Origin of the sequence: Nocardia sp. NPDC060249, from assembly GCF_042728755.1 — a bacterium.
Classification (GTDB): Bacteria; Actinomycetota; Actinomycetes; order Mycobacteriales; family Mycobacteriaceae; genus Nocardia.
Window position 1 is genome coordinate 1 of the sequence record NZ_JBHXAQ010000010.1, and the last position, 56,728, is coordinate 56,728.

The following is a 56,728-nucleotide window of genomic DNA, read 5'->3' on the forward strand; positions in this document are numbered from 1 at the left end:
GCCCGGTCCCATTCCGAACCCGGAAGCTAAGGCCACCTGCGCCGATGGTACTGCACTCGACAGGGTGTGGGAGAGTAGGACACTGCCGGAACATCATTGCGAAAGGCCCTCCAACTTCGGTTGGAGGGCCTTTTTGCGTTCCCAGGACACCTCTGTGTCCGATTCCCATGTGGGCCAGGTCACCCTGGAGTATGTTGTCGAGAACAACATTCGCTCCAGCTCGACCGCCCACAGGCGGTGGTTCCACGAAAGGCCCACGCTCATGCGTCAGGGGATCTTCGGCATCGCGGCCGTCTCGATCGCACTTCTCACCACTACGCTCACCGCCTGCGGTGACGACACCTCCACCTCCTCGGGAGGCGGTGCCGAGATCGGCGTGATCCTGCCCGACAGCAAGACCTCGGCGAGGTGGGAGACAGCGGATCGCAAGTACCTTCAGCAGGCGTTCGACGCCGCGGGGATCAAGGCCGACATCCAGAATGCCCAGGGCGACAAGAACGCCTTCCAGACCATCGCCGATCAGATGATCACCAACGGCGCCTCGGTGCTGATGATCACCAACCTGGACAGCGGCACCGGTAAGGCGGTCATCCAGAAGGCCAAGGCCCAGGGTGTGACCGTGATCGACTACGACCGGCTGACCCTCGGCGGCGGCGCGCCGTACTACGTGTCGTTCGACAACGTGAAGGTCGGACAGCTCATGGGCGACGGCCTGGCGAAGTGCCTGGCCGACAAGCAGGCCGCGAAGCCGGTCGTCGCCTACCTCAACGGCGGTCCGACGGACAACAACGCCGCCCTGTTCAAGAGCGGGTACGACGGCGCGCTGAAGCCGAAGTTCGACGCGGGCGAGTATGTGAAGGGTCCGGATCAGGCCGTCCCGGAATGGGACAACACCAAGGCGGGCACCATCTTCGAGCAGATGCTCACCGGCACGCCGAACCTCGCCGGCACCGTCGCGGCCAACGACGGGCTGGCCAACGCGGCCATCGCGGTACTGAAGAAGCAGAAGCTGAACGGGCAGATCCCGGTGACCGGGCAGGACGCCACGGTCCAGGGTCTGCAGAACGTCCTGGCCGGTGATCAGTGCATGACCGTGTACAAGGCGATCAAGCTCGAGGCCGCCGCCGGCGCGAAGCTGGCGATCGCCCTGGCCAAGGGTGAGAATGGCGAGGCGCCGAGCAGCGTCGACGATCCCGAGGCGAAGTCGAAGGTGCCCGCCGTACTGCTCGAGCCGAAGGCGATCTTCAAGAACAACGTGAACGACGTCGTCGCGGACGGGTTCGTCGACAAAGCCGAGCTGTGCGCCGGTGAGTTCACCAAGCTCTGCGCGGACAACGGCGTCCGCTGATGACCGACACCCCGCTCATCGAATTGCGCGGATTAGCGAAGAGTTTCGGCCCGGTCCATGTTCTGCACGATATCGACTTCGCCGCCTACCGCGGTGAGGTGACAGCCCTGGTCGGCGATAACGGCGCGGGCAAGTCGACCCTGGTCAAATGCATCGGCGGCACCCATGCCATCGACGCGGGCGAGGTGCTGTTCGACGGTGAGCCGGTGCAGATCGGCAATCCGAGGGATGCGGCCGAACTGGGGATCGAGATCGTCTACCAGGACCTCGCGCTCTGCGACAACCTCGACATCGTGCAAAACATGTTCCTCGGCCGGGAGAAGAAGCACGGCATCGTGCTCGACGAATACGGCATGGAGGAGCTCGCGGGCGCGACCCTGGCCGGGCTGTCGGTGCGCACGGTGAAGTCCGTGCGTCAGAAGGTGGCGAGCCTGTCCGGTGGACAACGCCAGACCGTGGCCATCGCCAAGGCCGTGCTGTGGAACAGCAAGGTGGTGATTCTGGACGAGCCGACCGCGGCGCTCGGTGTCGCCCAGACTCAGCAGGTCCTCGAACTGGTGCGCCGCCTGGCCGACAAAGGTCTTGCGGTGGTGCTGATCTCGCACAACATGAACGACGTCTTCGCGGTGTCGGATCGCATCGCGGCGCTGTATCTGGGCCGGATGGCCGCACAGGTACGGACCGCCGATATGACGCATTCGCAGGTCGTCGAACTGATCACCGCCGGTCGCAGTGGAAGTCTCGGAATCGGAGTGCAGGCATGAGCGTGGTCGTGACGGACAAGGCCGCCGAGCCTGTCGCACCGGTGACCGAGCTGGTCACCGGCTATGTCGCGCGGATTCGGAGCGGCAACATGGGTGCGCTGCCCTCGGTCATCGCGCTGGTCGTGCTGTCGGTCGTCTTCTGGATCGCGCGGCCGGTGTTCATGACCCAGGGCAATATCGCGAACCTGCTCACCCAGGGCGCCGCCATCGCGGTGATCGCCATGGGCTTGATCTTCGTGCTGCTGCTCGGGGAGATCGATCTGTCGGCCGGCTTCACCAGTGGGGTGTGTGCCGCGGTGCTGGCGGTCCTGCTCACCGACCAGGGCTGGCCCTGGTACGCGGCGGTGCTCGTCTCGTTGCTCACCGGTGTGGTGATCGGGCTGACCATCGGTGCGATCGTGGTGAAGATCGGGGTGCCGTCGTTCGTGGTGACGCTGGCCGCGTTCCTGGCGCTGCAGGGCGTGGCACTGAAGATCATGGACAACGGCCGCAATATCTCCATCCACGACGAGACGATCCTGGCGATCGCCAACAAGAATGTGCCGCCGCTACTCGGCTGGGTCATGTACCTGGCCCTGGTGGGCGGGTTCTCGTTCGTGCAGTACCGGAAGTTGCGGGCGCGCACCAGACTCGGGCTGACCGGCGAGACGGCACCGGTGGTCGCGTTGCGGATCGTCGCGGTGGCGCTCGTCGCGGGGACAGCGGTGCTGGTGCTCAACGACGAGCGCAGTCGCAATCCCGAGGTCAACTCGCTGCAGGGCATGCCGATCGTGGTGCCCATCATCATCGCGCTGTTGCTGCTGTGGACATTCGTGCTCAATCGCACCTCGTTCGGCAGGCATGTCTACGCGGTCGGCGGCAGCGTGGAAGCGGCTCGCCGCGCGGGCATTCCGGTCGACCGGATCAAGATCAGCGCCTTCGTGCTGTGCTCGGCGATGGCCGCCGTCGGCGGATTGATCGCGGCCTCGCGGGCCAATTCGGTCGATCCGAACACCGGTGGTTCCGATGTCCTGCTCACCGCGGTCGGGGCGGCGGTGATCGGTGGGACCAGCCTGTTCGGTGGGCGTGGCCGGATGCTCGATGCGGTACTCGGTGCCGCGGTGGTCGCGGTGATCAACAACGGGATGGGCCTGATGGGCTACAGCGCGGGCACGAAATTCGTTGTGACAGGATTTGTCCTGCTGCTCGCGGCGGGGGTGGACGCGCTGTCGCGCAAGCGTTCGCTGCCAGGAAGTTGACCATCGACCGGGAAGGCTGGGCCGGATGAGGGCTGCACCCGCCCCGGACGAGATCCGAACACGCAATCTCGCCGTGCTGCTGCGCCACGTCCACCTGAGTGGTCCAGTCTCGCGGGCGGAGCTGGCCGAGCGAATGGGCCTGAACCGCAGCACAATTCTGGCGCTGACCACCGATCTGGCCGCCGCCGGGCTGGTGAGCGAGGAGCTGCCCCGCCAGACCGGCAAGGCCGGACGGCCGTCGCTGGTGGTGCGGCCGGAATCGGAGCGGGTATTCGTGCTCGCGTTGGACGTCGGGGCGGACCGGCTCGCGGTGGCGCGGGTCGGTCTGGGCGGTGTGATTCTCGACCGGCGTGAAACACCACGTGACAGTACGGCCTTCGATCCCGACGAGGTGATCGAATCCCTGGCGGTGCTGGCGGAGACGATGATCGGCACGGCAGGACGCGACAGTGTCTGCGTGGGTGTCGGTCTCGCGTTCTGTGGGATGGTTCGGCAGGGCGACGGCGTGGTGCGGTACGGGCCGAACATCGGCTGGGTGGACGTGCCGGTGGGCGCGAAACTGTCCGAGCGGCTCGGTGTGGAGGTCGTGGTCGGCAACAACGCCAATCTGGGTGCGCTCGCCGAGCGCGAGCGTGGCGTCGGTGCGGGGGTGCCGGATCTGATCTATCTGCACGGTGAGGTCGGCATCGGCGGTGGCGTCATCATGGGCGGTGAGCTGCTCGCGGGTGAGGGCGGCTACGGCGGCGAGGTCGGGCACATGATCGTCAACCCCGGCGGGCGGACGTGCCGGTGTGGTTCACGGGGCTGCCTGGAGGCCGAGGCGGGGGAGCTGGCGCTGATCGCGCTGGCGGGGCGTGCCGACCTCACCGGTCGGGCAGCGGTCGAGGCGATCGTCGACGCGGCGGCTCGTGGTGACGCGGTCGCCCGCGACGCGTTGCACCAGGTCGGCGACTGGCTCGGCTACGGGGTGGCCAATCTCGTCAACATCTTCAACCCGACGATGGTCGTGTTCGGTGGTGTTCTGCGGGAGATCTACCTCGCCTCGGCCGCGCAGGTCCGCAGCCGGTTGGCGGTGAACGGACTACTCGCAGTCCGCGAAGGCGTTCGCCTGCGGACCTCCGCGCTGGCCGACGACGCTCCGCTGGTCGGGGCCGCGGAACTGGCGTTCGCCGACGTGCTGACCGATCCACTGCAGACACTGGCACGCAGCTCCGGCAGGTGATCGATCGGCGCCGGTCTCGCGACTATCGTGAAGGAATGGCGACCACAAGGATCGGCACGCAGATCAACGCGCCGCGCTCGACCGTCTACCGCCTGATGTTGGATGCCGACGCGGTCGCGGCCTGGATGCCCCCGCCCGGGATCACGGCCGAAGTGCACCGGTTCGAGCCGAAAGAGGGCGGATCGTTCTCGATCACCCTCACCTATGACGTGCCGACGGCCGAGGGTGAGACGCGGCCGCCGCACCGCGACGCCTGTTTCGGGACGTTCCGTACGCTGGTGCCGGATGAGCAGATCATCGAGGTGCTGGAATTCGTCACCGAGATCCCGGATATGACCGGTGCCCAAACAGTGACGTTCACCCTGACCGACGCCGACGGCGGCACCCACCTCGATACCTTGCACGAGGGGGTTCCGCCGGGGCTGAGCGCCGCCGACAACGAGAGAACCTGGCACCAGTCGCTGTCGAAACTGACGGCGCTGGCCGAGCGGGAATCGCGCGACTGACCATCGTCCGGCGAATCCGGACCTCAGCGCACCGCGTCGTCGGCGCGCGGCGTGATCGCCGAGGTGGGGACGAGGTTCCACGTCTCGAGCTGCTTGCGGATCTGCTCCGCGGCATCGATGTTGAGCGGACCGCTCGTCCACAGCGCGTACGGCAGGTTGAAGAACCGGCTGTCGCGAACCGCGCGCAGACCGTTGATACCGGGCTTGGCGCGCAGCAGGTCGACCTTCTGGGCGTAGCTCTGACCGGGGTAGTCGACGAACATGATCGCGTCCGGGTCGGCGGCCGCGAGCCGTTCCCAGGAGACCTTGGTCCAGGTGTCGTCGACATCGTCGAGGATATTGCGCGCTCCCGCCGCTTCGAGGATCGCTTGGGGCGCACCGTATTTCCCGCTGGAGTAGATGGTGTCGGTGCCGCTGTCGAACAGGAACACGGTCGGGGTGCGCGCCGGTTTCGGTGCGGCCGTCAGGGCGGCGAGCCTGCGGTCGAGATCGGTGACGACCTCGACCGCGCGCTCGGGGTGGCCGGTGATCGTGCCGAGGTCGGTGAGGTCGGTGCGCAACGCGGTCCACGGTTCCACGGTGCCGCGGGCGGCCGCGCCGTCGATTCGGCGACAGCTCTCGGTGAGGACGTAGGCGGCGACGCCGTCTTTGCGCAGTGAGGCGGGGGTGAGGTTGCTCGCCTCGTCGTAGCCGTAGCTCCAGCCGGCGACCATGACGTCCGGCCGCTGGGCGAGGACCGTCTCACGCGAAGGGTACTCGGGCGCAACAGAGTTCAAGCCGTTGACGATGTCGGCACCGTAGTGCGCACGCAGTGTGCCTGCGTCGCGCTGAATGCTGGAGACCGCGACGACCTGGTCCTGCGCGCCGAGGGCGAGCACCATCGAGATGAGATTTCCGTCGTTGACGAACATCCGCTGCGCGGGGGCGGGGAACGGGGTTTCCTTGCCGCAGTTGAGGATCGGGATCGTCGTCGCGGATCCCGTGGTTGTTCCGGAGCAGGCCGTCAGGACGGCGGCAAGGGCAGTGGTGGCCAGGATCCGGCCGTGGTTCTTCATCGTCGCGCCTCTCGCGGGGTGATCAACAGGTGGTCTTCGCCGGTCGCCGGGTGCTGGACGCGTGTCGCGTCCACACCGAATACCTCGGCCACGACATCGGGGGTCAGCGCCCGCGCCGGTGGCGCCGGTGGTCGGGTGGAACCGTTGTGCAGCACGATGATCCGATCGCAGTAGCGGTCGGCCAGGGACAGATCGTGCAGGGCGGCTACGACGGTCCGGTTCAGGCTTCGGATGAGGGCGAGCAATTCCAGCTGGTGGGTGACGTCGAGATGGTTTGTCGGCTCGTCGAGCAGTAGCACCGGGGTGTCCTGGAGCAACGCCCGGGCGAGCAGCACCCGCTGCCGTTCGCCGCCCGACAGGTGCTGTACCTGCCGGCCCGCGAAACCGGGCAGATCCACCGACGCCAAAGCCTGTGCCACCCGCTGCTGTTCGCGCGGGGCACCCAGGCCCCACGGTGGCAGATACGGCGTCAACCCGAGGGCGACCACTTCGCCCACCAGCATGTCGGCGGGCGGGTTCTCGTCCTGCGCCACCAAGGCCACCGTCGCCGCCCGCTGTCGCGGCCGAAGAGCGTGCAGCTGCTGACCGTCCACGAGCACGCGGCCATGGCTCGGCCGGGCTACCCCGGCCAAGACCCGAAGCAATGTCGACTTGCCGCTGCCGTTGGGACCCACGACACCGATGGTTTCCCCCGGCTCGATCGAGAAGTCCGTTCCGGCGACGATGGTGCGTCGACCGATGGCGCAGCTCAGCGTGTCCGCCCGGAGTGCGCCCTCGGTGGTCCGGGCGCGCGATCCGGGATCCGGTTCGACGGCGCGCAGCCTCATGGCGTGCCGAACTGGTAGCGCCGCCTGCCCATCAGCAGCAGGAAGGTGGGTGCGCCGATGAGACCGGTGAGCACGCCGACCGGGATTTCGGTGGGACGCACCAGGATCCGGGTTGCCGCGTCGGCCACCACCAGGAACAGGGCACCGCCGAGTGCGCAGGTGGGAAGCAGATGGCGATGGCGGGGGCCGACGATCATCCGGGCGGCGTGCGGAACGACCAGGCCGACGAAGCCGATGCCGCCCGACACCGCGACCAGGACGCCGACGAGCACCGCGAGCAGCACGAACAGACCGATGCGCAGCTGTCGCACCGGGACGCCGACCGACGACGCGGTTTCCGCGCCGAGGGTGAGCGCGTCCAGCCATCCGGCGATCGCCAGGAGGATCGCGCCGCAGACCGCCACCACCGTCAAGGGCAGGGCGATGGTCGTCCAATCGGCACCGGCGAGACTGCCGAGCAGCCAGAACAGCACCGACTCCGCCGCCGCCGGATCCGTGCTGCGAAAGACGAGGAAACTGCTGAACCCGGCGAACGCCGACCCGAGCACGGTGCCGGTGAGCACCAGCCGCAGCGGCGTGAGACCGCCCTGGGCGAACGCGATCAGGAACACCAGGGCCGCGGCGCCGAGCGCGCCGAGCAGCGCACCGCCCGACAGCGCCCAGATCCCCGCACCGGCGAACAACCCGGAGGTGATGACCGCGGCCGCGCCGACACCCGCGCCGGAGGAGACACCGAGCAGGAAAGGATCTGCCAGCGGATTGCGCACCAGCGTCTGCATCGCGGCCCCGGCCAGCGCCAACCCCGCGCCGACCACCGCTGCCAGCAGGGTGCGCGGCACCCGGAGCTGCCAGACGATGGTGTCGATGCCGAGGTCGGTGGGTGTCACGCCGGTGAGTCGCGCGGTGAGGGTGTCGAGCACCGCGGACACGGGCACGATCTCGGCGCCGAATCCGGTGGCACCGATCATGGCGACCAGCAGCAACACCGCGAGCAGGGGTAGCGCCAGCGAGATCCGAGCACGGATCATCGCGAATTCTCCACAGGCAAGCGCGGCCCTTTCAGCGGGTGTCCCGGCGAGGGAGGTCTGACTTTCGCCGCGAGGCGATCACAGTGGCGCGACCGTTCCGGAGTTGCACCGGATTCCCGCACCCGCCGAGGTTGGCACCCGAATTTTACCGCGGCACGCAGTGCCGATGCGGAGCCGGGCCCTTCAAATCATGGAAACGCTAATAGTGTTCGGGGACGATCGCGGTTGCTTGAATTCGTCTATGTACCGACCGAACACCTTTCGACCCGGCCTGCGTGGCCGCGCCACCGCCGCACTCCTCGCGATGGCAACCGTTGCGACGCTCGGCCTGACCGGCTGCGCGCAAGGCAACGACACACCGGTCGGCACCCCCGACGCGCCACTGCCCACCGAGGTTCCACCGGGCACCACGCTCGTCGTCGCCGATCAGTCGGAACGCCTGCAATCGGCGCTGCGGCTGTCCGGTGAGCTGGACAAGCTGCCGTTCAAGATCGAGTTCGCCAACTTCGTCGGCGGCCCGGCCATCCTCGAGGCGTTCCGAGCGGGCGCGGCCGACGTCGGTCAGGTCGGCGATGTGCCGCCGATCCACGCGCTGGCCGCGGGCCAGGACGTGCCGATCATCGGTTCCTACCAGACCAACCCCCAGGCCCTGAAACTCGCTGTGGCGCCGGGCCGTTCGATCAGCAAGCTCACCGACCTGAAGGGCAAGAAGATCGCCTACGCCGAGGGCACCGCCCAGCAGGCAGCGGTGCTGAAGGCGCTCACCAAGGCGGGTCTGAAGCCCACCGATGTGGAGCTGGTCCGGCTGCAGCTGGCCGAGTTCCCTGACGCGGTCCGCACCGCGCAGGTCGACGTCGCGCCGCTGATCGAACCCAACGTGACCCGGTTCCTCCGCACCGAGGGCGCCTCGCTGATCCCGGACTCGGAGACCACGGGCATCTACAGCGGCCTCGCCTACCTGTACGCGCGCCGGGCGGTGGTCCAGGATCCGGCGAAGGCCGCCGCCACCCGTGCTCTGGTCGGCGCGTTCGTGCGCGCCTGGCAGTGGACCAACACCCATCGCGAGGAATGGGCCACCCGCTACTACGTCGGAAGCCAGAAGGTCAGCGCCCACGACGCCAAGCGGATCGTCGAATCGCTGGGCACCTACACCTTCCCGCACCTGGACCAGCAGCTGATCGCCCGGCAGCAGACCACCATCGACGCGATCGACGCCGTGGGCGAGCTGCCCAAGAAGATCAAGGCCGTCGACGGTTTCGACCTGCGCTTCGACGCCGCGGTCACCGAGGCGGTCACCGCCAGCGGAGCCGCGTACGCACCGGCGGTGAGCTGATGGCCACCATCGATGCCGGGGCGCTGCGCAAACTCAGGACCAGCACCGCCCCGGTCGAGGCACTCGCCCCGCGCGGGCGAGGCCGGCGCAGACTGGGACCCGGCAAGCCGATCCCGTTCGGCTTCGCCCTCGGTCCGGTTCTGCTCATCGGTACCTGGGTCATCGGCTCCGCGATCGGGGCCATCGACCCGGAGACCCTGCCCGCGCCGTGGACCGTCGCGCAGACCGCGGGCGAGCTGATCGCCGACGGCCGGTTGCAGTCCAACCTGCTGACCTCGTTGCAGCGGGCCGTGATCGGCCTGGTCCTCGGTGTGGCGATCGGCGTGGTGCTCGCGCTGGTCGCGGGGCTGAGCCGGATCGGTGAAGCCGTAGTCGACGGTCCGGTGCAGATCAAGCGGGCGATCCCGACGCTGGCACTGATCCCGCTGTTCATCGTGTGGTTCGGGATCGGCGAGCAGATGAAGCTGATCGTGATCACCACCAGCGTGCTCATTCCGATCTACATCAACACCCACGCCTACCTGCGCAGCGTCGACGCGCGCTATGTGGAACTCGCCGAGACGGTCGGGCTGTCGCGGTGGGGTTTCCTGCGGCGGATCGCGCTGCCGGGTTCGCTGCCCGGCTTCTTCCTCGGGTTGCGGCTGGCGGTGACCATTTCCTGGCTCGCGCTGGTTGTGGTCGAACAGGTCAACGCGACCAGCGGCATCGGCTATCTGATGACGCAGGCGCGCACCTACGGGCAGATCGATGTGATCGTCGTCGGCCTGGTGATATACGGACTGCTCGGACTGTTCGGCGACCTCGCCGTGCGGGCAACGGAACGAAGGGTGCTGGCATGGCGACAGACACTGGGCGACTGAGCTCCGACGAGCGGGTCGTCGTCCGCACCCGCGCCCTGACGCGCGGCTTCGGCGAGCGAATCGTGTTGGACGGCATCGACATCGAGATCCGGCGCGGTGAGTTCGTCGCGCTGCTCGGGCGCAGCGGTTCCGGTAAGAGCACGCTGCTGCGGGCACTGGCCGAACTCGATTCCGAAGTGCCCGGATCCGGTGACCTGACGGTGCCGACGCAGCGCGCGGTGGTGTTCCAGGACTCGCGGCTGCTGCCGTGGACGCGGGTACTCGACAATGTGGTGCTCGGGCTGACCGGGCGCGACGCGCAGCAACGCGGGCGGTCCGCACTGGCCGAAGTCGGGCTGGCCGGACGGGAGAAGGCCTGGCCGCGTGAGCTTTCCGGGGGCGAACAGCAGCGGGTGGCCTTGGCCAGGTCGCTGGTGCGTGAGCCGGAATTGCTCCTGGCCGACGAACCGTTCGGCGCGCTCGACGCGCTGACCCGGATTCGGATGCACGCCCTGTTGCAGGCGCTGTGCGAGCGGCATCGGCCCGCCGTGCTGCTGGTGACCCACGATGTGGACGAGGCCGTGCTGCTCGCCGATCGGGTGCTGGTCCTCGACGAGGGCCGGATCACGATCGACCAACGCATCGAGACCCCGCGCCCGCGCAGGCACGCGCACCCGGAGTTCGTCCGGCTGCGCGAGGTACTGCTGACCGGGCTCGGCGTCGACACAACAGAGTCAGAGAAAGTGAAACAGGCCTCATGAGTGCACCGCGTCAACTGAGTCTGAACGCGTTCATCTACCCGTCCGGGCACCATGAGGCCGCCTGGCGGCATCCCGACAGCAGGCCCGACCGCATCTACGACGTCTCCTACTATCAGGAGATCGGGCGCACCGCGGAGGCGGCGAAGCTCGACGCGGTGTTCTTCGCCGACGGTCCCGCCCTGCGCACCGATGTTCGTCACAATGCGGCGCCCGGCCTGGAGCCGATCACGCTGCTCACCGCGATCGCCGCGGCGACGACACATCTGGGCCTGATCGCGACCGCGTCCACCACCTACTACGAGCCCTACAACCTGGCGCGGCTGTTCTCCTCGCTCGACCACATCTCCGGTGGACGCGCGGGCTGGAACATCGTCACCACCGGAACCGACCTGGCCGCGGCCAACTTCGGGCTCGAACGCCACCCGGATCACGCCGAACGCTATGCCCGCGCACGGGAATTCGTCGACGCGGTGGTCGGGCTGTGGGACAGCTGGGAGGACGACGCGATCGTGCTCGACCGCGCCGCCGGTGTGTACGCCGATCCGGACAAGATCCATCCGATCGACTTCGTCGGCGAGCACCTCAGTGTGCGTGGCCCTTTCAACGCCGCGCGGACACCGCAGGGACGCCCGGTCCTGGTGCAGGCGGGCGCCTCGAACGAGGGGCGCGCCTTCGCCGGCAAGTACGCGGAGGCGATCTTCACCGCGCATCAACGGCTTTCGGACGCGCAGTCCTTCTACGCCGACATCAAGTCCAAGGCCACCGAGTTCGGCCGCACCGCCGACGAGGTGAAGATCCTGCCGGGTATCAGCCCGTTCATCGCCGACACCGAGGCCGCCGCGCTGCGTTTGGAACGCGAGTTCAACGAGCTGACGGTGCCCGAATACGGGATCAAACAGCTGGAATCGATCACCGGCACGTCGCTGCGTGGTCTCGCGCTCGACGAACCGGTGCCCGCGCAAGTGTTCGCGGGGGCGGGCGATGTCACCGACAACGCGCGCAGCAGATTGCAGGTGGTGGCGGGGATCGTCGAGCGGGAACGGCCGACGCTGCGTGGGCTGCTGCACCGGCTGGCCGGTGCGCGCGGACACCGGGTGTTCGCGGGAACTCCCGAGCAAGTGGCCGACACCATCGAGGAGTGGTTCACCCAGGGCGCGGCGGACGGCTTCAACGTGATGCCGCCGTACTACCCGGGTGGGCTCGAGGTATTCGCCGAAACGGTGGTGCCGATCCTGCAGGAGCGCGGACTGTTCCGCACCGAATACACCGGGACCACATTGCGCGACCACTTCGGGCTCGCGCGCCCGGAAAGCAAGTTCGCCCGCAGTGCCGCACTAGCCGGATGACGGTGGGCTGTAGTAGCCGGCCCGGCACCCGCCGGTCGGTGATGGCGCCGTGACCCAGCTGCGATCCATGGCGCTGGCGGTCTTCGTTCCGTCCGCCATCTACGGAATCGGTTCGGGCGCAGCGGCTCCCATGCTGCCGCTGCGCGCACTCGAACTCGGCGCGTCGGTCGGCACCGCGGGCGTGGTCGTCGCCATGATGGGCTTCGGGCTCATTCTCGGCGATCTGCCCGCGGGCTGGCTGGTGGCCCGCACCGGGGAGCGCAAGGCCATCGCGCTCGGCTCGTTCACCTGCGCGCTCGGCTTGCTCGTGGCCATCCTCGCGCCGAATATCGCCGTGTTCGCGGTCGGGCTGCTGATCAACGGCGCCTCGGGAGCGGTGTGGGGGCTGGCCAGACAGACCTACATCGTGGCCGTGGTGCCGAGCGCCGATCGGGGACGGGCCTTTTCGGCGCTGGCCGGGTGGATGCGGTTCGGGTTCTTCGCCGGGCCCTTCCTCGGGGCGGGTGCGGTGCACTGGCTCGGTCCGATCGGTGGGCTGTGGATCCAGCTCGTCGCCATGCTGGTGGCGGGTGCGCTGGTGTTCGCCATGCCGGAGACCGATGGTTCGCCGACGGTGGTCAGCGACAACACGATTCGCGCGGTGGTGGTCGAGCATCGCAAGCTGCTCAGCACGCTCGGACTCGGCGCTCTGCTCATGGGTGCGGCACGGGCCGCACGACAATCGCTGCTGCCGTTGTGGGCGGTGCACATCGGCGCCGACGCGGCGACCACCAGCATCGTGTTCGGTATCGCGGGCGCGGTGGATGTGCTGATGTCGTATCCGGCCGGAATCTGGCTGGATCGCTACGGTCGCAAGGCGATCGGCGTTCCCGCGATGATCGCCTTCGCGGCGGGGTATGCCGCGTTGCCGTTCGCGGGGTCGGTGGTCGGGCTGACCGCTGTCGCCGTGCTGCTCGGCTTCGCCAACGGGTTGAGCAACGGCGTGATCATGACCGTCGGCGCCGATGTCGCGCCGGCGGGTCAGCGCGCGGAGTTCCTCGGCGCCTGGCGGCTCACCCACGACATCGGGATGTTCGCGGGCCCGATCGCGGTCGGCGCGATCAGCGCGGTGACAGTGCTCGGCGCGGCGGCGGGAGCGCTCGCGGTGGCGGGGCTCGGTGGAGCGGCCGCGATGTATCGCTGGTTCCCCGGACGTCCGGTTGGCGCGATGACGGCGCCGCCACCGCAGGCCGCGAGTCCGAAGGAAACCCGGGAGCCGGTGGAGAGCAATTGACCGTGCCGCCGGGGTAGCCTGCGGCGCTCGGCCGGACTAAGGCCAGGCGGGGTCGCGTCCGGTGAGGCCGAGGATACGGTCGAGGAGCGGGGCGGAAGCCGCGACGGGGACCTCGGGGCCGTAGATCCCCATCTCACGGCCCTGGTCGGCGGTGGCGGCGGTGTCGCTGTAGGTATCGCGCAGCAGGTCGTCGTCCCAGTGTGGCGTGTTGCCGACCGCGCGGGCGAGGTCCCAGCCGTGGACGATCAGTTCGGCGACCACCATCCCGCCGACCAGCGGTGCGGGAAGTTCCATCGGTCCACCCATGTAGGTGACGCCCTGCCACGCGGCGGGGTCGCGCCACGCGGTGGCGAGTTCGTCGAGGTGCGAGTCGAGGGCCGCGGCCCAGTCGTCGGTGAGATCGACAGCGGATTCGGCGGGCGCCACCGCTTCCTTGCGGGCGGCGCCGACCAGCGACGGTCCCCAGAACAGCAGGTGAGCGATCAGGGCCCGGACGTCGAACTCGGCACAGGGTGTCGGGTCGGCGAGCCGGCTCGGCTCCACGGTGCGGATGATCTTCGACATTGTCGTCGCGGCGCGCGCGACACGTTCGTTTTCGGACATGTACCGAGGTAACCACCGCGACGAGGGCGCTGTCTTGAACAAACGCGACATAGACTCGCCGGGTGGAACGCGACCCCCGCGAACTGGGCGGCGCCTGGCAGCTGTCGCAGCGCCATACGTTCATCGCACCGTCCGACGACCTGGCGCGATACGTCGAGCGGTACTGGGCCGTCACCTGGGATTACGAGCGGCCGTATCGGCAGTTGGTCGCGCCGCTGCCGAATGTGCACCTGACGTTTCGCGACGGTCGCGCCGAACTGCACGGCCCCTCGTCCTCACATGTCCACCGCGAGCTCACCGGTGCGGGTTCGGTGTTCGGCGTGGCCTTCCGGCCCGGCATGTTCGGTCCTTTCCTGGACGGTCCGGTAGCGAACCTGCGCGATCGAGTGATCGACGCCGCACCGGTTTTCGGCCCGCGGTTGCCCGATCCGGTGGATGTCGTGTCGGTCGAACGGTATCTGCGCGCGCACCTGCCCGTCGCCGATCCGGCCGCGGAGAACGCAGCGCGGATGGTGGCGATGATCGCCGGTGACGCGGGCATCACCACGGTCGACACGCTCGCGCGGCGCTGCGGGACGACCGTGCGCCGGGTGCAGCGGTTGTTCGCCGAGTATGTCGGCATCGGACCGAAGTGGGTGATCCGCCGCTACCGTTTGCAGGAGGTCACCGTGCGGCTCGCCGACGGCGTCGAGACCGACTGGGCCGCACTCGCGGCAGATCTCGGCTACGCCGACCAACCGCACCTCAGCCGCGATTTCCGCGCGATCTTCGGCGAACCACCGACGCACTACGCGCAACGGTACGAGTCGTGCGAGAAGTGACGACCCCGACCGGCAGGGCAGGCGGCGGCGGTACCCGAGCCGGCTGCTGCGCGGCGGTGCGCGCGACGGCGGCGGCAAGCGCTCGGATTCGACTGTCCCTACAGTGGAAATATGTCGTCATTCGATCGGCATCCGTCCACCGTCGCGGACTTCGACGATGCGCGTCGGCGGGAACGGTTGCGGGAAACCCGGCTCGGACACACGTGGGGCAGTTGGCGCCGGACCAGACTGGTGCTGCTGCGAATACTCGGGGTCCTGCTGGTCGCGATGATCGTGTTCGGGCAGTACTGGGTCCACGATGTGGTTCCCGAACGCGAGCGGCTGGCACAGACCGCACCGGAGTTGCTGCCCGCGAATCTGCCCGCCGATGCCCGGGATTGGGATACCGCCGTCGTCGATCTGGTCGGGCTCGGGGGAGTCAACGCGACGCCGACCGCCAAGGCCCTGCCCGCGCTCAGCCGCCTCGGGGTGGTGTGGGCGGTGCGCTACGACAACGCGGGTATCGACACCAAGGTCATCGCCGACATGATCGTGCGCGCCGCACGCTACGGCAATGTGCGCAATATCGTGCTGGTCGGTCACAGCATGGGCGGGATCATCGCGCTGGAGGTGGCGCGGCACATCCACCTGGGCAGCGATCGGCGATTGGTGGCCGTTCTGCTCGACTGCACGCCGATGAATCTGGACGCGGTCCGCCCGGAGAGTCGCAGTCGCGGTGCCGATCTCGTGCGATGGCTGGGCTGGTTACCCGGTGCCAGGGAGAGCAGGATCCTGCGGTTCGTGGTCGAGATGTCGGCTCGGCGTGAACGTTTCGCGCAGCGCGACGGGCTGTCGTTCGATATCGACTGGCGCGCGATGCGCGAGGCGTCCGCGCAGGTGTTGCGCGACAAGATCTTCTCCCGCGACGCCGCGGGCAACGGGTTGATCGAGGCGCAGTTCCTGGCGATCGTCGCGGGCGGCGGCACCGCGGATCTGCGGGCGCTCGGCAAGCCGCATCCGGACAAGCGCAACCCGGCGATCGTGTTCATCCGGCCACGCGACGGGGCCCGCGACGGCGTGGTGGACGTGGAGTATTCGCACAAGGTGCTGATCGAACAGTCCGGCGGCGTCGACGGCACCCTGCTGGTGGTGCGGCCGACCCAGATCGAGCACGCGAATCCGATTCAGCGACCCGCCGAGTACAACGCGGTCATCGAAGCGCAGGTCCTGCCGTTCGTGCGGCGCTATCAGGAAGCCAATCGCAACGACCCGCCCTGATCAGCGCACCCGGGTCCCGAGGATGGTGCGCACGCCGGCGATGAACAGCTGCAAGCCGAAGTCGAAGCGAGCGGTGGGGTCAGGGGTGTCGAGCAACGGTGTGTTGTCCTCGGGCAGCGCGCCGATGGAGTCCATCTGCATGCGCGACTGTTCGTCGACGGTCTGGCCGAGCACGTAGTAGAGCAGGGTGTAGGCCGTGAGATCGGCTTCCTCCCTGGTCATCCCGGCACGGATCACGATGCCCGCCAGGCGTTCACGCGCCTTGCTGGTGGTCAGCCGCGAAGCGTAGGTGGCCGAGACCAGTTCGGCGCCGTCGCGATAGGCGAGCAGGCAGTCGCGCAGTCGATGCGCCAGCTCGGTGAGCTGGGCGGGCCATTCGGTGGCTGCGATCGGCTCGTCCATCGGGGCGAGAATCCGGTCGGCCACCGCGCCGAGCAGGGTCTGCTTGTCCTTGACATGCCAGTACAACGCCCCCGGCTGCACCTGCAGCGAGCCCGCGAGGCGGCGCATCGTCAGATCGGCGAGCCCGTACTGATCGAGAATCGCGACGGCGGCATCGACCACATCCGTCTTCCGCAATTGCACGCGCGTCCTTTCGACAATTTTGCGACCCGAGTGTCGTGGTTCACTCGTAGCCGCTACCCTATCCTGAACACCGTTCAAGTTGCACGGCCACGCCGGGGGAGCACACCCACGGCACGTGCGCACACCCCGTCGAAGGGACATCACGTCGTGACGCAGGCACCCGTCCAGACCGATATTCTGGCCATCGCCCGTGAGCAGGTGCTCGAGCGCGGCGAGGGCCTCACCGAGCAGCAGGCCGTCGAGGTGCTGCGCCTGGGTGACGAACACCTGGAAGCGCTGCTCGAGCTCGCCCACGACGTGCGGATGAAGTGGTGTGGCCCCGAGGTGGAGGTCGAGGGCATCATCAGCCTCAAGACCGGCGGTTGCCCCGAGGACTGCCACTTCTGCTCGCAGTCGGGCCTGTTCCAGTCGCCGGTGCGCGCGGCCTGGCTCGACATTCCCAGCCTGGTCGAGGCTGCCAAGCAGACCGCCAAGACCGGCGCCACCGAGTTCTGCATCGTCGCCGCGGTACGCGGTCCCGACGAGCGCTTGATGGCGCAGGTCGCCGCCGGTGTGGAGGCCATCCGCAACGAGGTCGACATCCAGGTCGCGTGCTCGCTGGGCATGCTCAACCAGGAGCAGGTCGACCAGCTCGCCGCGATGGGTGTGCACCGCTACAACCACAACCTCGAGACCGCCAAGTCGCACTTCCCCAAGGTGGTCACCACCCACTCCTACGAGGAGCGTTTCGAAACCCTGCGGATGGTGCGCGAGGCCGGCATGGAGGTGTGCTGCGGCGGCATCCTCGGCATGGGCGAGACCATCGAGCAGCGCGCCGAGTTCGCCGCGCAGCTGGCGTCGCTGAACCCCGACGAGGTCCCGTTGAACTTCCTCAACCCGCGACCCGGCACCCCGTTCGGTGACCTGGAGGTGCTGCCCGCCGCCGACGCGCTGCGCGCGATCGCCACCTTCCGGCTCGCGATGCCGCGCACCATCTTGCGTTTCGCCGGTGGTCGCGAGATCACCCTCGGCGACCTGGGCGCCAAGCAGGGCATGCTCGGTGGGATCAACGCCGTGATCGTCGGCAACTACCTCACCACCCTGGGCCGTCCCGCCGAGTCCGACCTCGATCTGCTCGGTGAGCTGAGCATGCCGATCAAGGCGCTCAACGAAACCCTGTAAAACGCTGTGTACGATCGAGTATCGACCCAGGTCGGCAGGGATGACGCGACCGCCGAGTCACACGTCACGGAGGCGGTAATCGCATTGGACGAGCGCTACAACCCGTTCACCGGCAAGCGGATCGTGCCCGGGATCGACGACGTCACGCCCGCGTCGGCCACGCTCGGCCTCGAACCACCGCGATTCTGCGAGCAGTGTGGACGCCGGATGATCGTGCAGATCAGCCCCGACGGCTGGTGGGCCAAGTGCTCACGCCACGGCGTCATCGAATCGGCACAGTTGGAACGCCGGTAGTGCTCGGCCGCGGGGAGCGCCCCGAGGTGCTGCGGCGCGAGGTCATCGGCGTTGGCCTCGTCATGGCCGCGGTGCTGGTGGCGAGTGCGGCGGCCGGGGTGGTGTGGGGTCTGCTCGCCCCGACCGAGCGGTTGCGGGTGACCCAGCCGGGGCGCGCCGCGGTGCTCACCGGCGAGAGCCTGCACCTGTTCGACGCGGTCGGGATGTTCCTGTGCTTCGGCGCGGTGGTCGCGGTGCTGAGTGCGGTCGGGGCGTGGCGGGTGCGGACCACGCGCGGGCCCGCGCTCGTACTCGGCATGCTGCTCGCCTCGGGGCTGGGCGCTGTGCTGATGATGTGGATCGGGGAATGGGTTGCGGGCCTGCGTCATCCGCGACCCGACGATCCGGCGATCGGCCAGATCGTCGCGCTGCCGGCGGAGGTCGGGACCGATCTCGCGCTGCTGATCCAGCCGTTCCTCGCCGCCCTGGTGTTGTTGTTCCTCGCCGCGTTGCACCCGGCCGTGGATCTGGATTCCGGCGCGGCCGGGCTGCTCGGCGACCTGCGTCCGGCCGATGCCGGCGACGAGTCCGACGACTACCGCCTGCCCTACGGTGCCGAACAGTATCGGCCGAGCGGCGATTTCGATCCGAGTTCGCAACCACGCGGCTGAGCGGCCCTCGCGCGATACCATTTTCGCATAACAGCAGGTAGATACCGGCTGTCGTGTGAGAGGAACGGTCGTGGGATTCATCGGTGGTGGTCCGGTCGTCGAGGAACTGGACGCGAAATTCTGGCGGCTCACCGAACCGCTCACCTACCAGGGCGCGGTCGAAACCTTCACGGTGCCAGCCGGATTCCGCACCGACTTCGCCTCGGTGCCGCGCGCGCTGGTGTGGTTGATCCCGCGCTACGGTGCCTACACCAGAGCCGCGATCCTGCACGACTATCTGTGCCGCACAGACGAAGTCGGTCCCGCCGACGCCGACGGGATATTCCGGCGCAGCCTGCACGAGGCCGGGGTCTCGGTACCGCGGCGCTGGATGATGTGGACGGCGGTGCGCCTGGGCAGCCGGCTCCGTGGGGCGCGTTCGGTCGATGTGCTCGGGTGGTTGCTGATCGCGGTGCCCTCGCTGCTCTTTCTCGCGGTCCCGGTCCTGGTGGTGACCGCGGCGCTGCTGGTGTTCTGGGTGGTCGAGCTGGGCTTCTGGGCGCTGGGGCGGATCACCCGACGCACCGTGGCGCCGCCGCCGACACCGCAGATGAAGACCGCCTGATCGCGGATCTCACCCGGAACGGGGGAGGTGGCGGCGTCTTCGCGTGGCTATCGTTCGGCGCATGTCCGAGCCGAGCACCGACACCGCGCCCCCGGCCCCGCCCGTCGAATGGTCGATTCCGCGCGGTCTGATCGTGCTGCTCTCGCTCGGCGCGGGAGTGGTCACCATCGGCGGTCTGAAGGCCTTCTCCGGCATCGTCGGACCGGTTTTCCTCGCCCTCATGCTGACCATCGCGGTGCAACCGATTCAGAGCTGGGCGCGTCGCAAGGGCTGGCCCGCTTGGCTCGGCATGGCCGCGGCACTGGTGGCGGTGATCGCCATTCTGTTCGGCATCGGTGGGGCACTGGCACTGTCGGCGGTGCAGCTGGCCTCGCTGCTGCCCGAATATGCCGACAAGCTCAACGAATTGCTCGACCACGGGCGCAACTGGCTGTCGGATCTCGGGGTGAGCTCCGATCAGATCCACAAGGCGCTCAGCGGCATCGACCTGGGTAAGGCCGCGAGTGTCATCGAGGAACTGGTCGGCGGTGTGCTCGGAGTCTTCTCGAATCTGTTCTTCGTGGTGGCCTTGCTGCTGTTCATGGCCGTCGACGGGATGACGATGGACCGCAGGCTGTCGATCGTGGCTCGCGAACGGCCCGCGATCGCGCAGGCGCTGGGCAATTTCGTCACCGGGACACGCAAGTACCTCATCGTGTCCACGGTGTTCGGCGCCATCGTGGCCGTGATCGATGGTGGGGCACTGTGGTTGATGGGGGTGCCGCTGCCGATCCTGTGGGCGCTGCTGTCGTTCATCACCAACTACATCCCGAACGTCGGGTTCGTCATCGGCGTCATCCCGCCCGCACTGCTGGCCCTGCTCGACAGCGGACCGGTGCTGATGATCTGGGTGATCGTGGTCTATTCGGTGATCAATTTCGTGATCCAGTCGATCATTCAGCCGAAGTTCGTCGGTGACGCCGTGGGTCTCGGGGTCACCATCACGTTCCTGTCGCTGGTGTTCTGGGCGTGGGTGATCGGTGCGCTCGGTGCGCTGCTGGCGATTCCGCTGACGCTGCTGGTGAAGGCGCTGCTGTTCGACATCGATCCGACAACGCGTTGGGCGGATGTGTTGATCGGTGCGCCGATCGACCCAAAACCCACGCCGCAGAAGAAATCGGGCAAACCGGCCGAGCCCGAGACGGCAGTCGACAAGCAATAGCGAGCGCGGCGGATCGGCGTACCGAAAACCAGTGGAATGTGGCCGGACGCGCTCCCTATCCTGGCGGCATCGTATTTCGGGGAGGACCGTGACCATGAAGACCGCAGCCGGGCAAGCCACTGAGCCGCCCGCCGAGCGACCGGATCTGGTCGCCTGGCGCCGCCGCCACGCCCTGCGCAGCTCGTCCGCCGCCACCGCGGTGCCCAGCGGGCGCACCTACCGGCGCTCGCCGAAGCATCGCGATCGCCGCCACGATTCCTGACGCCGCCGGGACTATTCCGGTGCTGTCCGGGTCAGCACCACCAGCGGAAGCGGCTTGTCGACCTTGGCCTGATACTCGGCCAGCAAGGAGTTCTCCGCCAGCGCCCATGCCGCGAACTCGTCGTAGCGCTCGCCGGTGAGCACGTCGGCTGTCGCCGCGAACTTCTCGCCACCCAGTTCGATCGTGACCCGTGGGTCGGCCTTGGCGTTGTGATACCAGGCCGGGTACCGGTCCTCGATGAACGAGCTCACATACATCAGATCGCCGCGATAGAGCGCGCCGAGCGGAACCACATGCGGCTTACCGCTTTTGGCGCCCGTCGTCGTCAGCAACAGCAGGGTGGCGCCCGCGTAGTCGCCGCCGACCCGACCCTGGTTCTCGCGGAACTCCGTGATGACCCCGTCGTTCCAGCCCGCCATCTCCTCCTCGGAGAACTCCTTGTTCCAAGGAGCATCCGGGTCGTCGTAGGAGGTGGTCTGCTTCGCGTCCGTCGCGTCGTTGTCCATGCTCGCAGTGTGGCACCGGCCACCGACAACTTTCGGCTCTCGACCGACTGCCACGGCTAGCACGTATTTCGGTCAGGTCGGAGGCCGGAGGGCGGCGAACTCGTCGGTGACCCGCAGGCCGGAGTCGGTGAAGCGGTAGAGCGCCGCGGGACGGCCGCCTGCCCGGCCGGACGGGGCGGTGTCGCCGGTGGGAGTGATCACCTTGCGGCGGGTGAGGACTCGCTGGAGGTTGGTGGTGTCCACGTCGTAGCCCAGTGCGGCGCAATAGATTTCGCGCAGGGTCGACATGGTGAAGGTGCCGGGGGCCAGGGCGTAGGCGATGTTGGTGTAGGAGAGTTTGGCGGCCAGGCGGGTGCGGGCGTGGTCGACGACGGTGCGGTGGTCGAAGGACATGTCGGGCAGATTCGAGACCGGGTGCCAGGTGGTGTCGGACGGGAGTTCGGGTTCGGTGGTGAGGGGGACCAGGCCGAGGTAGGCCGAGGCGATGCGGCGCGGGGCGGGGACGCGGTCGGGGTGGCTGAACACCGATACCTGCTCGAGGTGGTGCAGATCGCGCACGTCGACCTTCTCGGCGAGCTGGCGCCGGGCGGAGGTGTCGAGGTCTTCGTCGTCGCGCAGGCGGCCGCCCGGTAGCGACCACGTGCCCTTCTGTGGATCGAGCGCGCGTTCCCACAGCAGAACCGCCAACTCCGGGTGCTTGGCGCCTCTACCTGCGGAAATGCTCGAGGGGAAGCGGCGAACCTGGAACACCGCGGTGAGCGATTCGTGGATGGTGTTACTATGGGGCACGTTTTCGATTGTAAGTCGAAAACCTGGTTTGGTGCGAATCGCGGCGATGGAGCCGCTCGCACGATGAAGGGAGCCACCATGGCGACGACGACTGCACAGCGGACGCTGATGGATTCGGTCTTCGACGGACCCACCGGCTACGCGGGTGTCGAGGCGACGCCGGAATGGGCGCAGGAGGTGCGCCGCCTGGCGCGCGAACGCAATGCGACCATCCTCGCGCACAACTACCAGCTGCCCGAGATCCAGGACGTGGCCGACCACGTCGGCGACTCGCTGGCCCTGTCGCGCATCGCGGCCGAGGCCGAAGAGGGCACCATCGTGTTCTGCGGCGTGCACTTCATGGCGGAGACGGCCAAGATCCTCAGCCCGGCCAAGACTGTGCTCATCCCGGACCAGCGCGCGGGCTGCTCGCTGGCCGACTCGATCTCCGCCGACGAACTGCGCGCCTGGAAGGCCGAGCACCCCGGCGCGATGGTGGTGTCGTATGTGAACACCACCGCCGAGGTGAAGGCACTCACCGACATCTGCTGCACCTCCTCCAACGCCGTCGACGTGGTCGACTCGATCGACCCCGACCGCGAAGTGCTGTTCCTGCCGGACCAGTTCCTCGGCGCGCACGTCAAGCGCGAGACCGGGCGCGAGAACATGCACATCTGGGCGGGCGAGTGCCACGTGCACGCCGGCATCAACGGTGACGAGCTCACCGAGCAGGCCCGCACCCACCCCGATGCCGAGCTGTTCGTGCACCCGGAGTGCGGTTGCGCCACCTCGGCGCTGTACCTGGCCGGCGAGGGCGCGTTCCCGGCCGAGCGGGTGCACATCCTGTCGACCGGCGGGATGATCGACGCGGCGAAGGCGTCGCACTCCAACCAGGTGCTGGTGGCGACCGAGATCGGCATGCTGCACCAGCTGCGCAAGGCGGCCCCCGGGATCGACTTCCAGGCCGTCAACGACCGCGCGTCCTGCAAGTACATGAAGATGATCACCCCCGCCGCGCTGCTGCGCTGCCTCGTCGAGGGCGCCGACGAGGTGCACGTCGACCTCGCGATGGCCGAGGCCGGTCGCGCCTCGGTGCAGCGGATGATCGCCATCGGCAACTCCGGTGGTGGAGAGTGACCGGCACCGTTCGGCCGAGCCGGTAACGACCATGATGGTTTCCTGGGAGGCCGAGGTCGACCTGGTGGTCATCGGCGGTGGGGTCGCCGGTCTCACCGCGGCGCGCACGGCCTCGCTGCGTGGGCTGCGGGTGCTCATTCTCAGCAAAGGTGGCCCGACCGATACGTCGACGCAGTACGCGCAGGGTGGCATCGCTGTCGTCGCGCCACGGGGTGATTCGGTCGATTCGCACGTGCGTGACACGGTCGAGGCCGGGGTGGGCCTGTGTGAGGTCGGCGCGGTGCGCTCGATCGTCGAGGGCGGGCAGGCCGCGGTTGCCGCGCTGACCGACCTCGGCGCGGTCTTCGACCTCGGTCGCGACGGGCAGATCTCGCGCACCCGCGAGGGTGGGCACAGCACGCGTCGCATCATTCATGCCGGTGGGGACGCTACCGGCGCCGAGGTACAGCGTGCGCTGAACGCCGCGGGGCTGCCGGTGCTGTTCGGCGCCGCCGCGCTGCGCGTGGTGACCGGGACCGACGGTGTGCAGGGCGTTGTCGCGGTGTCGGACAACGGTTTCGGCGTCGTCCATACGCCCTCGGTGCTACTGGCCACCGGTGGGCTCGGGCAGCTCTACGCGCTGAGTACCAATCCGCCCGGCGCGACCGCGGACGGTGTGGCGCTGGCCTTGTGGGCCGGGGCCGCGGTGGCCGATCTCGAATTCGTGCAGTTCCATCCGACGGTGCTCTACACACCCGGCGGGGTTGGCAGGCGGCCGTTGATCAGCGAGGCGGTTCGTGGCGAAGGCGCGATACTCGTTGATTCCCACGGGAACTCGGTGACCGCCAGCGTGCATCCGCGCGGTGACCTGGCGCCGCGTGACGTGGTGTCGCGGGCCATCGCGCAGCGGATGCGGACGCTCGGTTGCGATCATGTCTTCCTCGACGCACGTGCCATCGAGGGATTCGCCCAGCGGTTCCCGACGATCACCGCCTCGTGCCTGGCGGCGGGAATCGACCCTACGGCGCAACTGATTCCGGTCGCGCCCGCCGCGCACTATCAGTGCGGTGGCGTTCTCACCGATACGCAGGGGCGCACCGGTGTCGCCGGGCTCTACGCGGCGGGCGAGGTCGCCAGGACCGGGCTGCACGGTGCCAACCGTTTGGCCTCCAACAGCTTGTTGGAGGGACTTGTGGTCGGTGAACGGGCCGGTGCGGCGGCGGTGGAGCGGGTCGGTGTTCGGGCGCGGGTCGACGAGATCGCGCCGTGGACACTGGAATTCGCTGATCGTTCGGTGGTGCAGCAGGCGATGACCGAGCATGCCTCTGTCGTACGCGACGGTGTCGGCCTCACCGAGGCGCTGAGGCGCATCGAGGCCGGGACGTCGACGGTGCCGGTGCTCGGTGCGGGTGCGGAAGTGCTCGGTCGGGGCGTCGCTGACGCGGCTCGGTCGGTCGGCGTTGCGGAACAGGACTCGGCAGAGCCGGAATCGGTGGACGCGGCGCAGCACCTGCGGCGGATCGAAGACGCGGCGCTCACGGTGACAGCGCGGGCGCTGTTGCGGGCGGCGGCCCGCCGGACCGAGAGTCGCGGGTGCCACACGCGGTCGGAGTATCCGGAGACTGTCGAGCGGCAGCAGCACAGCACCGCTATTCGTCTCGACGCGCACGGTGGTCTGGAACTGTCGTCCGTGGCTGTCGGTTCCGAGCCGGTGCCGGCAGGAGTGCGGTGCGGGTAGTCGATGATCCATCGACCGCATGATTCAGCTGAGACCGAAACCTGCTGTTGTTCAGCCAATTCCGGCGAAGACGAAGTCTGCGCCGATCGACGCGGCGCACAGTCGCCCGAGAACAGGAGTGCAGTGATGGCACTGGATGCCACCCTCGACCGTGATGAGCTGCTGACGCTGATCCGGACCGCCCTCGACGAGGACCTGCGATACGGCCCCGATGTCACCACGGTCGCCACCGTCCCCGCCGAGGCGGTGAGCAAGGCTTCGGTGGTCTCGCGCCAGCACGGCACCGTCGCGGGCCTCGACGTCGGGCTGCTCGTGCTCGACGAGGTGCTCGGCGCGGGCACCTACGAGATCACCGCGCGGGTCGCCGACGGCACCCGGGTGGAGCCGGGCACCTCGGTGCTGAGCATCGTCGCCCCCACCCGCGGCCTGCTCACCGCCGAACGAACCATGCTCAACCTGGTGTGTCACCTGTCCGGTATCGCCACCGCCACCGCCGCCTGGGTCGACGCGGTCGACGGCACCGAGTGCGAGATCCGCGACAGCCGCAAGACGCTGCCCGGCCTGCGCGCCCTGCAGAAGTACGCGGTCCGCGTCGGCGGCGGCGTCAACCACCGCATGGGGCTGGGCGATGCCGCCCTCATCAAGGACAACCACGTGGTGGCCGCGGGTTCGGTCGTCAACGCCCTGCGCGCGGTCCGCGCGTTGGCACCCGACATCGCCTGCGAGGTCGAGGTCGACAGCCTCGAACAGCTCGACGCTGTCCTGGCCGAAAACGTCGAACTGGTCCTGCTGGACAATTTCCCGCTCTGGCAGACCCAGGCCGCCGTCCAGCGCCGCGATGCGGCAGCTCCCGCCACGAAGCTCGAGTCCTCCGGTGGGCTGTCGCTGGAACAGGCCGCCGAATACGCGGGCACCGGTGTCGACTACCTCGCCATCGGCGCCCTCACCCACTCGGTCCGCGTACTCGATCTCGGCCTGGACATGTGAGGTCGCGTCGAACCGTCGTCGACGCAGACGTGCCCGGCCTCCGATCTGCGCGTTGACCTCGGCCCGCTGATCGCGAACATGCGGAAAGCCCGCATGCCTAGGAGGAGGGCTCGGCATGCGGGCTTCGGGGTGAACCGGATTCCTCAGAGACCCAGGTTGATAGCGATGCTGAAGAAGTCGCCGCCGAATGCGTAGATGTTGTTGAACAGCTGAGTGAGTCCGGAAAGCATGATGGTGATCCTGTCGTTCGGTGTTCTTGTGGAGATGCGCTTCGATCGGCGCAACACCACAGTGGCACCCGGAGGCCATCCGGTGTCCGCTCGGTATCGGTGTTTTCGCAGGTAGATCGGGGAAAATCGACCTTCCGTTCCGGACGGATCAGGGTGCGCAGGCCCCGGCGAACTCGGCGTTCCACCGCGGCAGTTCCGCGTCTACCTCGGTCCCGCGGCTCGCGGTGCACACCCGTTCAGCCGCCGCCGCGGCGTCGGTCTGCCACCACCGCAACACGGCGTCTTCGCCGCCGGCGCCGAGCATGCCCCGCGGGCTGAACGCCACCCGCCAGCGCACGATCCCGGGCGGAGCGAGGGAGCCGCCGACGGCGTGGGGCGCGCGGGAATCCTCGACCGACCAGAGCCGAACGGTCTGATCGTCGGCGCCGGTGGCCAACAGGTGGGAGGTCGGATCGAAACTCACCGAGCGGATGGTGCTCGCGTGTCCACCGATCTCGGCCAGGGTGTCGAGGTGGTCTCCGGAGATGCCCAGGATGCGCACGATCTGGTCGTCGCCCGCGGTGGCCAGCAGCGTGCCGTCGGCGCTGATCGACAGCGCGTTCACCGAGCCGCCGTTCTCGGCGACCACCGTCGAGGACCGGGTGCCGCCGTCGAGATCCCACCGATGGACGCGGCGGTCGGCCGACGCCGCGTACACCGCCGACCCGTCGGGGGCGAACAGCGCCGCGTTCACCCAGCCCCCCGGCCCGGTCAACGGCTCGGGGCGGGCCATCGGGTGGTCGCGATCGGCGAGGTCCCACACCTGCAGGCTGACATCGTCGTAGGCGGTGACCAGCAGTCGCGAGTCCGGTGCGAAGGCCAGTTCGTGGGCATAGCGGGCGCGGGGAATCGGCAGGGTGGTCAGGGCACGGGGTGCGGCAGGGTCGCTCGTGTCGAACAGGGCGACATCGCCGGTGTCCAGGAAGGTCACCGCCAGGGTCCGGCCGTCCGGCGCAAGAGCGACGTTCTCGACACGCACGTCGTCGGCGAGCGGCAGCACCGTCGACAGTGGTCGCGGCGTCGCGCCGGTGGTGTCCCACAGCAACACCTGCCCATCCCACGACCCGGTGGCCATCAGCTGCCCGGACGCGTCATAGCTCGGCGCCTGGACCAGTCGGGTGTGCCCGGTGACCACGGCCGACGACAGCGTCCAGACCTGCAGGTTTCCCGCCTGACCGCCGGTGAGGACGGTCTCGTCGTCGAGAAAGGTGACCGTCGCGAGCGCGCCGCGACTGCCGTTCATCGGCTGCCCGACCTGAACGGGATCGCGCGGATCGGTGACGCTCCACAGTTCAGCCGTCCCATCGCGGGCCGCGCTGGCCAGGGTCCGGCCATCGGGGGAGAACGCCAGCGACCACACCGCGGCGGCATGCGCCGGGATCGCCGCGCTCGTCGCGACGATGTGGTGGCGATCGCGCAGTGACCACAGCCGGAAGGTCTGGTCGTCGCTGCCGGTGGCCAAGGTCGTCCCGTCCGGGCTGAAGGCGACGGCGTGCACGGTGAGCGCCTGTCCGGTCAGTGGCGCGCCGAGCGGACTCGCCCGGTCGGGATCGGTGACGTCCCAGACCCGGGCGGTGCGGTCGTCGCTGCCGCTGACCAGGGTTTTCCCGTCCGGGGCGAAGGCCACGGTGCGGACGGGTGCGTCATGGCCGGTCAGCGTTCGCGTCGTCCCGGTGACCAGATCGTGCAGGCGGACCGTCCGGTCGTCGCCCGCCGTCGCGAGCCACCGGCCGTCCGGGCGGACCGCTACCGCGTAGACAGTGCCCCGGTGACCGAGGTCGATATCGGGGCGGTCCACCGGATGCTCGGCATCGGTGATGTCCCAGCGATGCACTCGACCGGCGGCGCCACCGGCGTACACCGTCCGGCCGTCGGGGGAGAAGGCGACCGACGCGACCCACGATCCGGTACTCAGCGGCGCGCCGACCGGAACGAGGCCGTGCTCGGTACTGCGCTGCCACAGCCGCACGGTGTTGTCGTATCCCGCCGAGGCCACCACCCCGGTGCTCGATCGCGCGGAGCCGTAGATCGCGCCTCGATGCGCGGGCACCGTCGCGGCCAGCGGGGACGACTGGGAGGCCAGCAGCAGTCCGCGTGCCCGCGGATCGCCCGGCCGTTCGACCTGCGACACCACCGCGAGCTGGGCCGATTCGGTCGAATCCGTAGCTTGGTCGCGCTCGGATGCCGCGAGCAGCGCGCCGTACTGCGCGTCGGCGCGTTCGCGCTCGGCTCGCTGACTCTGGCGCATCGACACCACCGCCAGCGCCGAGGTGACCAGCGCCCCGACGACCAGCACCAGCACCAGCGCGCGGGTGGCCACCGTCTGCCGTCGCCGGACGGCCGTGGCCGCGTCGAGGAATTCGTTGCCCTGCGGCGACAGGGCGTGCGGTGTGCGGGTGCGCAACTCCCTCGCCATCGTCAGCCGACTGCCCCGGTAGAGCAGTGACCGGTCCCGGCCCGAGTCCGCCCATTCCTCGACATCGGTCTGCAGCCGATGCCGGATGATCGCGTCTTCACGGTCCTCGTCGATCCATTCGGCCAATCGCGGCCAGGCCCCGATCACCGCGTCGTGAGCCAGCGAGGTGCCGTAGGCGTCCTGGGTGATGATCCTGGCCTCGGCCAGCGCGGTCAGTACGCGGGCAGCCGACGCCGGATCGGCACATCGGCGGACGAGGGCGTCGCGATCGACGTGCCGTCCCACCGCCGTCCCGTCAGGCACGGGCATGACCAGGTGCAACAGGATGGTGCGCGCGGTCTCGCGCTCCTGCGGATCGAAGGACTCCCACCGCTGTTCGGCGCTGGCGGCGATGGCACCGCGTACCCCGCCCGCCTGTTCGTAGGCGCGCACCGACAGCACATTGCCGTCGCGGAACTGCCAGGTACTGCGCAGCGCGTGGGCGAGCAGGGGGAAGGTACCCGCGCGAATCGCGGTGTCGCTGCCGCGGACGCCGAGGTCGGCCAGCATCAACTCCACGAGTCCGTCGCCGATGCCGAGCCCCTCCTTCTCGGCCGGTTCCACGATGGCCGCGGTCAGCGCCTGCGCCGTCGGCGGACCGAGCACCATCTGATGGTTTTCCAGCAGGGTCGCCAGCGCGGGATGACGGGATGCGTGGGTATAGAAGTCGGCGCGCAGTGCCATGACCACGCTCGCGCACCGCCCTGGCCGCACCGGTCCGGGGACGGTGATCGCGCGCAGAATCTCCAGGTAGCGCTCGGCGGCCCGGTCGTCGAAGGGTGGCAGGAACAGTTCCTCGCACTGGTCGACGACCAGCACATACGGCCTCTCGGCGGCCCGCTCGTGCGCCCAGGATTCGAGTTCGCCGGCGGGTACCGAGGCGGGTGTCACCAGCAGCACGTCGAACTCGTCCCGGATCCGGGCGGCGAACCCGGCCTGCAGCAGCGACGACTTCCCGACCCCGGAGTCGCCGACGAGTATCAGCGGCTCGCCGGTTCCGAGGTTCTCGGCGAACCACGACCGCATCGCCTCGATCTGGTGGTCTCGTCCCGCGAAGTACTCGGCGTCGCTGATGGTCAGCGCGGCCAGACCCGGATAGGGGCAGATCGTCGATGTCGCCGTCCGGTTGCCGGAGGGTTCCTGCTGCGCGCGTGACCACAGCTTGCGCCATGCGGTTGTCGAATAGAGTCCGGGCAGCTCGGGTTCGGGCCGGTTCAGGCGGGCCGCGGGCACGAGCACGCTCAGCACCGCGGACAGGCCGTCGAACTTCGCCGGCACGCTCTTCCCGAGCCGCCAGTCGGAGATCCGCTGGGCGCTGACCTCGCGGGCGCGCGGATTACGCGCGCGGATCTCCCGGGTCGCGCGGGCGCTGACCGCCTTCAACGGCGGCGCCCCGGCGGCGGTGTAGAGCAGCTCGAGCCGATGCGCCAGATCGGCACGGATGATGCTCACCGCTGCTCACTCCCGTTTGAAACGCCACAACACCAGTTCGATGCTACGGATTTGCTGGAGCGGGCGGTACGTAGTGGCCGTCACAGTGAACGGTGCTGGATCGACCCGATTTCAGACGCGGAAGGCGCGTTGTTGTTGCCGTCAAGCGGTGAGTTCGCGTTGCAGGGGGGTGCGGAAGCGGGGGATGGCTCGAATATCGCCGAACCAGGTTGTGGTGCGGTCTATTTCGGCGTCGATCAGCTTCTGGGTGGCGGGGTCCACCTCTTCGAGGAGGCGGGTGACCACTTCGCCGTCGGGGCGTTGGGCCCAGCCGCCTACTATGCGGCCGTCGGCCCAGAGGGAGGGGCCGATATTGCCGTTGGAGTCGAACAGGGCGGGGGCGTGGGGGCCGAGGAACCAGTCCCGGGATTGCCAGCCCATGGGGGTGGGGTCGAGGGCGGGCAGCAGCGCCGCCCAGGGCTCGGGGGTGGGGACGGGGGCGAGGTCGTCGGCGAGGATCAGACCGGGGGTGCCGTCGAGGTCCACCTCGACGGTGTCGAGTTCGGCCAGGGCTTTTCGGACTTCGCCGAGGGTCCAGCCGGTCCACCATTTCAGGTCGGTGATCGGGGCCGGGCCGAACGTGTACAACCACTGACGGACCAGTTCGACGCGAGCCTCGGCAGCCGGCAGCGGTGAAAACCCCTGGGGCAGCCAGGTTTCCACGGGGGCCCAGGTGTACTGGCTACTGGTCCAGCTGCCGTTCGGGCGGCCACGCACTATGCGGCCCTCGGCGCCGAGCACCACCAGCACCCAGGTGGTGATGCTGGTCGGCTTGGAATAGGACTTTCCGGGGGCGGCGTCGATCTGGGTGCGCAGACGCGGCACGTCCTTGCTCAGCTGAACGCCGGTTGCCGCGCCGCGGGTCAGCAGCGCCGCGTGGGTCTCGGCCTCGACGTCGGCGAGCCATGTCGAAACGTCACTGTCGACGACGCCCGCCTGCTCGATATAGCGACCGTAGGTGCGCCGTTGCTTGTGGGCCAGCGCATCGCAGGTGGATGCCTGCAGGACCGGGAGCAACTCGGTCGGCGCGACGAACATCGTGCGGCGCATGGCCAGCATGCGAATCAGGGCCCGGTCGTCGTAGAGCGCCTTCTCGACATGGGCGGGAGTGAGATCGATGCCCCGAGCGCCGACCGACAGGTACACCGTCGCCGGATCGGTGGCGTGCAGAACCACCATCGAACGGGCGATGTCCACGGGGTCGTTCGAGCGGGCCGACGGCGCGAGGCGATGCCTGGTGGCCACTCGGGCGCGTCGCTGCGCGGTATCGATCGAGAGCATGAGCGGATCGTAGGCGGGGGCACCGACAATCGCCGCGCACACCCGATCGGGTGGACAGTGATGGCCGAAGCGAGCTACTTCGGCGGCGGCGCGCAGCCGAGACCGTCGAGGAACGCGGCGGCCTCGCGATGGGAGCCCCGCCGGACGCAGGTGAGATTCCGGACAGATCACCGAGTTTGCTTCGATAGCCGCCGTCGACCACCCAGGCATCTGCGGCGATCCGCTCGGCCACCGCGGCCTGGAATTCGGGTGCGGCCATCGGTGTCCAGTTCGGCTGATGGTGGATCGCGTCGAGTTCGATGTGCGGGATGTCGAGCCGGTGCGAGATCCGCCGGGCCAGCGTGCTTTTGCCCGACCCCGATGTTCCCACCACGACGATTCGTCGCATCACAGCCACCATGACAGTATCCACGCCGGTTCGGACCGGATCTCGAGGACAGCGCAGGGGTGAACGACACCTGTGCGTAGTGTCCATTTTGTACAGACTGCCCGGTTGCCGATTTCGTCACCGGGCGGGAATCTCGTTGCTATCGTCCGCTCATGAACGCAGCGCCACCGGTTGTCACTGCGGCTGATCTGGGGGTGGACGACGAGGAGCGGCCCGCGCGGGTGCTCTCCGGGTTTCCCGGCCGGCTGGTCGGTGTCGTGGCGCTCGGGCTCGCGCTGCTGTCGGTGTGGCAGGTGTTCCGGCCGTTGGCGCAGGGCAGTCAGTACTACCTGGTGATCTTTCTGGCCGTCGCGCTGCCGTTGGTGTACCTGAGCTATCGGTCGTGGTGGGGTCCGCTCGATCGGGCCGACGGGCCATCCGTGCTCGACTGGGTGCTGGCCGCGATCACCCTGGTGGTGTGTCTGTATCCGGTGCTGCCGATGCGAATCGGTGACGCGGGTGGGGGATACGACGCGTTTCTCGATCGGCAAGGGATGCTCGCGCCGCTCGACGTCGTGATGGGCGGGTTGCTGCTGGTGCTCGTGCTCGAGGCGTGCAGACGCACCACCGGGGTGATCTTGCCGGTGGTGTGTCTGGTGTTCCTCGGGTACGGGTACTACGGCGGTCTGCTGCCACAGGATTGGTCGATCGCGCACGCGGGACTCGACGTCGATCAGATCGTCGACGCGCTCTACAACTCCGGCAGCGGCTTCTACGGCACGCCCCTCGACGTCGCCGCCAGCTACATCGTGTTGTTCACGCTCTACGGGGCCGTACTCGAATTCTCCGGCGCGGCACGGTTCTTCGTCGATCTGTCGGTGTCGCTGTTCCGTCGCTCGCACAGCGCGGCGGGACGCACCGCGGTGGCGTCGGGATTTCTGCTCGGGACGGTCTCGGGGTCGGGGACCGCGACCGCGGTGAGCACCGGCGCGGTGACGTGGCCGATTCTGCGCAAGGCAGGCTACCGGCCCGAACAGGCGGGCGGGATGCTCGCGGCGGCGGGTGTCGGTGCGATTCTGTCGCCGCCCACGCTGGGCGTGGCGGCGTTCATCGTCGCCGAATATCTCGACGTGTCGTATGTGACGGTGCTGGGGTGGGCGCTGATCCCGACGCTGCTGTACTACCTGGGCATCCTGCTGTCGGTCGAGATCGACGCGCGCCGGATCCACGCGGACGGACGAGCGCCAGCGGATCTGGCCGACGGCCGGCTGCCGACGCCGTGGTGGAAGCTGCTGGGGCGCTTCGGATATCACTTCTCATCGCTGATCGTGATCGTCGTGCTCTTGCTGGCCGGGGTGAGCGCGACCCGCGCGGTGGTCTACGCGACGGCGCTCGCGTTGCTGCTCGCGATCCCGGACCGGATGCTGCGCAGTGCCGCGGCGACCGAGGGGGCCTCGACGGTGGCCACCGACCCCACTGCAACACCTGCCGGACAGCGCGAGACGAAGTCAGCCGAGGGCGGCTCGGCGAGACCGGAGGGGCGTCGCTGGACACGGAAGAGCGTGGGGCAGTTCGTGATCGAAGCCTTGCGCTCGCTGTCGTACGGAATGCGTTCGGCGCTGCCGGTGGTCGCGGTGTGTGCGGCGGCGGGCGTGATCACCGCGATGACCACCAAGACCGGACTCGGTGCGCAACTGGCCGCGCTGCTGGTCAAGGCCGGGTCGGTACTGTCCGACGATCCCGCCGTGGTGCTGGCGACCACCGCGGTGCTGGCGGCCATCGCGTTGTCGCTGCTGGGTCTGGCGGTCCCGGTGACGGCGTCGTTCGTCATCGGCTGGGTGATCATCGGGCCCGCGCTGCTCGACCTGCACGTCGCCGCACCCGCCGCCGCCATGTTCGTCTTCTACTTCTCGGTGCTCTCGGAGGTGACGCCGCCGACCGCGCTGGCCGCCGTCGGCGCGGCCGCGGTGACCGGCGCGAAGGCCATGCCGACGATGTGGCACGCCCTGCGGTACGCGCTGCCCGCGTTCCTGGTGCCGCTGATGTTCGTGCTCACCGACTCCGGGCAGCACCTGCTCGGAGTCGGCGCGGTGCTCGACGTGCTGTGGGTCAGCGCGGCGGCCTGCGTCGGCGTCGCGGCGCTGGCGGCGGCCACCGGCGGCTGGCTGTTCGGAATCGGCGCGATCGGCCCGATCCCGCGCGTCATCGCCGCCGCCGCGGGCCTGATCCTGCTGTACCCGAATCCGGTCGCCACCGGGATCGGGCTCGGCGTGCTGGTCGTCGCCGTGCCGGCGGGCCTGATCGACCGGGCGAACAGAACATCCACGGACACAGCGTGATCCGCGGGAATCGGCAGGCGGCCTGGCCGTCGACGGAAGGGGACCTCATGGTCAGAACAATTGTCGCCGTGGTCGCGGCCGCCGCGCTACTCACCGGCTGTGGTGGCCGACAGGACACCCCGACCGCCGACGCGGGCGGCGAGGTGACCTGTGAAGTGAAGCAGGACACCAGGATCGGCATCGCCACCGGCAACGCGACCGGCGTGTACTTCGCGCTGGGCAACGCCTACGCCGAACAGATCTCGGCCGCTACCGGCGGCACCGTGAAGGCCACCGCGGCCGAGACCGGCGCCTCCGTGCAGAACATCCAGCAGGTGGTCGGCGGCACCTATCAGGTCGGCTTCTCGCTCGCCGACTCCGCGGCCGACGCGGTCGCCGGCACGGGCAGTTTCACCAGCGCGCAGCCGATCCGCGCACTGGCCCGGCTCTACGACAACTACACCCAGGTCATCGTGCGCACCGACGCCGGCATCAACTCCCTCGCCGACCTGCGTGGCAAACGGGTCTCCACCGGCTCGCCCAAATCGGGTACCGAGGTGATCGCCCAGCGCGTGCTGCGAGCCGCGGGCCTCGATCCCGACAGCGACGTGGCCGCCCAGCGCCTCGACCTGACCAAGACTGTCGACGGTCTGAAGGACGGCTCCATCGACGCGATGTTCTGGTCCGGTGGCCTGCCCACGCCGGGCATCACCGACCTGTTCACCACTGCCAAGGACAAGGTCCGCTTTCTCGACATCACCGGGGTGCTGCCGAAACTGAAGGAGATCAACCCGGTCTACGAGACGGGCACCATCCCCGCGGCTACCTACGGCCTGCCCGCCGACGCGCCGACCATCGTGGTGCCCAACCTGCTCGTGGTGCGCGATGACCTCGACGCGAACCTGGCCTGCGTGCTCACCGAGACGTTGCTGGATCGCAAACCCCAACTGGAGCAAGCGAATCCGGCCGCCAAGGGGATCAACGCCGACACCGCGAGCAAGACGGCGCCGGTGCTGTTGCATCGCGGGTCGGAGGTCGCACTGCGCTGACGTCACCTCGAACGGATCCATGCCGACACGGGCGTTCCGGCGGTCCCCGCAACCCCAGGCATCGTGGGGGCGGGGACCGTGTCGTGTCGGTGCGGCAACGCGCGACGATGTGCTGGACCCCCGTGCACCGGTGGCGGACAATCACGACATGAGGCGGGCCGGGGTCGTTGTGGCGGTGTGCGCGCTGCTGGTCGCGCTGTCGGCCGCGGTCGGACCCACCCTGCACGGGCAACCGCCGTGCGCGCCGGGCGTCGACCTGCGGCAGGTCGCGATCACCGTGGACGGCGAGCGGGCGACGGGGCGCGTATACGAGCCGTATCGGTGTGTCCCCGGCGATATCCCGGCGACGAAACTGGTGGTCGCTGTGCACGGGCACGGCGGGTCGTCGGCCGATTTCGCCCCGTACATGTCCGCGCTCGCGCGCACGGGCGGGTCGCCGATTCTGCTCATGGATCTGCGCAGCGCCGACGGACCGTGGCGCACCGGCGACTGGAATCTGTGGGCGGGCTGGCACGACCTGGTGGCGGCCACGCAGTGGTATCGCGGCGAGCATCCCGCTATCGCGTCCACCGTCCTGTGGGGGTGGAGTCAGGGCGGCATCACCAGCGGGCTCGCGGTGGCACACGGGCCGCCGGGACTGTTCGACTACTGGGTCGACAACTACGGTCCCTCCGACGATTTCACCATGTGGGCGGCCGCGGGCTCGGTGGATCCCGCGCTGCCGCGCCAGATCGAACGGGACGCGGGCGGCTGCGTGCCGATGATCTGCCCGCTCGCCTACATCGAGCGCTCGCCCGCGCTGCTCGCCGACCGGTTGACCATGCGCAGGGCCTTCCTGATCCACGGCACCGCCGACGCCATCGTGCCCTTCGCGACCAGTGTGGAACTGCGCGCGGCGCTGACCGCGGCGGGCGCACCGTTCTCCTTCTACACCGTGGTCAGCGGCCGCGACCTGACCGGCGCGATCGTCCCGGGCGATCACTCGGTCGGACCCGCGCTGTTCGAAGGCGGGTGTGTGGTGTTGCGGCTGCTCGCGGGGACCGAGCCGCTCGCGCCGCAGGTCATCGACTATGTCATCGATGTCGAACACGGCGCGGTCACCGCGCCCCCGGCCCCCGCGGGCGCGAAGTGCGCGGCCTGAGACCCGCGGGAACAAGGTTCGGCGAACCGCGGTTGTGCGAGGAGACACCGACCGGAACGAGGATGCGATGACCGACGTAGTGCCCGACGATCACGGCTGGCAGGGTGGCGAGCTCGATCTGGACGCCTATCTGTCCAGGATCGGCTACGACGGGCCACGCACGGCATCGGTCGACACCTTGCGCGCCCTGGTCCGCGCCCACACGACCACCATCCCGTTCGAGAATCTGGAGATCATCCTCGGTCGCGGCATCCCGCTGGATCTGAATTCCTTGCAGGACAAGCTGATCCGTCGAAGCCGTGGCGGCTACTGCTACGAGAATGCCGGGATCTTCGCCGCCGCGCTCGAACGGTTCGGATTCGGGGTCGCGGGGCTCAGCGGCCGGGTCACCTACGGTGTGGCCGACACCGGCGCCCTGCGACCCGCGACCCATGCTCTGCTGCGCGTGACCACACCTGACGACGATCGCGTCTGGATCTGCGATGTCGGTTTCGGATTCGGTCCCCTCGAGCCGTTCGAACTGGTCGACAGCAGAGGCGAATTCGCGCTCGGCGACTGGCGCTACCGGCTGGAACGCCGATCCGGTGACCTGTGGGTGCTGTTCCAGTTCAGCCGCGACGGCTGGATCGACCGCTACACCTTCACCGAGAACCCGCAGTTCCGCATCGACTACGCGGTCGGCAACCACTTCGTGTCGACCTCGCCACGGTCGCCGTTCACCACGCGACCCTTCCTCCAGCGGTTCCTGCCCGACGTCCACCACGTGCTCGACGACCTGACCCTGAGCTCGGAATACCCCGACGGCACCGCCACTTCGCGCGATGTCGATCCCACCGAGCTGGCCGAGGTGCTGGCGAAAGTGTTCGATATCGACCTCGACGAAACCGACGCCGCCACCCTGCTGACCACACCCTGGCGAACCGGATAACACCCTCCCCACACGGCACGGCGGTTTGCTTCCTGAGTGGCGCTACGGCAAATTGATGGTTACTTGCCGGGAAACAATTCCTTTGTGGGGGCCGATTCTGTGGGGTCGTTGGTGCCGAATGTCCGGACCGCATCGCCGGTTGTGCCGGGGGTGGCGGTCCGCGGCACCGTCGAACGGCGCCGGGACCTGGACGGGCTGCGCGGGGTAGCGATCGCGCTGGTGGTGGCGTTCCATGTGTGGGCGGGCCGCGTATCCGGCGGAGTCGATGTCTTTCTGGTGCTGTCGGGGTTCTTCTTCACCGGCGCCGTGGTGCGCGGGGTGGAGCGGCGCGGCGGGGTGTCCGCGGCGGAGACGGCCCGACGGACCGTGCGCAGGTTGATGCCGTCGCTGGTCGTGGTGTCAGCGGCGATTCTGCTCGCCACCGTGGTGTTGCGGCCGTATACCCAGCTGGGCGAAGCCGCGGCGCAGACGTTGGCGTCGATGTTCTACGGCCAGAACTGGTATCTGGCCACCGCCGAGCTCGACTATCTCTCGCCCGATCCGTCGGTGAGTCCGCTCCAGCACCTGTGGTCGATGTCGGTGCAGGGGCAGTTCTACCTGGCGATCTTCGCGCTGCTGGCGGGGTGGGCCTGGTTACGCAGGCGCGGTTCGGCCGGGCGGCGCACCTTGCTGATCGTGCTTGCCGGGCTGGCGTCGCTGTCGTTCTGGTACGCCGCCTCGGGCACCGCGCAGCACCAGGCCTGGACCTATTACGACAGTGTCGCGCGCGGCTGGGAGTTGCTGGCCGGGGCGATGCTGGCCGTCGCGGCGCCTTGGCTGCGGATACCGAACCGGCTGCGTGGGCTCGCGGCCGCCGTCGGGCTGGCCATGGTGCTGTCGTGTGGCCCGCTGTTCGACGGCGCGAATCAGTTCCCCGGTGTCGCGGCGCTGTGGCCGGTGGCGGCCGCCTGTCTGGTGATCGCCGCCGGGTTCGGCGTGGCCGCGCGGACGTGGCCGCATCGTCTGCTGGCCGGACGCTTCTGCACCGAACTCGGCGCGCTGGCCTACCCGCTGTACCTGTGGCACTGGCCGATCCTGATCTTCTACCTCGGCGAGACCGGGCGGGCGAATGCCGGAGTGGTCGACGGTGTGGTGGTGATCGGCGCCTCGCTGGTCCTGGCCTACGCGACCACCCGTCTGATCGAGACGCCCCTGCGGGTGCCACCGCGCGGCCAGGAGGTCGAGCGCCGCGGGCTGACCGGCGCCCTGGTCACCGCCACGGCGGTCGCGGTCCTGATCGCCTCGCTGGGGTGGCAGGTGGTGCTGGTGGCCAACCCCGCTGTACCGCCGCAGGCGCTGGACACCCACCGTTATCCGGGCGCCGCCGCGTTGCTCTCCGGTGCCGAATACTCACCGGAGCCCATGCGGCCCACCGTCTTCGAAGGACAGGCCGACACCCCGCCGCCGACCACCGACGGCTGCATCACCCCCAATCGCGAAGTCCGCGTCTGCACCTACGGCGACCCCACCGCCGCCCGCTCGATCGCGCTGGTCGGTGGGTCGCACTCCGAGCACTGGCTGCCCGCGCTGGAACCACTCGCCCTCGAACACGGGTTCCGGGTGGTCTCCTACCTCAAAGAAGGCTGTCCGGTCGTCCTCGCCGATCAGCCGTCCTACGCCGAGTGGCCCTTTCCCGAATGTCACGAATGGTCGGTCGAGGTGCTCGATCGGCTGGCCGCGCAACCCCCGAACTGGGTACTGACCCTGTCCACCCGCTACCGGCAGAACGGCGCGGGCGACGAGGTACCCAGCGAATACCTCGAGGTGTGGACGGCCTTGCAGGACCGCGGCCTCAATGTGCTCGCCCTGCGTGACACGCCACGGTTACGCCGCGACGGTGTCCTCTACCGGGCCACCGATTGCCTCGCCCACCGCGGCGACCCCGACAGCTGCGGGCTCGATCGCGCCGACGTACTCGACCCGCACGATCCCGCCCAGGAACCGGCGGCCGGCTACCCGAACATCCACCCGCTCGACCTGTCCGACGCCGTCTGCCGACCGCAGCGCTGCCGGGTGGTCGAGGGCAATGTGCTCATCTATCGCGACGAGCACCACCTGACCGCCAGCTACGCGCGCTCGCTCGCCCCCGAACTCGGCCGCCAGATCGGGGGGATCACCGGCTGGTGGTAGCGGACGGGCGCGTCACAGCAGAAACGACAACCCCACCGGCACCACGGATCGAGCTAGTCTCGGACCCGTGCGCACACCACGGAAGGCATCGGTCCTGCTCGTCGCGCTCGCTGCGCTGCCCCTGGCCTGCTCCTCCGGACCCGACCAGCCCCGAACTGTCGCCGAGTCCTTCGCCGCCGCGCTCACCAGCGGAGACGCGTCCGCCGCCGCCGCACTCACCGACGCACCGGAGCAGGCTCGCCCGGTCCTGACCGCGCTGTTCGAGAACCTCGGCAAGAACGACACGGTCCGGGTGTCGTCCACCGACGACAAATCCTTCACGCTGGAATCCACCTGGAAATTCGGTCCCGACGGCCGCAACGCGTGGACGTACTCGAGTGCCGGCACCACCACCGGTGACGACGAGTGGAAGATCGCCTGGCAGCCGAGCACCGTCGCGCCCGGCCTCGACCTCGGCGCGCTCAGCTACAGCCCGGTCGCGGCGAAACCGGCCCGCGTACTCGACGCCTCCGGCGGTGACCTGATGACCCAGCAGGTGGTGACGCTGGTGAACGTCGCACCCGACGCCGACCTGCCCGCCGTCGCCGCACTGCTCGCGCCGCACGGCGTCACCGAGACGTCCCTGCGGACGGATCTCGCTGCGGCACAGGGTAAACCGATCACGGCCGTCGCGCTGCGTGATGCCGACATCGCGCCGGTGCAGCAGGCGCTGACGGGGGTTCGCGGGGTGACGCTCGCGCCGCAGACCCGGCTGCTCGCCGTCGACAAGACCCTCGCCGGTCCCACCATCGGGGGATTGGCCGAGATCTGGCAGGAACAGGCCGACACCGCCGCCGGCTGGGCGATCCGCGCGCAGACCGCCGACGGCACCCAGCGCATCGCCGGACCCGACGCGAAGCCCACCGCCGACATCGCCAGCACCCTCGACATCGATCTACAGCACGCCGCCGAGGACGCACTCACCCCGATCCCCACACCGGCCGCCATCGTCGCGCTGCGCCCCTCGACCGGGGAGGTGCTGGCCGTCGCCCAGAACGCGCCCGCCGACGCGCAGGGCCCGATCGCGCTCACCGGGCTCTACCCGCCGGGCTCCACGTTCAAGACCGTCACGGTCTCGGCGGCCCTGCAAGCGGGCGGGCTCACGCCCGACACCGTGCTGCCGTGCCCCGGCCGTGCCACCATCGAGGGCCGCACGATTCCCAACGACAACGGCTTCGACCTGGGTATGGTGCCTCTGCACACCGCGTTCGCCCGCTCGTGCAACACCACGATGGCCGAGTTGGGAGTGAGATTGCCTGGCGACGGACTCACCGCGGCCGCCCAGCAGCTGGGTCTTGGGGTGGACTATGTGACACCCGGCTTGACGACTGTCACAGGGAAAGTTCCACCCGCCGAAAATCCGGCGCAACGGGTCGAATCGAGCATCGGGCAGGGCACGGTGACGGCGTCGCCGTTCGGAATGGCGCTCGTCGCGGCCTCGCTCGCGCACGGTTCCGCGCCGGTTCCGAGCATCATCAAGGGCCGTCCCGGCACCCCCGATCGGCCTTCGGCGCCCGTGCCCGCGACGGTGACGTCGCAGCTAGAGACCATGATGGGGGAGACGGTGAGCGCCGGAACGGCCACCGCCCTTCGGGACATCCCCGGCCTGCTCGGCAAGACCGGTACCGCTGAGTACCTCGACGACACCCACGCCCACGGGTGGTTCGTCGGCATCGACGGCGACCGGGCGTTCGCGGTGTTCGTCGCGGACGCCGGCAGCTCCGGACCGGCGGTCGAGGCAGCGGGACGGATGCTACGTGTGACACCATGAGTCGTCTTTCCCCCCGCAGGCGAGCAATCCCCCCGCTGCCGCACGCGGTCATCACCCAGCCAGCTACACTCGGCGGCGGACCATACCCATGGTCAATACGCGGGATGTCACAATTTCGAGAAGGTTCGGAGTAGGCGCCATCGATACCGGTCAGAAGATCGCGGAGCATTACCGCCTGGTCGAGCGTATTGGTAGCGGCGGCACAGGCGTTGTATGGCGTGCTGTCGACGAACGCCTCCAACGCTCCGTGGCAGTGAAGCAGATCCACATCAAGCCCAGCTTGCCCGAAGGCGAGCGGGATGTGTTGCGCCAGCGCGCGATTCGGGAAGCCCGCAACGCGGCACGCTTCCAGCATCCCAATGCCATCGTGGTGTTCGACATCACCGAGCACAACGGTGATCCGTGCCTGGTGATGGAGTACCTCAAGTCGGTCAGCCTCGCGGGTGAACTGGGCCAGAAGGGACCACTGCCGCTGCTCGAGGTCGCCCGCATCGGGGAGAAGGTGGCCTCCTCCCTGATCGCCGCCCACCAGGCGGGCCTGGTGCACCGCGACGTGAAACCGGGCAATATCCTGCTCGGCGACCACGGTGAGGTGAAGATCACCGACTTCGGCATCTCCCGCGCGGCCGGCGACGTGACGCTCACCGAGACCGGCCTGATCTGCGGTACCGCCGCCTACCTGGCACCCGAGGTCGCACGCGGCTCCGATCCGACCCCCGCCGCCGACGTATTCGCCCTCGGCGCAACGCTTTTCCACGCGCTGGAAGGCGAACCGCCCTACGGCGCCAACGCCAACCCGCTGGCCGTGCTCTACGCCGCCGCCAACGGTCAGGTGCGTGAGCCCCACAACGCGGGCCCGGCCACCGACTTCCTGCTCGACCTGCTCAGCCCGGACCCCCTCGACCGTCCGACGATGACCGAGGCCCGCGACGCGCTGGCCGCGTTCGCCGAGGACGACAACGCGGTGCCCGCTGGATTCGTCCCCGCCAGTGAGGCTTTCAACCGCCGTAACTCCGCGGCGACCACCCAGGTGATCCGGCAGTCCGGTCGCCGGGCCTCCCATGCGGGCGCGTCCACCGCCACGACCCGTCAGATCCGCTCGAACAACCCGCGCCCGCAGGTCCGTCAGGACACCGCCGCGCACCCGCGCACCCAGGCCCAGCCCATGCCCGCCCCGCGCAAGCAGGCAGGCAAGGGGCGTGCGGTGCTGATCGGGTCCGCGGTGGGTGCGGTGGTCGCGGCGGTCGCCGTCGCGTTCAGCGCGTTGAACAGCTCGGACTCGGATTCGCCGCAGGTGCAGGCCGGTCCGCCGACCTCGGTGCAGTCCTCCGCGGCGCCCAAGCCCAGCGCGGCGGTTCCGCCGCTCGGGCAGGCCAGCAATGTCGGCACCGTCGACATCGGGTCGGCCGGTTTGCTGGTCGAGGACTTCTTCAGCAACCCGGCCGGTTCGTGGTCGCTGCTCACCCCGGCCGCACAGCAGGTCTACGGTAGCGAGTCCGCGTTCCGCGAGTACTGGAACGCCCGCACCGTCGACACCTTCGCCAGCATCACCGCGGTCAGCGGCAACAACGCCGACGGTTCCACGAATATGCGCCTGGCCAGCATCACCATCAACGGTTCCACCAAGGCCATGGTCATGCGCGTGGTGAGTTCCGGCGGCAGTCTGCGCATCGACGGAGATACCCGCTAGCCGGTGTTCGCGACGGATCCGCCGGTCGGGTCCGTCGCTTCGGCGGGATGTGCTGGAAAAGCGATGGCGGGCGCCCATTAGGCTGGTAGCTGACCTGAGCCCCAGCACAGAACAGGACCGTACCCCGATATGACTTCCCGCATCGAGCTCGCCCGCGTCGATCTGCGCGGTCGTACTCCTTCCGCTGCCGAGCTGCGCACCGCGCTGCCGCGCGGAGGGGTCGACGTGGACTCGGTGCTGCATCATGTGCGGCCGGTCGTCGAAGACATTCGTGACCGGGGTGCCGAGGCGGCGCTGGACTACAGCGAGAAGTTCGACGGTGTGCGGCCCGCCGTGGTGCGGGTGCCGGTCGGCGAGCTCACCAAGGCCCTCGCCGAGCTGGACCCGGCGGTGCGCGCCGCACTCGAGGTGGCGATCGAGCGGACCAGGAAGGTGCACGCCGATCAGCGGCGCACCGACACGGTGACCGAGGTTGTGCCCGGCGGCACCGTCACCGAGAAGTGGCTGCCGGTGGAGCGGGTCGGGCTGTACGTGCCCGGCGGCAATGCCGTGTATCCGTCGTCGGTCGTGATGAACGTGGTGCCCGCGCAGGCCGCCGGCGTCGAGTCGCTGGTGGTGTCCTCGCCGCCGCAGGCACAGTTCGGTGGACTGCCGCACCCGACGATCCTGGCGGCCGCCGCGCTGCTCGGCGTCGACGAGGTGTGGGCAGTCGGCGGTGCGCAGGCGGTGGCGTTGCTGTCCTACGGCGGCGTCGATACCGATGGTGGGGCGCTCGAGCCGGTCGACCTGATCACCGGGCCCGGCAACATCTACGTCACCGCGGCCAAGCGGCTGTGCCGTGGGCTGGTCGGCATCGATGCCGAGGCAGGCCCCACCGAGATCGCGGTGCTGGCGGACGCCACGGCCGATCCGGTACACGTGGCCGCCGACCTGATCAGCCAGGCCGAGCACGATGTGCTCGCCGCCAGTGTGCTGGTCACCGATTCTCCCGCGCTGGCCGACGCGGTCGACGCCGCGGTGAACGCTCAGCTCGCCGTGGTCAAGCACCACGATCGGGTGCGGGAAGCGCTGAGCGGCAAGCAGTCCGGCATCGTGCTCGTCGACGACATCGCGCAGGGTCTGCGGGTGGTCGACGCCTATGCCGCCGAGCACCTCGAGATCCAGACCGTCGACGCGGCCGCTGTCGCCGCGCGGGTGCGCAGCGCGGGCGCGATCTTCGTCGGCCCGTGGGCGCCCGTCAGCCTGGGCGACTACTGCGCCGGTTCCAACCACGTGCTGCCGACCGCGGGGTGCGCACGGCATTCCTCGGGACTGAGCGTGCAGACGTTCCTGCGCGGCATCCACATCGTGGAGTACACCGAGGCGGCGTTGAAGGATGTCGCCGGACACGTTGTCGCCCTGGCCAACGCGGAGGATCTGCCCGCGCACGGTCAGGCCGTGCAGGCGCGTTTCGAGGCGCTGTCGTGAGTGCTCCCACCGTGCCCGGCGCCTCGGCGACCCTCGACCAGCTCCCGCTGCGCGACAACCTGCGGGGCAAATCGCCTTATGGCGCACCGCAATTGACGGTGCCGGTGCAGCTCAACACCAACGAGAACCCGCACCCGCCCAGCAAGGCGCTGATCGATGATGTCGCCGAGTCGGTGCGCGCGGCCGCGGCCGAACTGCACCGATACCCGGATCGCGACGCTGTCGCGCTGCGCCACGACCTGGCCGAGTATCTGACCCGGCAGACGGGCGTCGCGGTCGACACCGCGAACGTGTGGGCGGCCAACGGCTCCAACGAGATTCTGCAGCAGCTGTTGCAGGCGTTCGGCGGCCCGGGCCGCAGCGCCCTGGGTTTCGTGCCCTCCTACTCGATGCATCCGATCATCTCGGAGGGCATCGACACCGAGTGGGTCGAGGCCGAACGCAGCGGTGACTTCTCGCTCGACATCGACTACGCGGTGGCGCAGATCGCCGAACGCCGCCCCGACGTCGTGTTCGTGACGAGCCCGAACAACCCGACCGGGCACAGCATCCCGATCGACGAGCTCGAGCGGATTCTCGAGGTCGCGCCCGGCATCGTGGTGGTGGACGAGGCGTACGGCGAGTTCTCCGCGGTACCCAGCGCGATCATGTTGATCGACCGGTTCCCGACCAAGCTCGTGGTCACCCGCACTATGAGCAAGGCGTTCGCCTTCGCCGGTGGGCGACTGGGTTACCTGGCCGCCTCACCCGCGGTGATCGACGCGATTCTGCTGGTGCGCTTGCCGTATCACCTGTCGGTGGTCACCCAGGCCGCCGCGCGCGCGGCATTGCGTCACGCTGACGAAACCCTCGGCAGCGTCGCGGAATTGGCGGCCCAGCGCGATCGGGTCGCCGCCGCGCTGGTTTCGTTCGGGTTCGATGTGATCCCCAGCGACGCCAACTTCGTGCTGTTCGGCCGGTTCACCGATGCGGGCGCCGCGTGGCAGCACTACCTCGACGCGGGTGTGCTGATCCGCGATGTCGGCATCCCGGGGTACCTGCGCGCCACCATCGGCCTCGCCGCCGAGAACGACGAATTCCTGCGCGTGAGCCGCGCTGTCGCGGGCACCGACCTTACTCACTGAATCCACCTGTGGAGGAGCACATCATGAGCAGAACAGCGCGGGTGGAACGCGTCACCAAAGAGTCCTCGATTCTGGTGGAGCTGAACCTCGACGGCACCGGGCAGACCGAGATCTCCACCGGGGTGCCGTTCTACGACCACATGCTGACCGCGCTCGGCGCGCACGCCGGGTTCGACCTGGTCGTGCGGGCCGAGGGCGACATCGAGATCGAAGCGCACCACACCGTCGAGGACACCGCGATCGTGCTGGGGCAGGCGCTCGGGCAGGCGCTGGGCGACAAGAAGGGGATCCGCCGCTTCGGCGACGCGTTCATCCCGATGGACGAGACCCTCGCGCACGCCGCCGTCGACGTGTCCGGCCGGCCGTACTGCGTGTTCACCGGTGAGCCCGAACACCTCGTGCACACCATCATCCCGAGCGCGGGCCCCGGCGCTTCGTACTCGACGGTGCTCAACAAGCACGTCTTCGAGTCGATCGCGCAGAACGCCCGCATCGCGCTGCACGTGCGGGTGCTCTACGGCCGCGACCAGCACCACATCACCGAGGCCGAATTCAAGGCTGTCGCCCGGGCGCTGCGTGCCGCCGTGGAAATCGACCCCCGGGTCAGCGGTGTGCCGTCCACGAAGGGTGTGCTGTGAAATCCGTTGTGCTGCTGGACTATGGCTCCGGCAATCTGCACTCCGCCGAACGCGCGCTGGTGCGTGCCGGTGCGCAGGTGGAGGTCACCGCCGATCCCCAGGCCGCGCTGGCGGCGGACGGCCTCGTCGTTCCCGGCGTAGGCGCGTACGCGGCCTGCATGGCGGGGCTGCTCGCGGTGCGTGGTGATCGGATGATCGGCCAGCGCCTCGCCGGTGGACGCCCTGTGCTCGGCATCTGCGTCGGCATGCAGATCATGTTCGACCGCGGTGTCGAATTCGGTGTCGAGACCGAAGGCTGCGGCGAATGGCCCGGCACGGTCGCGGGCCTGGATGCCCCCGTCCTGCCGCACATGGGCTGGAACACGGTGAAGGCACCCGCCGACAGCACGCTGTTCGCCGGTATGGACGCCGACACCCGCTTCTATTTCGTCCACTCCTACGCGGCGCAGCAGTGGGAACTCCCGGACAACGAGCACATCGCACCCGCGAAGCTCACCTGGGCCGAGCACGGCGTGCCCTTCCTGGCCGCCGTCGAGAACGGACCGCTCTCGGCCACCCAGTTCCACCCGGAGAAGTCCGGCGACGCGGGCGCGCAGCTGCTGCGCAACTGGATCGGTTCGCTGTAGTCCGGCACCGACCGCGACTGTGCCCAGGCGCAGTCGCGAGTCTGGTGGGGTGGCGTCGATCGACCTGACCCGGGTCGCGCGGCGTCAACCGGTCAGGTCGGGGTTGCCGCTGTCGGCCAGGGCAGCACCGTCAACTCGGGCCAATGACGGCGCCAGCGGCTGGCCTTCGCCTCGTAGACATGGCGTGGCGCCAAGACCGGATTGGGGCGCACGACGAGGTTGAACACGTCGGACAGCCCGTGCGGCGCGTAGACGCGCCAACGGTCGCCGGGTTGCTCGAGGCGAACTCCCAAGCAGCACGTAGTCGCGGCGAAGGAGTCGATGGCGTCCTCGGTCGACATGTAGGCAGGACACGGCGTCCCGAACTTCTCCTCGTACCAGAGATGGACCCGCGCCTCGTTGCGGATCTCCACTTCTGCGGGGACGTCGGCGAAAACTTGCTTCGCGGACTGGATGACCGCGTCCTCCGCCTCCCAGGACAAATCGGTGGCGTCGAAATAGAACAGGTCGTAGTCCTTGATGCCCTCGCCAGGGGCGCGGTCGGTGACTGTGTTCCAGACAGTCTGGAACAGACAACCCGCCGTCAGATACCAGCCGGGCAGGTCCAAGGACGCAGACCGGGACAACACCTCCGTCAGCACCTCGTTGCGCGAGAGCGCGTCTCGGAGGGCATCGAGTTGTTCGTCGAGAGGCAGTTGGCTGATCACTGCTCATGCCTACCACCGCGCCGGGATACCAGGGAGGGCGAAGGTCGACCGGGCAACGGTGGGTCGATTCAGGGGCTGTCGAAGTCGGCTCGGTCGGCGGCTTCGGTGCCTGCGGTCCAGCCTTCGGCGCTGCGGATGGTGATCCCGCGGGTGCGGACGGTGGGGAAGTAGGTGGCGAAGGCTTTGTCTACTCGTTGCTGGTGGGTGGCCAGGGCGGGGAGTAGGCGGGTGGGGTCGGCGGAGTCGGCGATGGTTGCTTCGGCCGCCTCGGCAAGGCGTTCGCCGACTCGCGTGGCATAGGCGGTGAGGTAGGCCTTGCGGTAGTGGCGGGAGCGGGATTCCTCGGTGGTGGCGTTGTCGATCATGGTGCGGGTGGCTTGGACGAGCAGGGATGTCGACAGGATTTCCACGGCGTCGAGGTCGGGGTCGTCGCCGACTATCGTGACGAAACCCCAGTCGGCGACGAAGATCGCGCGGGCGCGATTGGCTCGGGTGACCATGTCGATGAGCAGGGCTTTGGCATCGGTGTAGGGGGTTTCCAGCCAGACGCGGCGGGCGGCGGGGAGGTCGGGGTCGGTGCGCTGGGTGGCGAGCAGGGCGCGGTCGATCGCGTATTTGGTCATGAGTTCTTGCGCCTTGGCGGACAGGGTCTCCGCTTCCTCGGCGAAGGAAGTCGATTCGGCCTTGGCGAGCAGGCCACGGACTCGGCCGAGGGTCTTCTCGTCGACATGGTGGTGTGTGGCGGTCTGCCCGCGGGTGCCGGGCAGCGCGACGATCTGCTCGAGTTTCGGGAGCTGGACGAGCAGTGCCAGGGCGGTCAGGGCGGAGGTGAGGGCCTCTTCGCGGGTGAGGAGCGCGCGGTCGGCCCACTGGTCGAGGTGGGGGCGCTCGGATGTCCACCAGACTGTGGCGCTCAGCTCGTCCAGGTGCGACTGCCAGATCTCGTCGACGGACTGTGCGGGGAAATCGGACCGGTGATCGGCCATCAGATCGGTCAGATAGCTCACCGCGAACTCGTCCACCCGTCTGCGCGCGGCCTCGTGAACATCGCGGGGTAACCAGCCGAACTCGAAAGCGCGGCCGATGATCCGCTGAGCGGCGAGCTGTACTCCCGAGGACAGTTCGGCGCCGGCGACCTGCTCGGCGAATCGTCCGATCGCGTTCTTGTCGCCCTGGGCGGCGAGGAAGGCGACGGTCGCGATCGCATCGGCCACCTGCGACCGGTCGCTCGACACCGCGGCATCGATCGGAAGTCCGGGAGCGGCTGCCGGTTTACGGCCGGTCCGGCGCCGACGATTCTGCTTGGCCAAGGGGGTACGCCGATCCTGTTCGTGCGGGTGCTACCCGCAACGGGGGTGGCAGAGGGGAGAGGTTCGCGGCGTCCATTCTCGCGCATCGGCCTCATGCGGCCGCGATGTCATCCGGCCCACGTCGAACAGTCGAGGCAGGTCAGCCGCTCGGGGCCGATTGAGCCGTCGTAATCGCTACTCGCCCAAGGGAACTGAGCGAAGAGGGTTTCGGAAATGGGGCGATCGGCCTAGGCTGGCGGGATGAGTTATCGGGGGATGGTTCTCGACGAACGAGCCGAACTGGTGGAACTGCTGCGGGGGTTGAGCGAGCAGGAATGGCAGACGCCGTCGCTGTGCGCGGGGTGGCGGGTTCGTGACGTCGTCGGCCACCTGTTGCAGGACACCCTGAGCCCGCTGGGCTACGCGGCCGTCGTGGTGAAGAGCCGGGGCTCGGTCAACCGCACCAACAACGCGCTCGCGCGGTCGTTCTCGGAGCTGACGACCGCGCAGCTGGTGGACAAGCTCGAGACCGAGTCGGGTCGCCTGTCGAAGTACTCGCCCCGGCTGATGCTCTCCGACCTCGTCGTCCACCACCAGGACATCCGCCGTCCCCTCGGCCGCCCGCGGACGATCCCCGCCGACCGTCTCATCGCGGTCCTGAACTACCCCGACCCCTTCGCCTTCCCGGCCAGGTATGCCAAGGGTCTGCGGTTCGTCGCCACCGATGTCGACTGGTCCTGCGGCGACGGCCCGGAAGTGCGCGGCCCCGGCGAGGCCATCGCGTTGGCCGTGGTCGGCCGCACGGCCGCGCTCGCCGACCTCACCGGCGGCGGACTCCCCGAACTCCGCCGCCGCCTCGGCTGACTACTTCAGCAGCGGGGAATCGAGTTCGTGCACCAGCCAACGGCCCCATACGTTGGTCAGTCTGACGTTGATGGCCATGTTCAGGCGCTGGGGTTCGGGAGCGTTCGCGTTGGAACGGATCTGTGTCAGCGTCACCAGCACGTCCGCGCTGAGGAAATCGCCGCTCACCACGCCGCAGGTGATGTTTTCGGCGGTGGAGCGAACCTCCGCCTGACGCATGGCCGCGGCCAGCGCGTCCCTCGACTCGGTGAACTCGGCGTGGAACGCGCCCGTGCTGCGGTCGAGGACACGCTCGAAATAGCCGTCGAGGTCGTGTGCGTGGTCGTAGGTCGATACTTCACGGCCGAAATCGCAGCCCGCGAGCCGCGCCGCGTCCGGGGGGCCTGCTGCCGCATTCGGCGCCACGATCACCGCCGCTATCGCGATCGAGCCCAGCAAACTACCCAGTACACCTGTACGGAACACAATTTTCCTTTGATCGGTCGAGCCGACGCGGATGCGCGCGTCGGCACGAACTGTATCCAGAACCACTGACATGAGCTGTAATCGGCGCCCGCTCAACAGGATTCGGTGTAACAACGGCGTCCTGGCAACAGCGCGGCCTGCTCGATTCCGCCGCCGTGGCCGAGGAACACGACATCCGCCGCGAGCGTGTCATCCCGCGTCGGCAGGGCGGTGCCGGCAAGCCCGACCCGCTCGGCGCACCGCGTCTGTGCGCGGGGTTCGCGTGACACGGGCCTCACCGTCGCGGACCGTTGCGGGAACGACGACACAGACCTACTAGTCTGAATGCGTGAGTCTTGTGCTGTTGCCCGCTGTCGATGTCGCCAATGGTGAGGCCGTGCGCCTTGTGCAAGGGGAGGCCGGTAGCGAAACGAGCTACGGGTCGCCTCGGGACGCGGCGCTGGCGTGGCAGCAAGCGGGGGCCGAGTGGGTGCATCTGGTCGATCTCGACGCGGCCTTCGGCACGGGGAGCAATCGCGAACTGATCGCCCAGGTCGTCGGCGAACTCGACGTGAAGGTCGAGCTGTCCGGTGGTATCCGCGACGACGATTCGCTGAAGGCGGCGCTGGCGACCGGGTGCGCGCGGGTGAACATCGGCACCGCGGCGATCGAGAATCCGCAATGGTGCGCACGAGTGCTCGGTGAGTACGGCGACCGGATCGCCGTGGGGCTCGACGTCAAGCAGATCGACGGGCAGTGGCGGCTGCGCGGCCGGGGCTGGGTGACCGACGGCGGCGACCTGTGGGAGGTGCTCGAACGCCTCGAGCGTGACGGTTGCGCGCGCTATGTGGTCACCGACGTCTCCAAGGACGGCACGCTGACCGGCCCCAACCTCGAGCTGCTGAGCGAGGTCGCCAACGCCGCCGAAGCACCGGTGGTCGCGTCCGGCGGCATTTCCGTGCTCGACGACCTCGTCGCCATCGCCGGCCTGGCCGACGACGGTGTGGAGGGCGCGATCATCGGCAAGGCGTTGTACGCGGGCCGCTTCACGCTGCCCGAAGCTCTGGCCGCGGTGCGCTGACACCGACGATGACCGCCGCGCCGAGCACCGCCGAACTGACCGACCTGCTGACCGTCGCCACCCAGATCCTGGACGGCGTGGTCCCGCGTTTCGTCGAAGGACTCGGCGCGCCGAGCGCGGTGACCAAGGGCCGCAACGATTTCGCCACCGAACTCGATCTCGAGCTGGAACGCACCATCTCCGCCGAACTCCAGCAACGGACCGGCATCGCGGTGCACGGCGAGGAATTCGGCGGGCCGGCGCTCACCTCGGGCACGGCCTGGGTGCTCGATCCGATCGACGGCACCTTCAACTACTCCTCGGGCCACCCGATGTCGGGCACCCTGCTGGCGCTGGTGCACGAGGGCGAGCCGGTGATCGGCCTGACCTGGCTGCCCATGTTGGGTCGCCGCTACGCCGCGGTGGCCGGTGGCCCGTTGTACCTCGACGGTGTGGCATCGCCACCGCTGGAACCGGGCAAGCTCGCCGACTCCATGATCGGATTCGGCGCCTTCAACCTCGACTCGGCGGGCCGCATCCCCGGCCAGTTCCGGTTCGACCTGCTCGGCGCGCTGAGCCGGTTGTCCTCGCGGGTGCGGATGCACGGCGCGACCGGCATCGACCTGGCGTTCACCGCCTCTGGCGTGCTCGGCGGCGCGGTCGTGTTCGGGCACCATCCGTGGGACAACGCGGCCGGGGTCGCGCTGGTGCGCGCCGCGGGCGGCGTGGTCACCGACCTGGCGGGCGCGCCGTGGACGATCACCTCCGGTTCGGTGCTGGCCGCCGCGCCGGGCGTGCACGAAGAACTGCTGGAAATGATCTGCACCGTCAGCGAAGAAGAACGAGGGTGAACTCCATGACACCGCGCACCGACGAACGACCCGGCACCACCGCGCCGAGCACCTTGGCGGTCCGTGTGATCCCGTGCCTGGATGTCGACGCGGGCCGCGTGGTCAAGGGCGTCAACTTCCAGAACCTGCGCGACGCGGGCGATCCGGTGGAACTGGCCGCCACCTACGACGCTCAGGGCGCCGACGAACTGACCTTCCTCGACGTCACCGCCTCCACCGGCGACCGCGGCACCATGCTCGACGTGGTGACCCGCACCGCCGAACAGATCTTCATCCCGCTCACCGTCGGCGGCGGCGTGCGCACGGTCGAGGATGTCGACCGGCTGCTGCGCGCGGGCGCGGACAAGGTGTCGGTGAACACCGCCGCCATCGCGCGCCCCGAAGTGCTGTTCGAGATGTCGCAACGCTTCGGCGCCCAGTGCATCGTGCTCTCGGTCGACGCGCGCACCGTGCCCGACGGTCAGCCCGACACCCCGTCGGGCTGGGAGGTCACCACCCACGGCGGCAAGCGCGGCACCGGCATCGACGCCGTCGAATGGGCCATCCGCGGCGCCGAGCTGGGTGTGGGCGAGATCCTGCTGAACTCGATGGACGCCGACGGCACCAAGGCCGGTTTCGACCTGCCGATGATCACCGCGGTGCGCGCCGCCGTGCGCGTCCCGGTGATCGCCAGTGGCGGCGCGGGCGCGGTCGAACACTTCCCGCCCGCCGTCCACGCGGGCGCCGACGCGGTGCTCGCCGCGAGCGTCTTCCACTTCGGTGACCTCACCATCGGCCAGGTGAAAGACGCGATGCGCGCGGACGGCATCACCGTTCGCTGACGCGAGTTCCGGAGCACGACTCCGGCCGAATTCGCCGGACGCCGAGAACCTTCGGTGGCCGCGCACCACGATCCATCGGTGCGCGGACGATGGAATCACCGTGCGCCGATGGCGATGATTCGCGATCACGCCGGTGTTGTCACCGGGATGAGCATCGGAATCGCGCTGTCCCCGTTCGCCCTCGACCAGTCCGCCAACGCGGTGGACGCGGCCGTCGACCTCGCCCGCGTGGCCGCCGAGGTCGGGTTGAGTTCGGTCTGGTCGGGCCAGACCTTCAGCAACGACGCGATCGTGTTGTCGGCGTTGATCGGTCGCGCGGTGCCCGGGATCGAAGTGGGTACCTCGGTCGTGCCGGTGCCGGGCAGGCATCCGCTGCTGGTGGCGAGCCAGGCGCAGACCGCGCAGGCGGCGACCGGCGGACGGTTCGTGCTCGGGGTGGGACTCGGCGCCCGATCGCTGTCCGAACGCGCGTTCGGTGGGCCGTTCGACCGGCCTGCCCTGCGGCTGCGGGAATTCCTCACCGCGCTGCGGTCGATTCTCGACACCGGTGAGGTCGACTTCCGTGGTGCGACAGTGACCGCCGCCAGTCCCATGCCCGCCGCTGTCGCGGGTGCCGACCCGACGGTGCCGGTGCTGGTCGCGGCCATGGGGCCGCAGGCGCTGCGGGCCACCGGCGAACTGGCCGACGGCACATTGCCCTTCCTGGTCGGTCCCGAGGCACTGGCCGAGCACATCGTCGCGCCGCTGACCGCCGCCGCGGCCGCCGCGGGCAGGCCGCGCCCCCGCGTCGTGGCGCTGGTGCCCGGGGTCGTCACCGCCGACATCGCGGCGGCGCGCCGCATCGCCGAGGCGAAAACCGCCTTCTACGACACGATTCCGTCGTATCAGCGCGTGGTCGCGCTGTCGGGCGCCCAGCGGGCCGCCGAACTCGTGGTGATCGGCGACGAGGAGACGGTCGCCGCCCGCGTGGCCGACTACTTCGCCGCGGGCGCCACCGATGTGGTGTTCTCCCAGACCGACCTGACCACGCCCGAGGACCAGCAGCGCACCTGGCGGCTGCTCGGTGCGCTGAATCGCGCCCGCTGACCGGGCGTCACAACCCCATCTCGGCGGCGATGATCGTGCGCAGGACTTCGCTGGTGCCGCCGACGATGCGATCGATGCGGTGATCGGCGTAGAGACGGGCGATGGGCGAGTCCGCGAGATAGCCGACCCCGCCGTGCAATTGGAGGCAGCGGTCGATCACCCGGCCCGCCGACTCGGTGCAGAACAGCTTCGCCGAGGCCGCGTCGGCGGGGGTCAGGTCGCCGCGGTCGTGGGCGGCGAGCGCGCGATCGACGACCGCCTCGATGGCGTCGACCTCGGCGCGGCAGGCAGCCAGCTCGAACTTGGTGTTCTGGAAGCCGGCCACCGAGTGGGTGAACGCGGTGCGCTCGGCGGTGAAGCGATGCGCGAAACGCACGGCGGCCCTGGCCTGCGCGTGGGCGCCGACGGCGATGGTGAGCCGTTCCCGTGGCAGCTGCGAGGCGAGATGGTCGTCGCCGTGGTGCGCGGCGCCGAGCCGGTCGGTCACCGGCACCCGCACATCGGTGAAGGTCAGTTCGGCGGTGTCGGAGACCTTTCGGCCGAGTGTGTCGATGGCGCGCCCGACGCGGTAGCCGGGAGCGGCGCTGTCGACGACCAGCAGCGACAGGCCGTAGGTGGGGTCGTCGGCGCGCGGGGGCGCGGTGCGCGCGCACACGATGACGCGGTCGGCGTGCACGCCCCCGGTGACGTAGGTCTTCGAACCGTTGAGCAGGTATTCGCTGCCGTCCAGTGACAGGGGCGCGGTGGTCCGCATGCCCGCGGGCTCCGTGCCGGTGCCCGGTTCGGCGACCGCGAGCGCGAACATCGTTTCGCCGGTGACGAATCCGGGCAGCCAGCGCTGGCGCTGCCGCTCGGTCGCCAGGTCGTTGATCAGGGGCAGACAGCGGGACACATGAGCGCTGGACCCGCCGAAAGACACCGCGGCGCGGGCGATCTCCTCGGCGAGCACCGCCCGGTACCGGAACGAGTCGAGGCCGGATCCGCCGTGTTCGACGGGCACCTCCATGCCGAGGATCCCGAGTTCGCCCAGCCGGTAATAGAATTCGCGCGGCACCAGTCCGTCGTCGTACCACTTGCCGAAACTCGGCACGACCTCGGCAGCGATGAACGCACGCATCGTCGCCCGGAAGGTGCGGTGCTCGGCATCGAAAACTGTTCTGCGCATGGGGTTCCTTACCGGCCGGAGACGGCCACGAGCCGGCCCGCCCGACGCGGTGATCGGGCGGGCCGGCGAGACGGCGGTGCGGTGCTACTTCGGCGGCGTGGGGACCGCGGGATCCTTGCAGTAGGCGCCGAGCTCGGCCGGGCACGGCGCGAGAATGGTCGAGAAGTACTGGTAAGCCGAGAACAGCGCCAGCGGACCGCCGACGGTGACCAGGCCGATCATCGTGCCGACCGCGCCGAGCGTGGCCGCGCCGAGTACGCAACCGGCCACGGTGGCGCCGACCCACGGGACCAGCAGCACGATCACGGGGCTGGCGATGGTCGCGCCCGCGGCACCGCCGACCAGGCAACCGAGGCCGCCGCCGACCACCGCGCCGACGATGGCCGCCACGGCGCCACCGACGCCGAGGCGCTGGCTGAGTACGCCGAGCGCGGCCTGATCACGCGGAGTGAAGGACTCGGCGATCTGCTGCGCGGCCACGTCCTGGGTGATCAGGTTCGTCGCCGGGGCCACCGGGGTGCCGCCCTCCTTGGACGGGGTCAGGGTCGCGGTGCCGCCGTCGATGGTGGCGGCGATCGGGAACACCTTGTCGTCCATGCGGTAGGTCAGCGGCAGCGCGGCGACCGGGGTGTCGGCGCCGGTGGTGAGCACCAGCTGGCCGTCGACGACCTGCAGTTTGCCGTCGGTGGACAGCACCGCGGAGTCACCCTGCCTGCTCACCTCGTAGCGCACCTCGGTCTGCGGTGCGGGATCGGCGTTGCCGGTCCCGGTACTGACACACAGGGCCAGTGCGGTCATCGCCGCCGTGGCCAGAGTGGTGGACATCTTCATCTGTGATCCTCATCGATCGGGGGTACTTCGGAGAGCCGCGCACGCTGGGACGCACTGCGCAACGAGGGAGGGGCGGGTGGCTACTTGCCCGCGGTGTCGATCAGTCCGCCGTCGGTGAGCGACCAGTGCTCGCCGACGAAGGTCTGGATACCGACCGCCTCGAGCGGATAGCCGTCGCCCGCGCCGGTTTTCATCGCGATGCCCGGCAGCATCAGGTCCGCGGAGACGTTGTCCAGCGAGCGCATCGCGTCCCGCAGGCCCTCGCGGGTCGGGCACTTGGCCGCTTCCATGGTCTTGCGGAAGCTCTCGGCCATCGTCCATCCGGCCATCGTGTGCTGGTTCCCGGGATCGGCGCCGGGAGCGTACTGCGCCAGCTTGGACCGGTAGGTCTGCATGCCCGCGTCAGCGGCCCAGCGCGGGTCGGCGGCGTCCTTGAGGAACGCCGCGGTCACGGTGCCCTGGACGTTGGGCAGCCCGACCGGGCGCAGGGTGGCCATGGTGTTGGAGACCACGGCGAGCACGTGCAGCGGATTCCAGTCGGCGTTGCGCACGTCGGCGGCCAGCGCCTGCGAGGCGAACTTGGGTGTCGAGAAGTTCAGCAGCACATCGGCTTTGGCATTGGCCAGATTGCGCACCTGAGCGTCGACCGTGGGGTCGGTGACCTCGAAGCTCTGCTCGGCGATCACCTTCACCC

General features: G+C 69.1%; 53 protein-coding genes, 1 rRNA gene and 1 riboswitch (1 of these 55 cut by a window edge). Of the genes, 38 read left to right on the top strand and 16 right to left on the bottom strand.

Translation table 11 applies throughout. The annotated features are described in order from the left end of the window. From rrf to ACFWFP_RS27125, 6 genes are all read left to right on the top strand, one after another. Positions 1-91 (top strand): 5S ribosomal RNA (rrf, locus tag ACFWFP_RS27100); the annotation flags it as partial. Positions 92-262: 171 nt separating this feature from the next. Beyond that, a complete protein-coding gene (locus ACFWFP_RS27105) occupies positions 263-1,348 on the top strand; it encodes a sugar ABC transporter substrate-binding protein (RefSeq protein ID WP_379299576.1) in 1,086 nt (361 codons plus the stop codon). Beyond that, positions 1,348-2,112, top strand: coding sequence for an ATP-binding cassette domain-containing protein (locus ACFWFP_RS27110; RefSeq protein ID WP_379299578.1), 765 nt, complete (start codon positions 1,348-1,350; stop codon positions 2,110-2,112). Before ACFWFP_RS27105 ends, ACFWFP_RS27110 begins: the two co-directional genes overlap by 1 nt. Next, the gene (locus tag ACFWFP_RS27115) at positions 2,109-3,350 is read left to right on the top strand and encodes a sugar ABC transporter permease (RefSeq protein ID WP_379299580.1); all 1,242 of its coding nucleotides are present in this window, start codon (positions 2,109-2,111) and stop codon (positions 3,348-3,350) included. Before ACFWFP_RS27110 ends, ACFWFP_RS27115 begins: the two co-directional genes overlap by 4 nt. 25 nt (positions 3,351-3,375) lie before the next feature. Then, positions 3,376-4,572, top strand: a complete 1,197-nt coding sequence (locus ACFWFP_RS27120) for an ROK family protein (protein ID WP_379299582.1) — start codon at positions 3,376-3,378, stop codon at positions 4,570-4,572. 35 nt (positions 4,573-4,607) lie between these two features. After that, positions 4,608-5,078 (top strand): SRPBCC domain-containing protein, encoded by a 471-nt coding sequence (locus tag ACFWFP_RS27125; RefSeq protein ID WP_379299584.1) that lies wholly within the window; start codon positions 4,608-4,610, stop codon positions 5,076-5,078. A 23-nt stretch (positions 5,079-5,101) separates the two neighbouring features. Here the strand turns inward: ACFWFP_RS27125 and ACFWFP_RS27130 are convergent, their stop codons facing one another. Genes ACFWFP_RS27130 through ACFWFP_RS27140 form a run of 3 tightly spaced genes read right to left on the bottom strand, consistent with a single transcriptional unit; the run spans position 5,102 to position 7,988 of the window. Next, complete coding sequence (locus tag ACFWFP_RS27130) at positions 5,102-6,133, bottom strand: ABC transporter substrate-binding protein (RefSeq protein ID WP_379299586.1); 1,032 nt, start codon at positions 6,131-6,133, stop codon at positions 5,102-5,104. Continuing rightward, the gene (locus ACFWFP_RS27135) at positions 6,130-6,960 is read right to left on the bottom strand and encodes an ABC transporter ATP-binding protein (protein ID WP_379299588.1); all 831 of its coding nucleotides are present in this window, start codon (positions 6,958-6,960) and stop codon (positions 6,130-6,132) included. Before ACFWFP_RS27135 ends, ACFWFP_RS27130 begins: the two co-directional genes overlap by 4 nt. Further along, on the bottom strand, positions 6,957-7,988 hold the full coding sequence (locus tag ACFWFP_RS27140) for a FecCD family ABC transporter permease (protein ID WP_379299590.1): 1,032 nt from the start codon (positions 7,986-7,988) through the stop codon (positions 6,957-6,959). The genes ACFWFP_RS27135 and ACFWFP_RS27140 overlap by 4 nt, the downstream gene beginning before the upstream one ends. A gap of 32 nt (positions 7,989-8,020) precedes the next feature. Further along, positions 8,021-8,146, bottom strand: a riboswitch (cobalamin riboswitch). An 83-nt stretch (positions 8,147-8,229) separates the two neighbouring features. Between ACFWFP_RS27140 and ACFWFP_RS27145 the strand changes: the two genes are divergently transcribed. From ACFWFP_RS27145 to ACFWFP_RS27165, 5 genes are read left to right on the top strand one after another with little or no spacing between them, the layout of a single operon-like run. Further along, positions 8,230-9,321 carry an ABC transporter substrate-binding protein gene (locus ACFWFP_RS27145; RefSeq protein ID WP_379299592.1) on the top strand — a complete coding sequence of 364 codons (1,092 nt, stop codon included), beginning with the start codon at positions 8,230-8,232 and terminating at the stop codon, positions 9,319-9,321. After that, positions 9,321-10,181, top strand: coding sequence for an ABC transporter permease (locus ACFWFP_RS27150; protein ID WP_379299594.1), 861 nt, complete (start codon positions 9,321-9,323; stop codon positions 10,179-10,181). Before ACFWFP_RS27145 ends, ACFWFP_RS27150 begins: the two co-directional genes overlap by 1 nt. After that, on the top strand, positions 10,157-10,921 hold the full coding sequence (locus ACFWFP_RS27155; RefSeq protein WP_379299596.1) for an ABC transporter ATP-binding protein: 765 nt from the start codon (positions 10,157-10,159) through the stop codon (positions 10,919-10,921). Before ACFWFP_RS27150 ends, ACFWFP_RS27155 begins: the two co-directional genes overlap by 25 nt. Next, positions 10,918-12,267, top strand: a complete 1,350-nt coding sequence (locus tag ACFWFP_RS27160) for an LLM class flavin-dependent oxidoreductase (protein WP_379299598.1) — start codon at positions 10,918-10,920, stop codon at positions 12,265-12,267. Before ACFWFP_RS27155 ends, ACFWFP_RS27160 begins: the two co-directional genes overlap by 4 nt. Positions 12,268-12,316: 49 nt before the next feature. Beyond that, the gene (locus ACFWFP_RS27165) at positions 12,317-13,540 is read left to right on the top strand and encodes an MFS transporter (protein ID WP_379299600.1); all 1,224 of its coding nucleotides are present in this window, start codon (positions 12,317-12,319) and stop codon (positions 13,538-13,540) included. Positions 13,541-13,576: 36 nt separating this feature from the next. Here the strand turns inward: ACFWFP_RS27165 and ACFWFP_RS27170 are convergent, their stop codons facing one another. Continuing rightward, the gene (locus tag ACFWFP_RS27170; protein WP_379299602.1) at positions 13,577-14,143 is read right to left on the bottom strand and encodes a TIGR03086 family metal-binding protein; all 567 of its coding nucleotides are present in this window, start codon (positions 14,141-14,143) and stop codon (positions 13,577-13,579) included. A gap of 62 nt (positions 14,144-14,205) precedes the next feature. On the opposite strand from ACFWFP_RS27170, the gene ACFWFP_RS27175 reads away from it, so the two are divergent. Together ACFWFP_RS27175 and ACFWFP_RS27180 are read left to right on the top strand one after the other, a co-directional pair. Further along, positions 14,206-14,964: a DUF6597 domain-containing transcriptional factor gene (locus ACFWFP_RS27175; protein ID WP_379299604.1), complete on the top strand. Its 759-nt coding sequence runs from the start codon at positions 14,206-14,208 to the stop codon at positions 14,962-14,964. Between the two features lie 111 nt (positions 14,965-15,075). Further along, positions 15,076-16,221, top strand: a complete 1,146-nt coding sequence (locus tag ACFWFP_RS27180) for an alpha/beta fold hydrolase (protein WP_379299606.1) — start codon at positions 15,076-15,078, stop codon at positions 16,219-16,221. Here the strand turns inward: ACFWFP_RS27180 and ACFWFP_RS27185 are convergent, their stop codons facing one another. Next, positions 16,222-16,806: a TetR/AcrR family transcriptional regulator C-terminal domain-containing protein gene (locus tag ACFWFP_RS27185; RefSeq protein WP_379299608.1), complete on the bottom strand. Its 585-nt coding sequence runs from the start codon at positions 16,804-16,806 to the stop codon at positions 16,222-16,224. Between the two features lie 147 nt (positions 16,807-16,953). Here ACFWFP_RS27185 and bioB point away from each other — a divergent pair, with 147 nt between their 5' ends. From bioB to ACFWFP_RS27215, 6 genes are all read left to right on the top strand, one after another. Then, on the top strand, positions 16,954-17,967 hold the full coding sequence (bioB, locus tag ACFWFP_RS27190; protein WP_378637307.1) for a biotin synthase BioB: 1,014 nt from the start codon (positions 16,954-16,956) through the stop codon (positions 17,965-17,967). 84 nt (positions 17,968-18,051) lie between these two features. Next, a complete protein-coding gene (locus ACFWFP_RS27195; RefSeq protein WP_067459555.1) occupies positions 18,052-18,261 on the top strand; it encodes a hypothetical protein in 210 nt (69 codons plus the stop codon). Then, positions 18,261-18,911: a DUF2567 domain-containing protein gene (locus ACFWFP_RS27200; protein ID WP_379299610.1), complete on the top strand. Its 651-nt coding sequence runs from the start codon at positions 18,261-18,263 to the stop codon at positions 18,909-18,911. Before ACFWFP_RS27195 ends, ACFWFP_RS27200 begins: the two co-directional genes overlap by 1 nt. A gap of 70 nt (positions 18,912-18,981) precedes the next feature. Beyond that, a complete protein-coding gene (locus ACFWFP_RS27205) occupies positions 18,982-19,515 on the top strand; it encodes a DUF1353 domain-containing protein (RefSeq protein ID WP_379299612.1) in 534 nt (177 codons plus the stop codon). 61 nt (positions 19,516-19,576) lie between these two features. Continuing rightward, positions 19,577-20,716 carry an AI-2E family transporter gene (locus tag ACFWFP_RS27210; protein WP_379299614.1) on the top strand — a complete coding sequence of 380 codons (1,140 nt, stop codon included), beginning with the start codon at positions 19,577-19,579 and terminating at the stop codon, positions 20,714-20,716. Between the two features lie 94 nt (positions 20,717-20,810). Further along, positions 20,811-20,978, top strand: coding sequence for a hypothetical protein (locus tag ACFWFP_RS27215; RefSeq protein ID WP_379299616.1), 168 nt, complete (start codon positions 20,811-20,813; stop codon positions 20,976-20,978). Between the two features lie 11 nt (positions 20,979-20,989). On the opposite strand, the gene ACFWFP_RS27220 is transcribed toward ACFWFP_RS27215, so the two are convergent. Further along, positions 20,990-21,484 (bottom strand): nitroreductase/quinone reductase family protein, encoded by a 495-nt coding sequence (locus ACFWFP_RS27220; protein ID WP_379299618.1) that lies wholly within the window; start codon positions 21,482-21,484, stop codon positions 20,990-20,992. Between the two features lie 72 nt (positions 21,485-21,556). Further along, a complete protein-coding gene (locus ACFWFP_RS27225) occupies positions 21,557-22,273 on the bottom strand; it encodes an NUDIX domain-containing protein (RefSeq protein WP_379299620.1) in 717 nt (238 codons plus the stop codon). Positions 22,274-22,351: 78 nt separating this feature from the next. Between ACFWFP_RS27225 and nadA the strand changes: the two genes are divergently transcribed. The 3 genes from nadA (at position 22,352) to nadC (ending at position 26,093) form a co-directional block, all read left to right on the top strand. Beyond that, positions 22,352-23,389 (top strand): quinolinate synthase NadA, encoded by a 1,038-nt coding sequence (gene nadA, locus ACFWFP_RS27230; protein ID WP_358072383.1) that lies wholly within the window; start codon positions 22,352-22,354, stop codon positions 23,387-23,389. A gap of 34 nt (positions 23,390-23,423) precedes the next feature. After that, the gene (locus tag ACFWFP_RS27235; protein WP_379299839.1) at positions 23,424-25,106 is read left to right on the top strand and encodes an L-aspartate oxidase; all 1,683 of its coding nucleotides are present in this window, start codon (positions 23,424-23,426) and stop codon (positions 25,104-25,106) included. Positions 25,107-25,232: 126 nt separating this feature from the next. After that, positions 25,233-26,093 (top strand): carboxylating nicotinate-nucleotide diphosphorylase, encoded by an 861-nt coding sequence (nadC, locus tag ACFWFP_RS27240; protein WP_379299622.1) that lies wholly within the window; start codon positions 25,233-25,235, stop codon positions 26,091-26,093. 378 nt (positions 26,094-26,471) lie between these two features. Here the strand turns inward: nadC and ACFWFP_RS27245 are convergent, their stop codons facing one another. Together ACFWFP_RS27245 and ACFWFP_RS27250 are read right to left on the bottom strand one after the other, a co-directional pair. Further along, positions 26,472-30,269: a hypothetical protein gene (locus tag ACFWFP_RS27245; RefSeq protein ID WP_379299624.1), complete on the bottom strand. Its 3,798-nt coding sequence runs from the start codon at positions 30,267-30,269 to the stop codon at positions 26,472-26,474. 141 nt (positions 30,270-30,410) lie between these two features. Beyond that, positions 30,411-31,589: a winged helix DNA-binding domain-containing protein gene (locus ACFWFP_RS27250; RefSeq protein ID WP_379299626.1), complete on the bottom strand. Its 1,179-nt coding sequence runs from the start codon at positions 31,587-31,589 to the stop codon at positions 30,411-30,413. Between the two features lie 540 nt (positions 31,590-32,129). Here ACFWFP_RS27250 and ACFWFP_RS27255 point away from each other — a divergent pair. From ACFWFP_RS27255 to hisH, 11 genes are all read left to right on the top strand, one after another. Next, positions 32,130-34,295, top strand: coding sequence for a TRAP transporter permease (locus tag ACFWFP_RS27255; protein ID WP_379299628.1), 2,166 nt, complete (start codon positions 32,130-32,132; stop codon positions 34,293-34,295). Positions 34,296-34,342: 47 nt separating this feature from the next. Beyond that, positions 34,343-35,323 carry a TAXI family TRAP transporter solute-binding subunit gene (locus tag ACFWFP_RS27260; RefSeq protein ID WP_379299629.1) on the top strand — a complete coding sequence of 327 codons (981 nt, stop codon included), beginning with the start codon at positions 34,343-34,345 and terminating at the stop codon, positions 35,321-35,323. A gap of 148 nt (positions 35,324-35,471) precedes the next feature. Beyond that, positions 35,472-36,464 carry an alpha/beta hydrolase family protein gene (locus tag ACFWFP_RS27265; RefSeq protein ID WP_379299630.1) on the top strand — a complete coding sequence of 331 codons (993 nt, stop codon included), beginning with the start codon at positions 35,472-35,474 and terminating at the stop codon, positions 36,462-36,464. A 67-nt stretch (positions 36,465-36,531) separates the two neighbouring features. Then, positions 36,532-37,392, top strand: coding sequence for an arylamine N-acetyltransferase (locus ACFWFP_RS27270; RefSeq protein ID WP_379299631.1), 861 nt, complete (start codon positions 36,532-36,534; stop codon positions 37,390-37,392). An 84-nt stretch (positions 37,393-37,476) separates the two neighbouring features. Beyond that, positions 37,477-39,561, top strand: a complete 2,085-nt coding sequence (locus ACFWFP_RS27275; RefSeq protein ID WP_379299632.1) for an acyltransferase family protein — start codon at positions 37,477-37,479, stop codon at positions 39,559-39,561. A 67-nt stretch (positions 39,562-39,628) separates the two neighbouring features. Next, positions 39,629-41,371 carry a penicillin-binding transpeptidase domain-containing protein gene (locus tag ACFWFP_RS27280; RefSeq protein WP_379299633.1) on the top strand — a complete coding sequence of 581 codons (1,743 nt, stop codon included), beginning with the start codon at positions 39,629-39,631 and terminating at the stop codon, positions 41,369-41,371. Between the two features lie 187 nt (positions 41,372-41,558). Continuing rightward, a complete protein-coding gene (locus tag ACFWFP_RS27285) occupies positions 41,559-43,061 on the top strand; it encodes a protein kinase (protein ID WP_379299841.1) in 1,503 nt (500 codons plus the stop codon). A gap of 129 nt (positions 43,062-43,190) precedes the next feature. Next, positions 43,191-44,528 carry a histidinol dehydrogenase gene (hisD, locus tag ACFWFP_RS27290; protein ID WP_379299635.1) on the top strand — a complete coding sequence of 446 codons (1,338 nt, stop codon included), beginning with the start codon at positions 43,191-43,193 and terminating at the stop codon, positions 44,526-44,528. Continuing rightward, a complete protein-coding gene (locus tag ACFWFP_RS27295) occupies positions 44,525-45,652 on the top strand; it encodes a histidinol-phosphate transaminase (RefSeq protein WP_379299637.1) in 1,128 nt (375 codons plus the stop codon). Before hisD ends, ACFWFP_RS27295 begins: the two co-directional genes overlap by 4 nt. A gap of 23 nt (positions 45,653-45,675) precedes the next feature. Beyond that, on the top strand, positions 45,676-46,290 hold the full coding sequence (gene hisB, locus ACFWFP_RS27300) for an imidazoleglycerol-phosphate dehydratase HisB (protein ID WP_056824871.1): 615 nt from the start codon (positions 45,676-45,678) through the stop codon (positions 46,288-46,290). Next, positions 46,287-46,916, top strand: a complete 630-nt coding sequence (gene hisH, locus ACFWFP_RS27305; RefSeq protein ID WP_379299639.1) for an imidazole glycerol phosphate synthase subunit HisH — start codon at positions 46,287-46,289, stop codon at positions 46,914-46,916. The genes hisB and hisH overlap by 4 nt, the downstream gene beginning before the upstream one ends. Before the next feature lie 92 nt (positions 46,917-47,008). Here hisH and ACFWFP_RS27310 read toward each other — a convergent pair whose 3' ends face one another. Together ACFWFP_RS27310 and ACFWFP_RS27315 are read right to left on the bottom strand one after the other, a co-directional pair. After that, positions 47,009-47,623, bottom strand: coding sequence for a nucleotidyltransferase family protein (locus ACFWFP_RS27310; RefSeq protein WP_379299641.1), 615 nt, complete (start codon positions 47,621-47,623; stop codon positions 47,009-47,011). Between the two features lie 68 nt (positions 47,624-47,691). Further along, the gene (locus ACFWFP_RS27315; protein WP_379299643.1) at positions 47,692-48,933 is read right to left on the bottom strand and encodes a DUF2786 domain-containing protein; all 1,242 of its coding nucleotides are present in this window, start codon (positions 48,931-48,933) and stop codon (positions 47,692-47,694) included. 240 nt (positions 48,934-49,173) lie between these two features. Between ACFWFP_RS27315 and ACFWFP_RS27320 the strand changes: the two genes are divergently transcribed. Then, on the top strand, positions 49,174-49,776 hold the full coding sequence (locus ACFWFP_RS27320) for a maleylpyruvate isomerase family mycothiol-dependent enzyme (RefSeq protein WP_379299645.1): 603 nt from the start codon (positions 49,174-49,176) through the stop codon (positions 49,774-49,776). On the opposite strand, the gene ACFWFP_RS27325 is transcribed toward ACFWFP_RS27320, so the two are convergent. Then, entirely contained in the window at positions 49,777-50,313 is a 537-nt protein-coding gene (locus tag ACFWFP_RS27325) for a hypothetical protein (protein WP_379299647.1), read from the bottom strand. 20 nt (positions 50,314-50,333) lie between these two features. Further along, a complete protein-coding gene (locus ACFWFP_RS27330; RefSeq protein WP_379299649.1) occupies positions 50,334-50,510 on the bottom strand; it encodes a hypothetical protein in 177 nt (58 codons plus the stop codon). A 59-nt stretch (positions 50,511-50,569) separates the two neighbouring features. Between ACFWFP_RS27330 and priA the strand changes: the two genes are divergently transcribed. From priA to ACFWFP_RS27350, 4 genes are all read left to right on the top strand, one after another. Then, positions 50,570-51,301, top strand: coding sequence for a bifunctional 1-(5-phosphoribosyl)-5-((5-phosphoribosylamino)methylideneamino)imidazole-4-carboxamide isomerase/phosphoribosylanthranilate isomerase PriA (priA, locus tag ACFWFP_RS27335; RefSeq protein ID WP_379299651.1), 732 nt, complete (start codon positions 50,570-50,572; stop codon positions 51,299-51,301). A gap of 8 nt (positions 51,302-51,309) precedes the next feature. Further along, entirely contained in the window at positions 51,310-52,131 is an 822-nt protein-coding gene (locus ACFWFP_RS27340; RefSeq protein WP_379299653.1) for an inositol monophosphatase family protein, read from the top strand. Positions 52,132-52,136: 5 nt separating this feature from the next. Beyond that, positions 52,137-52,952: an imidazole glycerol phosphate synthase subunit HisF gene (hisF, locus tag ACFWFP_RS27345; RefSeq protein ID WP_379299655.1), complete on the top strand. Its 816-nt coding sequence runs from the start codon at positions 52,137-52,139 to the stop codon at positions 52,950-52,952. Positions 52,953-53,099: 147 nt separating this feature from the next. Next, the gene (locus ACFWFP_RS27350) at positions 53,100-54,038 is read left to right on the top strand and encodes a TIGR03564 family F420-dependent LLM class oxidoreductase (RefSeq protein ID WP_379299843.1); all 939 of its coding nucleotides are present in this window, start codon (positions 53,100-53,102) and stop codon (positions 54,036-54,038) included. Positions 54,039-54,045: 7 nt separating this feature from the next. Here ACFWFP_RS27350 and ACFWFP_RS27355 read toward each other — a convergent pair whose 3' ends face one another. The 3 genes from ACFWFP_RS27355 to ACFWFP_RS27365 form a co-directional block, all read right to left on the bottom strand. Then, positions 54,046-55,203, bottom strand: coding sequence for an acyl-CoA dehydrogenase family protein (locus ACFWFP_RS27355; protein WP_379299657.1), 1,158 nt, complete (start codon positions 55,201-55,203; stop codon positions 54,046-54,048). Positions 55,204-55,287: 84 nt separating this feature from the next. Beyond that, positions 55,288-56,034 carry a hypothetical protein gene (locus ACFWFP_RS27360; protein ID WP_379299659.1) on the bottom strand — a complete coding sequence of 249 codons (747 nt, stop codon included), beginning with the start codon at positions 56,032-56,034 and terminating at the stop codon, positions 55,288-55,290. Positions 56,035-56,114: 80 nt separating this feature from the next. Next, positions 56,115-56,728 carry the end of an ABC transporter substrate-binding protein gene (locus ACFWFP_RS27365; protein ID WP_379299661.1) on the bottom strand. 643 nt of this gene lie beyond the right edge of the window, so 614 of the gene's 1,257 nt are visible here — the last part of the coding sequence; its start codon lies off the right edge, out of view; it ends in the stop codon at positions 56,115-56,117.

Bases quoted from the DNA above. Each gene is read 5' to 3' on its own strand.
- ACFWFP_RS27340 (WP_379299653.1), top strand. From the start codon at position 51,310: ATGACCGCCGCGCCGAGCACCGCCGAACTGACCGACCTGCTGACCGTC.
- ACFWFP_RS27215 (WP_379299616.1), top strand. From the start codon at position 20,811: ATGAAGACCGCAGCCGGGCAAGCCACTGAGCCGCCCGCCGAGCGACCG.
- ACFWFP_RS27270 (WP_379299631.1), top strand. From the start codon at position 36,532: ATGACCGACGTAGTGCCCGACGATCACGGCTGGCAGGGTGGCGAGCTC.
- ACFWFP_RS27110 (WP_379299578.1), top strand. From the start codon at position 1,348: ATGACCGACACCCCGCTCATCGAATTGCGCGGATTAGCGAAGAGTTTC.
- ACFWFP_RS27125 (WP_379299584.1), top strand. From the start codon at position 4,608: ATGGCGACCACAAGGATCGGCACGCAGATCAACGCGCCGCGCTCGACC.
- ACFWFP_RS27250 (WP_379299626.1), bottom strand. From the start codon at position 31,589: ATGCTCTCGATCGATACCGCGCAGCGACGCGCCCGAGTGGCCACCAGG.
- ACFWFP_RS27180 (WP_379299606.1), top strand. From the start codon at position 15,076: ATGTCGTCATTCGATCGGCATCCGTCCACCGTCGCGGACTTCGACGAT.
- ACFWFP_RS27355 (WP_379299657.1), bottom strand. From the start codon at position 55,203: ATGCGCAGAACAGTTTTCGATGCCGAGCACCGCACCTTCCGGGCGACG.
- ACFWFP_RS27150 (WP_379299594.1), top strand. From the start codon at position 9,321: ATGGCCACCATCGATGCCGGGGCGCTGCGCAAACTCAGGACCAGCACC.
- hisB (WP_056824871.1), top strand. From the start codon at position 45,676: ATGAGCAGAACAGCGCGGGTGGAACGCGTCACCAAAGAGTCCTCGATT.
- ACFWFP_RS27235 (WP_379299839.1), top strand. From the start codon at position 23,424: ATGGTTTCCTGGGAGGCCGAGGTCGACCTGGTGGTCATCGGCGGTGGG.
- nadA (WP_358072383.1), top strand. From the start codon at position 22,352: ATGGCGACGACGACTGCACAGCGGACGCTGATGGATTCGGTCTTCGAC.
- ACFWFP_RS27130 (WP_379299586.1), bottom strand. From the start codon at position 6,133: ATGAAGAACCACGGCCGGATCCTGGCCACCACTGCCCTTGCCGCCGTC.
- ACFWFP_RS27105 (WP_379299576.1), top strand. From the start codon at position 263: ATGCGTCAGGGGATCTTCGGCATCGCGGCCGTCTCGATCGCACTTCTC.
- hisD (WP_379299635.1), top strand. From the start codon at position 43,191: ATGACTTCCCGCATCGAGCTCGCCCGCGTCGATCTGCGCGGTCGTACT.
- ACFWFP_RS27135 (WP_379299588.1), bottom strand. From the start codon at position 6,960: ATGAGGCTGCGCGCCGTCGAACCGGATCCCGGATCGCGCGCCCGGACC.
- ACFWFP_RS27255 (WP_379299628.1), top strand. From the start codon at position 32,130: ATGAACGCAGCGCCACCGGTTGTCACTGCGGCTGATCTGGGGGTGGAC.
- nadC (WP_379299622.1), top strand. From the start codon at position 25,233: ATGGCACTGGATGCCACCCTCGACCGTGATGAGCTGCTGACGCTGATC.
- ACFWFP_RS27360 (WP_379299659.1), bottom strand. From the start codon at position 56,034: ATGAAGATGTCCACCACTCTGGCCACGGCGGCGATGACCGCACTGGCC.
- ACFWFP_RS27115 (WP_379299580.1), top strand. From the start codon at position 2,109: ATGAGCGTGGTCGTGACGGACAAGGCCGCCGAGCCTGTCGCACCGGTG.
- ACFWFP_RS27260 (WP_379299629.1), top strand. From the start codon at position 34,343: ATGGTCAGAACAATTGTCGCCGTGGTCGCGGCCGCCGCGCTACTCACC.
- ACFWFP_RS27210 (WP_379299614.1), top strand. From the start codon at position 19,577: ATGTCCGAGCCGAGCACCGACACCGCGCCCCCGGCCCCGCCCGTCGAA.
- ACFWFP_RS27220 (WP_379299618.1), bottom strand. From the start codon at position 21,484: ATGGACAACGACGCGACGGACGCGAAGCAGACCACCTCCTACGACGAC.
- ACFWFP_RS27140 (WP_379299590.1), bottom strand. From the start codon at position 7,988: ATGATCCGTGCTCGGATCTCGCTGGCGCTACCCCTGCTCGCGGTGTTG.
- ACFWFP_RS27325 (WP_379299647.1), bottom strand. From the start codon at position 50,313: ATGTCAGTGGTTCTGGATACAGTTCGTGCCGACGCGCGCATCCGCGTC.
- ACFWFP_RS27265 (WP_379299630.1), top strand. From the start codon at position 35,472: ATGAGGCGGGCCGGGGTCGTTGTGGCGGTGTGCGCGCTGCTGGTCGCG.
- hisF (WP_379299655.1), top strand. From the start codon at position 52,137: ATGACACCGCGCACCGACGAACGACCCGGCACCACCGCGCCGAGCACC.
- ACFWFP_RS27320 (WP_379299645.1), top strand. From the start codon at position 49,174: ATGAGTTATCGGGGGATGGTTCTCGACGAACGAGCCGAACTGGTGGAA.
- ACFWFP_RS27350 (WP_379299843.1), top strand. From the start codon at position 53,100: ATGAGCATCGGAATCGCGCTGTCCCCGTTCGCCCTCGACCAGTCCGCC.
- ACFWFP_RS27160 (WP_379299598.1), top strand. From the start codon at position 10,918: ATGAGTGCACCGCGTCAACTGAGTCTGAACGCGTTCATCTACCCGTCC.
- ACFWFP_RS27170 (WP_379299602.1), bottom strand. From the start codon at position 14,143: ATGTCCGAAAACGAACGTGTCGCGCGCGCCGCGACGACAATGTCGAAG.
- ACFWFP_RS27155 (WP_379299596.1), top strand. From the start codon at position 10,157: ATGGCGACAGACACTGGGCGACTGAGCTCCGACGAGCGGGTCGTCGTC.
- ACFWFP_RS27120 (WP_379299582.1), top strand. From the start codon at position 3,376: ATGAGGGCTGCACCCGCCCCGGACGAGATCCGAACACGCAATCTCGCC.
- ACFWFP_RS27145 (WP_379299592.1), top strand. From the start codon at position 8,230: ATGTACCGACCGAACACCTTTCGACCCGGCCTGCGTGGCCGCGCCACC.